The 57,671-nt window shown below is 67.5% G+C and carries 51 protein-coding genes and 3 tRNA genes; 37 read left to right on the top strand and 17 right to left on the bottom strand.

The window, feature by feature from the left end:
• Positions 1-102: 102 nt before the first annotated feature.
• Positions 103-1,413 (top strand): MFS transporter, encoded by a 1,311-nt coding sequence (locus AC1DKV_RS25720; protein ID WP_477138315.1) that lies wholly within the window; start codon positions 103-105, stop codon positions 1,411-1,413.
• 54 nt (positions 1,414-1,467) lie between these two features.
• Here AC1DKV_RS25720 and AC1DKV_RS25715 read toward each other — a convergent pair whose 3' ends face one another.
• Positions 1,468-2,037: a MarR family winged helix-turn-helix transcriptional regulator gene (locus AC1DKV_RS25715; RefSeq protein WP_441618387.1), complete on the bottom strand. Its 570-nt coding sequence runs from the start codon at positions 2,035-2,037 to the stop codon at positions 1,468-1,470.
• Positions 2,038-2,346: 309 nt separating this feature from the next.
• Between AC1DKV_RS25715 and AC1DKV_RS25710 the strand changes: the two genes are divergently transcribed.
• The 6 genes from AC1DKV_RS25710 to AC1DKV_RS25685 all read left to right on the top strand — a co-directional run bounded on the left by AC1DKV_RS25710 (position 2,347) and on the right by AC1DKV_RS25685 (position 8,858).
• Complete coding sequence (locus AC1DKV_RS25710; RefSeq protein WP_477138312.1) at positions 2,347-3,336, top strand: Bug family tripartite tricarboxylate transporter substrate binding protein; 990 nt, start codon at positions 2,347-2,349, stop codon at positions 3,334-3,336.
• A gap of 84 nt (positions 3,337-3,420) precedes the next feature.
• Complete coding sequence (locus AC1DKV_RS25705) at positions 3,421-5,727, top strand: xanthine dehydrogenase family protein molybdopterin-binding subunit (protein WP_477138311.1); 2,307 nt, start codon at positions 3,421-3,423, stop codon at positions 5,725-5,727.
• Entirely contained in the window at positions 5,720-6,586 is an 867-nt protein-coding gene (locus AC1DKV_RS25700) for an FAD binding domain-containing protein (protein WP_477138310.1), read from the top strand. The genes AC1DKV_RS25705 and AC1DKV_RS25700 overlap by 8 nt, the downstream gene beginning before the upstream one ends.
• Positions 6,587-6,595: 9 nt before the next feature.
• Positions 6,596-7,072, top strand: coding sequence for a (2Fe-2S)-binding protein (locus AC1DKV_RS25695; protein ID WP_441618233.1), 477 nt, complete (start codon positions 6,596-6,598; stop codon positions 7,070-7,072).
• Positions 7,062-7,889: an SRPBCC family protein gene (locus tag AC1DKV_RS25690; protein ID WP_441618235.1), complete on the top strand. Its 828-nt coding sequence runs from the start codon at positions 7,062-7,064 to the stop codon at positions 7,887-7,889. Before AC1DKV_RS25695 ends, AC1DKV_RS25690 begins: the two co-directional genes overlap by 11 nt.
• Before the next feature lie 150 nt (positions 7,890-8,039).
• Positions 8,040-8,858 carry an IclR family transcriptional regulator gene (locus AC1DKV_RS25685; RefSeq protein ID WP_477138309.1) on the top strand — a complete coding sequence of 273 codons (819 nt, stop codon included), beginning with the start codon at positions 8,040-8,042 and terminating at the stop codon, positions 8,856-8,858.
• A gap of 43 nt (positions 8,859-8,901) precedes the next feature.
• On the opposite strand, the gene AC1DKV_RS25680 is transcribed toward AC1DKV_RS25685, so the two are convergent.
• From AC1DKV_RS25680 to AC1DKV_RS25660, 5 genes are all read right to left on the bottom strand, one after another.
• Positions 8,902-9,225, bottom strand: coding sequence for a hypothetical protein (locus AC1DKV_RS25680; RefSeq protein WP_441618239.1), 324 nt, complete (start codon positions 9,223-9,225; stop codon positions 8,902-8,904).
• Positions 9,226-9,460: 235 nt separating this feature from the next.
• Positions 9,461-9,535 (bottom strand) — tRNA-Val (locus AC1DKV_RS25675).
• A gap of 143 nt (positions 9,536-9,678) precedes the next feature.
• Positions 9,679-10,416 (bottom strand): DNA polymerase III subunit epsilon, encoded by a 738-nt coding sequence (gene dnaQ / locus AC1DKV_RS25670; protein WP_477138308.1) that lies wholly within the window; start codon positions 10,414-10,416, stop codon positions 9,679-9,681.
• A gap of 62 nt (positions 10,417-10,478) precedes the next feature.
• A complete protein-coding gene (gene rnhA, locus AC1DKV_RS25665; RefSeq protein ID WP_441618389.1) occupies positions 10,479-10,916 on the bottom strand; it encodes a ribonuclease HI in 438 nt (145 codons plus the stop codon).
• 82 nt (positions 10,917-10,998) lie between these two features.
• Positions 10,999-11,790, bottom strand: coding sequence for a class I SAM-dependent methyltransferase (locus AC1DKV_RS25660; RefSeq protein ID WP_477138307.1), 792 nt, complete (start codon positions 11,788-11,790; stop codon positions 10,999-11,001).
• 10 nt (positions 11,791-11,800) lie between these two features.
• Between AC1DKV_RS25660 and gloB the strand changes: the two genes are divergently transcribed.
• From gloB to AC1DKV_RS25585, 15 genes are all read left to right on the top strand, one after another.
• Positions 11,801-12,604: a hydroxyacylglutathione hydrolase gene (gloB, locus tag AC1DKV_RS25655; RefSeq protein ID WP_441618245.1), complete on the top strand. Its 804-nt coding sequence runs from the start codon at positions 11,801-11,803 to the stop codon at positions 12,602-12,604.
• A gap of 158 nt (positions 12,605-12,762) precedes the next feature.
• Entirely contained in the window at positions 12,763-14,430 is a 1,668-nt protein-coding gene (locus AC1DKV_RS25650; RefSeq protein ID WP_477138306.1) for a transglycosylase SLT domain-containing protein, read from the top strand.
• A 236-nt stretch (positions 14,431-14,666) separates the two neighbouring features.
• Entirely contained in the window at positions 14,667-16,559 is a 1,893-nt protein-coding gene (locus tag AC1DKV_RS25645; RefSeq protein WP_477138305.1) for a propionate--CoA ligase, read from the top strand.
• 210 nt (positions 16,560-16,769) lie between these two features.
• Positions 16,770-19,184, top strand: a complete 2,415-nt coding sequence (locus AC1DKV_RS25640) for a bifunctional salicylyl-CoA 5-hydroxylase/oxidoreductase (protein ID WP_477138304.1) — start codon at positions 16,770-16,772, stop codon at positions 19,182-19,184.
• 2 nt (positions 19,185-19,186) lie between these two features.
• Positions 19,187-19,987 carry an SDR family NAD(P)-dependent oxidoreductase gene (locus tag AC1DKV_RS25635; protein ID WP_477138303.1) on the top strand — a complete coding sequence of 267 codons (801 nt, stop codon included), beginning with the start codon at positions 19,187-19,189 and terminating at the stop codon, positions 19,985-19,987.
• A 64-nt stretch (positions 19,988-20,051) separates the two neighbouring features.
• The gene (locus tag AC1DKV_RS25630) at positions 20,052-20,903 is read left to right on the top strand and encodes an enoyl-CoA hydratase family protein (protein WP_441618253.1); all 852 of its coding nucleotides are present in this window, start codon (positions 20,052-20,054) and stop codon (positions 20,901-20,903) included.
• Positions 20,904-20,947: 44 nt separating this feature from the next.
• The gene (locus tag AC1DKV_RS25625) at positions 20,948-22,111 is read left to right on the top strand and encodes an acyl-CoA dehydrogenase family protein (protein ID WP_477138302.1); all 1,164 of its coding nucleotides are present in this window, start codon (positions 20,948-20,950) and stop codon (positions 22,109-22,111) included.
• 71 nt (positions 22,112-22,182) lie between these two features.
• Positions 22,183-23,853 carry an AMP-binding protein gene (locus AC1DKV_RS25620; RefSeq protein ID WP_477138301.1) on the top strand — a complete coding sequence of 557 codons (1,671 nt, stop codon included), beginning with the start codon at positions 22,183-22,185 and terminating at the stop codon, positions 23,851-23,853.
• On the top strand, positions 23,850-24,323 hold the full coding sequence (locus AC1DKV_RS25615) for an acyl-CoA thioesterase (RefSeq protein WP_441618259.1): 474 nt from the start codon (positions 23,850-23,852) through the stop codon (positions 24,321-24,323). The genes AC1DKV_RS25620 and AC1DKV_RS25615 overlap by 4 nt, the downstream gene beginning before the upstream one ends.
• A gap of 64 nt (positions 24,324-24,387) precedes the next feature.
• Positions 24,388-24,798, top strand: coding sequence for a RidA family protein (locus AC1DKV_RS25610; protein WP_477138300.1), 411 nt, complete (start codon positions 24,388-24,390; stop codon positions 24,796-24,798).
• Positions 24,799-25,136: 338 nt separating this feature from the next.
• Positions 25,137-26,273, top strand: a complete 1,137-nt coding sequence (gene carA, locus AC1DKV_RS25605) for a glutamine-hydrolyzing carbamoyl-phosphate synthase small subunit (RefSeq protein WP_477138299.1) — start codon at positions 25,137-25,139, stop codon at positions 26,271-26,273.
• Between the two features lie 46 nt (positions 26,274-26,319).
• Entirely contained in the window at positions 26,320-26,994 is a 675-nt protein-coding gene (leuE, locus tag AC1DKV_RS25600) for a leucine efflux protein LeuE (RefSeq protein ID WP_477138298.1), read from the top strand.
• Between the two features lie 65 nt (positions 26,995-27,059).
• Complete coding sequence (gene carB, locus AC1DKV_RS25595) at positions 27,060-30,308, top strand: carbamoyl-phosphate synthase large subunit (RefSeq protein ID WP_477138297.1); 3,249 nt, start codon at positions 27,060-27,062, stop codon at positions 30,306-30,308.
• A 219-nt stretch (positions 30,309-30,527) separates the two neighbouring features.
• Entirely contained in the window at positions 30,528-31,004 is a 477-nt protein-coding gene (gene greA / locus AC1DKV_RS25590; RefSeq protein WP_441618268.1) for a transcription elongation factor GreA, read from the top strand.
• A gap of 18 nt (positions 31,005-31,022) precedes the next feature.
• Positions 31,023-31,526 (top strand): DUF4149 domain-containing protein, encoded by a 504-nt coding sequence (locus AC1DKV_RS25585; protein ID WP_441618270.1) that lies wholly within the window; start codon positions 31,023-31,025, stop codon positions 31,524-31,526.
• A 162-nt stretch (positions 31,527-31,688) separates the two neighbouring features.
• Here AC1DKV_RS25585 and AC1DKV_RS25580 read toward each other — a convergent pair whose 3' ends face one another.
• Positions 31,689-32,186: a YhbY family RNA-binding protein gene (locus tag AC1DKV_RS25580; protein ID WP_477138296.1), complete on the bottom strand. Its 498-nt coding sequence runs from the start codon at positions 32,184-32,186 to the stop codon at positions 31,689-31,691.
• Positions 32,187-32,440: 254 nt separating this feature from the next.
• On the opposite strand from AC1DKV_RS25580, the gene AC1DKV_RS25575 reads away from it, so the two are divergent.
• From AC1DKV_RS25575 to phoR, 11 genes are all read left to right on the top strand, one after another.
• Positions 32,441-33,106 carry an RlmE family RNA methyltransferase gene (locus AC1DKV_RS25575; RefSeq protein ID WP_477138295.1) on the top strand — a complete coding sequence of 222 codons (666 nt, stop codon included), beginning with the start codon at positions 32,441-32,443 and terminating at the stop codon, positions 33,104-33,106.
• A gap of 129 nt (positions 33,107-33,235) precedes the next feature.
• Complete coding sequence (gene ftsH / locus AC1DKV_RS25570; RefSeq protein ID WP_477138294.1) at positions 33,236-35,119, top strand: ATP-dependent zinc metalloprotease FtsH; 1,884 nt, start codon at positions 33,236-33,238, stop codon at positions 35,117-35,119.
• A 219-nt stretch (positions 35,120-35,338) separates the two neighbouring features.
• On the top strand, positions 35,339-36,145 hold the full coding sequence (gene folP, locus AC1DKV_RS25565) for a dihydropteroate synthase (protein WP_477138314.1): 807 nt from the start codon (positions 35,339-35,341) through the stop codon (positions 36,143-36,145).
• 43 nt (positions 36,146-36,188) lie between these two features.
• Positions 36,189-37,535 (top strand): phosphoglucosamine mutase, encoded by a 1,347-nt coding sequence (gene glmM / locus AC1DKV_RS25560; protein WP_477138293.1) that lies wholly within the window; start codon positions 36,189-36,191, stop codon positions 37,533-37,535.
• Between the two features lie 371 nt (positions 37,536-37,906).
• Positions 37,907-38,941, top strand: coding sequence for a phosphate ABC transporter substrate-binding protein PstS (gene pstS, locus AC1DKV_RS25555; RefSeq protein WP_477138292.1), 1,035 nt, complete (start codon positions 37,907-37,909; stop codon positions 38,939-38,941).
• Positions 38,942-39,208: 267 nt separating this feature from the next.
• Positions 39,209-40,174, top strand: a complete 966-nt coding sequence (gene pstC / locus AC1DKV_RS25550; protein WP_477138291.1) for a phosphate ABC transporter permease PstC — start codon at positions 39,209-39,211, stop codon at positions 40,172-40,174.
• Between the two features lie 11 nt (positions 40,175-40,185).
• Positions 40,186-41,073 (top strand): phosphate ABC transporter permease PstA, encoded by an 888-nt coding sequence (gene pstA / locus AC1DKV_RS25545; RefSeq protein ID WP_441618283.1) that lies wholly within the window; start codon positions 40,186-40,188, stop codon positions 41,071-41,073.
• 96 nt (positions 41,074-41,169) lie between these two features.
• Complete coding sequence (gene pstB / locus AC1DKV_RS25540) at positions 41,170-41,958, top strand: phosphate ABC transporter ATP-binding protein PstB (protein ID WP_441618285.1); 789 nt, start codon at positions 41,170-41,172, stop codon at positions 41,956-41,958.
• A 100-nt stretch (positions 41,959-42,058) separates the two neighbouring features.
• Complete coding sequence (gene phoU / locus AC1DKV_RS25535) at positions 42,059-42,763, top strand: phosphate signaling complex protein PhoU (protein ID WP_477138290.1); 705 nt, start codon at positions 42,059-42,061, stop codon at positions 42,761-42,763.
• A 26-nt stretch (positions 42,764-42,789) separates the two neighbouring features.
• On the top strand, positions 42,790-43,497 hold the full coding sequence (gene phoB, locus AC1DKV_RS25530) for a phosphate regulon transcriptional regulator PhoB (RefSeq protein WP_441618289.1): 708 nt from the start codon (positions 42,790-42,792) through the stop codon (positions 43,495-43,497).
• A 208-nt stretch (positions 43,498-43,705) separates the two neighbouring features.
• Positions 43,706-45,070: a phosphate regulon sensor histidine kinase PhoR gene (phoR, locus tag AC1DKV_RS25525; protein ID WP_477138289.1), complete on the top strand. Its 1,365-nt coding sequence runs from the start codon at positions 43,706-43,708 to the stop codon at positions 45,068-45,070.
• A gap of 188 nt (positions 45,071-45,258) precedes the next feature.
• Here phoR and ppk1 read toward each other — a convergent pair whose 3' ends face one another.
• On the bottom strand, positions 45,259-47,382 hold the full coding sequence (ppk1, locus tag AC1DKV_RS25520; RefSeq protein WP_477138288.1) for a polyphosphate kinase 1: 2,124 nt from the start codon (positions 47,380-47,382) through the stop codon (positions 45,259-45,261).
• A gap of 143 nt (positions 47,383-47,525) precedes the next feature.
• Between ppk1 and ppx the strand changes: the two genes are divergently transcribed.
• Positions 47,526-49,058 carry an exopolyphosphatase gene (gene ppx, locus AC1DKV_RS25515; RefSeq protein WP_477138287.1) on the top strand — a complete coding sequence of 511 codons (1,533 nt, stop codon included), beginning with the start codon at positions 47,526-47,528 and terminating at the stop codon, positions 49,056-49,058.
• Between the two features lie 96 nt (positions 49,059-49,154).
• Here ppx and AC1DKV_RS25510 read toward each other — a convergent pair whose 3' ends face one another.
• The 4 genes from AC1DKV_RS25510 to AC1DKV_RS25495 form a co-directional block, all read right to left on the bottom strand.
• Positions 49,155-50,009: a GNAT family N-acetyltransferase gene (locus AC1DKV_RS25510; protein ID WP_477138286.1), complete on the bottom strand. Its 855-nt coding sequence runs from the start codon at positions 50,007-50,009 to the stop codon at positions 49,155-49,157.
• 185 nt (positions 50,010-50,194) lie between these two features.
• Positions 50,195-50,671: a SixA phosphatase family protein gene (locus AC1DKV_RS25505; RefSeq protein ID WP_441618299.1), complete on the bottom strand. Its 477-nt coding sequence runs from the start codon at positions 50,669-50,671 to the stop codon at positions 50,195-50,197.
• A 409-nt stretch (positions 50,672-51,080) separates the two neighbouring features.
• Entirely contained in the window at positions 51,081-51,302 is a 222-nt protein-coding gene (gene infA, locus AC1DKV_RS25500; protein ID WP_017230249.1) for a translation initiation factor IF-1, read from the bottom strand.
• 776 nt (positions 51,303-52,078) lie between these two features.
• Positions 52,079-52,155 (bottom strand) — tRNA-Pro (locus tag AC1DKV_RS25495).
• A 415-nt stretch (positions 52,156-52,570) separates the two neighbouring features.
• On the opposite strand from AC1DKV_RS25495, the gene AC1DKV_RS25490 reads away from it, so the two are divergent.
• Both AC1DKV_RS25490 and AC1DKV_RS25485 read left to right on the top strand, forming a co-directional pair.
• A complete protein-coding gene (locus AC1DKV_RS25490; RefSeq protein WP_477138285.1) occupies positions 52,571-53,785 on the top strand; it encodes a GGDEF domain-containing protein in 1,215 nt (404 codons plus the stop codon).
• A 111-nt stretch (positions 53,786-53,896) separates the two neighbouring features.
• Positions 53,897-53,973 (top strand) — tRNA-Arg (locus tag AC1DKV_RS25485).
• A gap of 123 nt (positions 53,974-54,096) precedes the next feature.
• Here AC1DKV_RS25485 and AC1DKV_RS25480 read toward each other — a convergent pair.
• Positions 54,097-54,696, bottom strand: a complete 600-nt coding sequence (locus tag AC1DKV_RS25480) for a Fur family transcriptional regulator (protein ID WP_477138284.1) — start codon at positions 54,694-54,696, stop codon at positions 54,097-54,099.
• Positions 54,697-55,001: 305 nt separating this feature from the next.
• Between AC1DKV_RS25480 and AC1DKV_RS25475 the strand changes: the two genes are divergently transcribed.
• Positions 55,002-55,562 (top strand): helix-turn-helix transcriptional regulator, encoded by a 561-nt coding sequence (locus AC1DKV_RS25475; RefSeq protein WP_441618305.1) that lies wholly within the window; start codon positions 55,002-55,004, stop codon positions 55,560-55,562.
• An 84-nt stretch (positions 55,563-55,646) separates the two neighbouring features.
• Here the strand turns inward: AC1DKV_RS25475 and AC1DKV_RS25470 are convergent, their stop codons facing one another.
• From AC1DKV_RS25470 to AC1DKV_RS25455, 4 genes are all read right to left on the bottom strand, one after another.
• A complete protein-coding gene (locus AC1DKV_RS25470) occupies positions 55,647-56,198 on the bottom strand; it encodes a type II secretion system protein (RefSeq protein ID WP_441618307.1) in 552 nt (183 codons plus the stop codon).
• Between the two features lie 2 nt (positions 56,199-56,200).
• Positions 56,201-56,623: a type II secretion system protein gene (locus tag AC1DKV_RS25465; RefSeq protein WP_477138283.1), complete on the bottom strand. Its 423-nt coding sequence runs from the start codon at positions 56,621-56,623 to the stop codon at positions 56,201-56,203.
• Positions 56,624-56,629: 6 nt separating this feature from the next.
• Positions 56,630-57,148 carry a type II secretion system protein gene (locus AC1DKV_RS25460; RefSeq protein WP_441618311.1) on the bottom strand — a complete coding sequence of 173 codons (519 nt, stop codon included), beginning with the start codon at positions 57,146-57,148 and terminating at the stop codon, positions 56,630-56,632.
• Positions 57,145-57,671, bottom strand: a 527-nt coding sequence (locus AC1DKV_RS25455; protein WP_477138282.1) for a cohesin domain-containing protein, incomplete at its 5' end; no start/stop codon positions are given. The genes AC1DKV_RS25455 and AC1DKV_RS25460, both read right to left, overlap by 4 nt.

The following is a 57,671-nucleotide window of genomic DNA, read 5'->3' as shown; positions in this document are numbered from 1 at the left end:
AATGCCGGCGCACAGGGCACCCCATTCCAGGCCACCACCGTCGCCGCTGACGGCGGCGCGCGCACCGCGACCCACGGCGAGATCATCGCGCGCATCGAGCGCATGCCCGGCAACGGCATGCATATCCGCGCGCGGCTGCTGATCGGACTGGCCACGTTTTTCGACGGCTTCGACGTGATCGCGATCGCCGCCACGCTGCCACTGCTGATCTCCGCATGGTCGCTCACGCCGGGCCAGATCGGCTTCCTGATCGCGGCGCCGTCGGTGGGGCAGCTGGTCGGCGCGCTGCTGTTTCCCGCGCTGGCGGAGCGCTTCGGCCGCCTGCGCTCGATCGGCTGGAGTGCGGGCATCATCGGGCTGATGAGCATCGCCTGCGGCTTCGCGCCGTCGTTCGAGATCTTCGCCTTGCTGCGCATCGTGCAGGGCCTTGGCCTGGGTGGCGAGCTGCCGGTGGCCGCCACCTATATCAACGAGGTCACGCGCGCGCACGGCCGCGGGCGCTTCGTGCTGCTCTACGAAGTGGTGTTCCCGATCGGCCTGCTGATMTCCAACGTGGCCGGCGCCTGGCTGGTGCCGCGCTTCGGCTGGACCGTGATGTATTTCATCGGCGGCGCGCCCATCGTCCTGTTCTTCATCCTGCGCCGCGCGATCCCGGAGTCGCCGCGCTGGCTGGCGGAGAAGGGCCGCCTGGCCGAAGCCGACCAGGCGCTGGCCGCCTTCGAGGCCCGGGCCCGCGGGCCGCTGCCGCCGCTGGGCGATGTGGCCGCCTATGACGCGCTGACGCACAAGCACCCGCGCCGCGGCGTGCGCGACCTGCTGGGCAAGGCCTATATCGGCCGCACGCTGGCGGTGTGGATGCTGTGGGCCACCTGCGGCTTTATCMAGTACGGCCTGTCGACATGGCTGCCGACCATCTACAAGACGGTCTATCACGCGCCGCTGCAGCTGGCGCTGAACCTGGCGGCGGGCGCATCGGTGCTTGGCGTGGTCGGCTCGCTGGTATGCGCGATGGTGGTCGACAAGGTTGGCCGCAAGCCGGTGATCAATGTGTCGTTCGTGCTATGCGCGTTGTCGCTGGCGCTGGCGGGTGTGTTCCACGCCGAGTCGGTGTACGTGGTGGCCACGCTATGCGCGCTGTCGCTCGGCTTCCTGGCCAGCGGCTTCATCACCGCCTACGTGTACACGCCGGAGCTGTATCCCACCAGCGTGCGCGCCATGGGCTGCGGCCTGGGCGGCGCGTGGCTGAAGCTGGCCGCGATCTTCGCGCCCACGCTGATCGCCAACACCATCRGCACCGGCGACCTTAGCAGCGCCTTCTACGCGCTGGCGCTGGTCCCGTTCGCGGCGGCGCTGACCATTCACTTCCTCGGCATCGAGACCAAGGGCAAGGTGCTGGAGCAACTGGAGGCCTGAGGCCGGGGGGCGGCCCCGGCTCCGGCGGCCCGGCGGGCGCCCTGTGCGCCCGCGCTATTCGCCTTCGCCGCCGCTGCCGTCGCCGCCTGCCTGGCGCGGCGTMACGCACAGCCCGTGCAGCTTTCTCAGCGCCTGGTACATCGCCCGGCGTTCTCCCGGCTCCAGCAGCCGTATCACCTCMGCCTGGCTCTTCCTGGCCAGCGGCATCACCTGCTCGTGCAATGCCAGCCCCGCCGGCGTGATGCTGCAGATCAGCTTCTTGCGCGGCGTATTGCCCTCCGAATCCAGTTGCACCAGCCCGCGGCCTTCCAGCAGCCGCAACGTGCGGCTGACCAGCGCCTTGTCCGAGGTGGACTGCAGCACGAGCTCGGCAAACGGCAGCGGCCGCGCATGCGCCAGCAGCGCCAGCACGCGCCATTCCGGCACGCTCAATTCGAATTTTTCCGCGTAGGGCAGGGTTACGGTGCGCCGCAGGGCGTTGACCAGCTGGCTCAGCATGGTGGTCAGGAAGTCGTCKACGACCAGGCCGCTGCCGTTCTCGTCCAGCTCGGCCCACGGGCAATCAGTGCGGGCACGCGCGGCGGCGTCCTCCGCGTGGCCGGCTTCGCGCTTGATGGGATCCATGTCGTTCGGGATGTGCCGCATGGCGGCATGTGATGTGGAGGCTGATTGTCTCATGACGCGCTTGCGCCACGTCTTCGCGGTCGATTTCGCGACGAAATAAACATAAGTAAAMGCGCGTGTGTCAATTGGGGTTTAGCGTAAGTTGAGTCATCAACAAACGTATTCTACGATGTTGTGTATGTTCCTGATGTAAATCTATGTTTCACCAATAAAACGCAAAAGCGAAGGCGTTCCCATCGTCCGCCGACCCCAACCTGTCTCCCCGCGGCCACTCKACGCGGACCTGGAGCGCCCCCACAGGAGCCATAGATGAAACCTGCCCGACGTCACATCCTTGCCGCGGCCATCGCTGCGCTGCCCTTTGTCGCCCTGGGGGGCGGCCCGCTCGCGCAGGCCGCCTATCCCGTCAAGCCGGTCACGATCGTGGTGGCCTATCCACCAGGCGGTGATACCGATTCCATGGCGCGGATGTATGCCGAGAAGCTGTCGGTGCGACTCAAGCAGCCGGTCATCGTGGAGAACAAGCCGGGCGCGGGCGGCGTGGTGGGCAACGCCATGGTCGCGCGCGCGCCGGCCGACGGCTATACGCTGCTGTTCACGCCCAACCCGTTCACCACCGCGCCGATGGTGCTGAAGCTGCCGCCCGCATCCAGCTACGACGCGCTGCACGGCTTTACCCCGGTCATCCAGACCGGTACGCAGACCGTGCTGCTGGTGGCGTATCCGGGCGCCGGCATCAAGACCGTGCAGGAGATGGTGGCCGCGGCCAGGGCCGGCAAGCCGCTGACCTACGCGAGCCCCGGCGCCGGCTCGCCCATGCATATCGCGGGCGAGTGGGTCAACCACGCCGCCGGGGTGAGGATCCAGCACGTGCCGTACCGCGGCGTGGCGCCGGCGGTCAACGACGTGGTGGCGGGGCACGTCAACTTTGCCTACGTCACGCTGGGCCCGGTGGCGCAATACATCAACACCGGCAAGCTGGTCGCGCTGGCCGTGACCGATCCGAAGCGCTCTGCGCTGCTGCCGAACGTGCCGACGCTTGCCKAGCTCGGCTACAAGGACGTGGTGGTGGGCGCATGGCATGGCGTGATGGCGCCCAGGGGCACGCCGGCGGACATCGTCCGGCAGCTCAACKATCAGCTCAATGAGATCGTGAAGATGCCGGACATCGCCGAGAAGATGGCCACCTTCGGCGCGGTGCCGGTGGGCGGCGCGCCCGGCGTGCTGGAGAAGGTCAACGCCTCCGACTACGAGCGGCTGGGCAAGGTCATCAGGGATTTCGGCATCACCGCCGAGTGATTGCCCCCGGGCGGTGCGCACCGGCGGCAGGCGCGCGCCGGTGCACGCATCGTTTTGTTCGGATTTCAGATCAGGGAGGTCGGCATGAGTACGTCGACAGTGGGAACCTCCACGCCGCAGGTGACAGCGCGGGAAAAGGTGCAGGGCAGGGCCGTGTATGCAGGCGACATCAAGCAGGCCGGCATGCTGCACGCCAAGGTGCTGCGCAGCCCGCATCCGCACGCGCGCATCGTGCGCATCGACACCGCGGCGGCGCGCGCGCTGCCGGGTGTGAAGCTGGTGCTGACCGGCGCGGATACGCCGAAGCGCCTGTGGGGGCCGCACCGCAAGGAGCAGCGCATCCTGGCCGCGGGCGTGGTGCGCTACGTGGGTGAGGAGGTTGTGGCGCTCGCCGCGGTCGACGAGGAAACCGCGCGCGACGCGCTGGACCTGATCCGCGTGGAGTACGAAGAGCTGCCTGCCATCCTCACGCCCGACGCAGCGCTTGCCGAGGGCGCGCCCGAACTGCACCAGGGCACCCGCAATATCGCGCACGAGATGCATATCGAGCGCGGCGATATCGAGGCCGGCTTTGCCAGGGCCGCGGTGGTCCATGAGGCTACCTACGACATGCAGTCGCAATATCCCGGCTACCTGGAGCCGATGGCCACCGTGGCGGCGCAGGATGGCAACGGCCGCCTGACGGTGTGGGCGTCGACGCAGTCGGTGTTCCTGGCGCGCGCGCGGCTGGCCGAGGCGCTCGACCGCCCGGTCTCGACCATCCGCGTGATCCAGGCCGTCACCGGCGGCGGTTTCGGCGCCAAGATCGTGGAGGAGAACAACAGCCTGATCGCGGCGCTGCTGGCGAGCCGGCTGGAGCGGCCGGTGCGCTTCGTCAACAGCCGCCTGGAAGATTTCCTCGGCGCGCGCTCGAGCGTGCCGGCCCGGGTATGGCTGAAGATGGGGCTCGACGCACAGGGGATGATCGTCGCCAAGCACGTGCGCATCACGGCGGAATGCGGCGCCTACGCGGGACTGGCCGGCGACGTGATGCACGTGAGCGCGATGCGCAGCGACAATATGCACCGGGTGGAGAACGTGCGCTCCGATGCGGTGCTGGCCTACACCAATACGCAGCCGCGCGGCGCGTTCCGCGGCTTCGGCGGGCAGCAGATGCTGTTCCCGCTGAACAGTCACCTTGCGGTGCTGGCGGACATGCTCGGCATGGATCCCTTCGAAGTGCACAAGCGCAACGCCATCCGTACCGGCGATACCAGCGTGCACGGCTGGAAGATCGGCAGCAGCGGCCTGGCCGAATGCCTGGAGCAGACCCGCGAGGCGATCCGGTGGGACGCGCGCCGCGCCGCCGCCGCGGCGCAGACCGGCCCGCGCCGGCGCGGGCTCGGCATCGCCGCGGCCATGCATGTCAGCGGCAACCGCACGCTGGGTAACTGGGACGGCTCCACCATCTTGCTCAAGGTCAACGAGGACGGCCGCGTGCTGCTGCTGACCAGCGAGTGCGACATGKGGCAGGGCGCCAACACCATGCTCAGCCAGATCTGCGCGCAGGAGCTGGGCATTCCCCTGGCGCACGTCACCGTGGCYGCGCCGGACACCGACGCCGCGCCGTTCTGCCTCGGTTCGCTGGCGTCGCGCGTGACCATCATCTCCGGCAACGCGGTGCTGCGCGCCGCGCGCGAAGCGCGGCTCAAGCTGCTGACAGTGGCCGCGGAAAAGCTCGGCGTGCCGCGTGACCGGCTGGAGATCGCCGATGGCGTGATCCGCGCGTGCGCGGGCGATGGCGAGAACGCCGGCAAGCAGGCCACGCTGGCCGAGATCGCGCGCCTGCATATCTTCCGCCACGGCGGCGAGGGGCTGATGGTGCGCGCCACCTACGATGCGCCCACGGTGATGCACGACGCCGACTACTACGGCAATATCGCGCCCGCCTATTCCTTCGCGGCGCAGGCCGTCGAGGTGGAGGTGGATACCCAGACCGGGCAGGTCACGGTCATCGACAGCTTTGTCTCCGACGACTGCGGCAAGGCCATCAACCCGCTCGCCGTGCACGGCCAGACGCACGGCGCCACGGTGCAGGCCATCGGCTGGACGCTGTACGAGCACCTGCTGGTCGAAGACGGCCGCATCCTCAACGGCAATTTCGCCGACTACAACATGCCCACCGCCGACGCCGTGCCCGCGCTGCGCACCGAGGTGGTGGAATCCAACGATCCCAACGGCCCGTACGGCGCCAAGGGCGCCAGCGAGACGGCCATCCTGCCGGGTGCCGCGGCCATCGCCAATGCGGTCTGCGACGCCGTGGGCGTGCGCATCCGCTCGCTGCCGATCACGCCGGAGAAGGTGCTGGCCGCGCTGCGCGCGCGCCGGCAAGAGGAGGCACGCCATGCGTGATTTCGAGTTCCTGGAACCCGGCTCGGTGCAGGAAGCCAGCCGCATGCTGGCCGACCTCGGCGACCAGTGCCGGGTGATGGCCGGTGGCACCGCGCTGATGCTGGGCATGCGCCAGCGCATGGTGACGCCGTCGCACGTGGTCTCGCTCGGCCGGCTCGATGCGCTGCGCCAGATCGACTACGACCCGCGCGGCGGGCTGCGCATCGGCGCGCTGGCGCTGCACGCGCAGGTCGCGCGTTCACCGCTGGTGCAGGCGCATTACCCCATGCTCGCCAGCATGGCGGCACGGGTTGCCAACCCGCAGGTGCGCAACCAGGGCACGCTGGGCGGCAACCTCTGCTACGCCGATCCCGCCACCGACCCGCCGGGCTGCCTGATGGCGCTGCAGGCGCAGGTCGTGCTCGCCGGCAGCCGCGGCGAACGCGTGCTGGAGATGGAGGATTTCCTGGTGGACTACTACACCACCGCGCTGGCGCCCGACGAACTGGTGACGGAGATCCGTGTCCCGGCGCCCGCGCCCGATGCGCACGGCCACTATGCACGCTTCCTGCGCACCGCCGCCGAGCACCGGCCGCTGGCCAKCGTGGCGCTGCTGGCGCGCCGCGCCGGCGCCACCTGCGTGGAGGCGCGCCTGACKGTCGGCGCCTCCACGCCGGTCCCGGCGCGCCTGCGGCGCGCCGAGGCCTTCCTCGCCGGCAAGACGGTCACGCCGGAGGTCGCCGCCGAAGCGGCAGACATCGTCGCGGCCGATATCGAGCCGGTATCCGACCTGCGCGGCGATGCGCACTATCGCCGCGAAATGGTTCGCGTGGTGGCGCGGCGCAGTATCGCGACGCTGTTCGGCCTGGCCACGGACTAAGGAGCCTTGATGAAAAAGATCACCATCGAACTGAGCGTCAACGGCGAGCCGCACCGCGTGGAGGCGCCCGCGCGGCGCCTGCTTTCCGACCTGCTGCGCGACGACCTCAACCTGACCGGCACCAAGCGCGGCTGCGAGACCGGCATCTGCGGCGCCTGCACCGTGCTGGTGGACGGCGAAGCGGTGAAGTCCTGCCTGATGCTCGCCGTGCATGCGCGCGGGCGCGAAGTCAGCACCGTCGAGGGCCTGGCCAGCGGCGGCGAACTGCACCCGCTGCAGCAAAGCTTCATGGAATGCGGCGGCCTGCAGTGCGGCTACTGCACCCCCGGATTCCTGATGACCTCCTGCGCCATGCTGGCGCACAACCCCAATCCCACAGAAGAGGAAGTGCGCGCCGGCCTGAACGGCAACCTGTGCCGCTGCACCGGTTACGTCGGCATCGTCGAATCCATTCTGTGCGCCGCGGAGAAGATGCGTGGAAATTGAAAAAACCCTGGTCGTCGGCGCAGCGCCGGCGCGTGTATGGGCGCTGTTGCTCGATCCCAATGTGATGGGCGGCTGTGTGCCCGGCATGCAGTCGATCGATGTGATCAGCGATGTGGAGTACGTCTCGGTCATCCAGGTGAAGATCGCCTTCATCAACGCGCGCTTCCGCCTCAGGACGAATATCGTGGAGATGCGCGCGCCCGGCTACCTGCGCACCGAAGGCACCGGCGAGGACGCCTCCGTGGCCAGCTCGCTGCGGCAGTCCAGCGAAGTGTTCCTGAGCGCGCAGCCGGACGGCGGGACCGAGCTGCGCATCAAGCTCAGCGTGGACGTGCTGGGGCGCCTCGGCACCTTCGGCCTGAGCGTGATGAAGACCAAGGCCGACCGGATGTGGGAGGAGTTCGGCGCCAATCTCTGCGCGCGGCTCGAGGCGGCTGAGGGGGCCGAGGGGGCCGAGGGGACGAGCCCGGCGGCCGCCATGGCCGGCGCCGGACAGCAGGCGGCACGGCAGGCAGCCACGGTCCCGCCGGCGCCCGCGGCCACGTCCGCCGTGCCGGTGGCCGAGGCCGCGCCGGCACGGCAGGCTGCGGACCAGGCCGCGCGTCCGGCCCGGGCCGTGCAGGCCACGCACAACGGCAGCGCCGGTTGGTGGTCGCGCCTGTTCTCGCCGGCGGCGGCMGCGGCACCGGCGCAGCGCGGCCCGCTGTCTGACATCTGCATCGAGGTGCGCCAGCCCGACGCCACCATCACCGTGCGCTGGCCGGTGCAGCACGCGGGCGAGTGTGCCGCGTGGTTGCGGGACTACCTGAAGCCCTAGGCCGGTGTCGCGGGCGGCTCCGTGCGCGGGGCTGGCGACTGGCGCGCCGTGGCGGGCAAAGTGGCCCCGGCGCCGGGCATGGAGCAGGCGCGGCGCCAAAGCCGTTACCATATCGCCATGCCACAGCACGCCAATCGCACAGACGACACCATGACAGACGCCCTCGAGCCTGCCGATCCGCAGGACAAGTACATCGTCCCGGGCCTCGAGCGCGGCCTGCGCCTGCTCGGCGAATTCAGCCGCCACGAGAAGACGCTGTCGGCGGCCGAGCTGGCGCGCCGGCTCAAGGTGCCGCGCTCCACCGTGTTCCGCCTGCTCACCACGCTGGAGATGATGGGCTTTGTCGAGCGTACCGACGGTGGCCGCGAGTTTCGCCTGGGCATGGCGGTACTGCGCCTGGGCTTCGACTACMTCGCCTCGCTGGAACTCACCGAACTCGGCCGCCCGCTGCTCGACCGCCTGCGCGACGAGATCAGCTATCCCTGCAACCTGGTGGTGCGCGATGGCCGCTCCATCGTCTATGTCGCMAAGTCCGTCGCGCCGACGCCGTTCGCCAGCTCCGTCAACGTCGGCACGCGCCTGCCCGCGCACGCCACCGTGCTCGGCCGCGTGCTGCTCGAAGACCTCACGCTGGCCGAACTGCGCGTGCTCTATCCGGAGCCGCAGCTCGAAGTCTTCTCCGACAGCACGCCCAAGACCGTGGAAGCCTTGTTCGACATGGTCCAGCGCGACCGCGAGCGGGGCTACGTCCTGCAGGAAGGCTTTTTCGAGACCAGCATCTCCACCATTGCCGCTCCGGTGCGCGACCGCACCGGCAAGGTGGTGGCCGCGCTCGGCGCCACCATCCCGGCCTCGCGCATCGACCCGGAGAAACTGGACATCATGGTGGAGCAGGTGAGGGGAGCCGCGGCCGAATTGTCGCGGCTGCTGGATTACCGGCCGGCCAGAAGCGAGTTGCTGGCGCTGTAGAGCGGCAGGTGCGGTGGCGGGTGGCCTCGACCGGCCAACCCGCTCAACCCGCGCGATTGAGGATCGACAGTACCCAGATCGCCAGGATGGGCGCACCGGCAAGGTAGCGCAACCAGGGATCCCGGCTGGCGGCCCACAGCGCCCAGAGTGCGGACAGGGCTGCGGCGAAAACGAACGCGCAGGCCGCCGCGTAGTATTCCCTGGCCCGGTAGGCCCGCAATTCGGCGAACGGACCTTGCGCGCTGTCGGCATGGGCGGGAGCGGAGGCGGCGGCCCACAACTCGGCGATCATGATGGCGCAGACAAAGCCGAGCGCCAGCGTCAGCAGCCACCTGGCCGCGCTCACCCATCGTGAAATTCTTCTCATGGCGGGAACCGTCATCGTATATGCGCCTTGGGCGCGACGGTTCCAGATTTACGGGAGGCGGCGGTGGGATTCAGGCGGAAAGTTCTGAATCGGGGCGGGGGATTTCTGGAAACGGAAGCGGCGGCGATGCGTGCTGGATTACGCGCCAATTACGCGCCACACAGTGCCATCAAGAGCCACCAAAGAAAAAAGGACCTGGGCTGTCGCCTCAGGTCCTTCGTTCTTCACCGAATTCTGGTGGGTGGTACAGGGATTGAACCTGTGACCCCTGCCGTGTGAAGGCAGTGCTCTACCGCTGAGMTAACCACCCCTGCTGCTGCGTTGTTGCTGCMGTGCTGCAGAGAAACGAAATTATGCCGGTACCTCTGTATMTTGTAAAGCCCTTTCTTGGAAATTTCTTCAAAAAAGTGGTCCGGCGCATCCATGGGCCTGCCGCGGCGCTTGGGCCGTGGCCTACGCGGCTTGCGCGGCGGKGGCTGCGATGGCTTGCGCKGACTCTTGCCACACCACTTTGCCGCCGCTGGCCTTGTCGAGTTGCTTGAGCACGCCGAGGTGAGCGTCGACTTCCTCGTCGCTGGCCATCAGCACGGGCAGGGCCAGGCGGGAGAGGTCGGCGGCCGCCACCGCGCCGCTTTCCTCGCCGCCGCCTTCGAGCATGTCGATCACCAGCGAGTTCTGGCCGCGCGTCATGGCGAGGTAGACCTCGGCCAGCAGCTCCGCGTCGAGCAGTGCGCCGTGCAGCGTGCGGTGCGAATTGCCGACGCCGAGGCGATCGCACAGCGCGTCGAGCGAATTGCGCTTGCCGGGGAACATCTGGCGGGCTTCGCGCAGGGTGTCGATCACGCTGCCGGCGTGCTCGCGGAACGGCGGCAGCCCGAGCAGCTTGAATTCCATGTCGAGGAAGCCAAGGTCGAAGGGCGCGTTGTGGATGATCAGCTCGGCGTCCTGGACGAACTCGCGGATCTCGTGGACGACTTCGGCGAACTTCGGCTTGTCGGCCAGGAAGTCCACCGTGATGCCGTGCACCGCGATCGCGCCTTCGTCGATATCGCGTTCGGGGTTGACGTAGAAGTGCAGGTGCCGCCCCGTGAGGCGGCGGTTAAGCAGCTCCACGCAGCCGATTTCAATCAGGCGGTCGCCGCTGGCGGCGTTGAGGCCGGTGGTTTCGGTGTCGAGAACGATCTGTCGCATGGCGGGCATTCTAACCGGTGAGGCGCGGCGGCCGTCGTGCGGCCGCGGCGCCTGTCGCTTGCTTATCCCTGCAGGGAGGCCACGCCGCGGTTGGCGAGGGCGTCGGCACGCTCGTTGCCGGGATGGCCGTTGTGGCCGCGTACCCAGTGCCAGGAGATATCGTGTCCCTGGGCGAGCTTGTCCATTTCCTGCCAGAGGTCGGCATTCTTCACCGGTTTCTTGTCGGCGGTCTTCCAGCCACGGGCCTTCCAGCCCGGCAGCCATTCGCCGATGCCTTTCTGCACGTACTGGGAGTCGGTGTAGACGGCCACGCGGCACGGCCGCTTGAGGGCGCGCAGCGCTTCGATGACGGCGGTCATCTCCATGCGGTTGTTGGTGGTGTTCTGCTCGCCGCCGAACAGCTCCTTCTCGTTGGCGCCGGCGACCAGCACCGCGCCCCAGCCGCCGCGGCCGGGATTGCCCTTGCAGGCGCCGTCTGAATAGATGATGACGTCTTCGATTTCGTTGCTCATGGATTCGCAGCTGGGGGCCGGCAGCCTCGGGGGGCGCCGGCCGGGTTGTTGGATGGGCAGGCGGTGGCGTTCAGTGCTCGTCGCCGGGGGCCTTGCCGTGGGTGCCGGTGGGCGTGGCCACCGGCGCGGCGACCGGCGAAAGCGCGGGCTTGGTRGCTTTCCAGGCGGGGCCGACCAGGCGGATATTGCGCACGCGCTTGACTGCAGAGATCATATAGACGGAACCGAAGATCGGCCACCAGCGGTCGCCGGCCTTCTCCATGAAGGCGGCGCGCTGCAGCCAGCGTTCGGTCCGGTACGGCGGGCAATAGCAGCCGAAGCGGCCGCGGATGATATCGAAACCGAGCAGCTTGAGCCAGTCCTTGATGCGCACGAAGCCGATCGACTGGTTGTCGTTGGGCAGGAACKGGTCGGCGCCGAGCCGCTTGAGGCCCTGGCGCGCGCCCCACAGGCTCATGGGATTGAAGCAGGTGATCACGACGCGGCCTTCGGGCATCAGCACGCGGGATACCTCGCGCAGCACTTCATGGGGGTCTTCGGAAAACTCCAGGATGTGCGGCAGGGTAAGGAGGTCGATACTCTGGGTCGCGAACGGCAGTTCGTCGAAGCGGCACAGCAACTGGCGCGCGTCGACCTGGGCGCGCGGGCYGTGAGGGCCGCTGCCGGGCGCCAGCGCCAGTGCGGAGAACGGCATGCGGTTCTCGCGCAGGGTGTCGACATGKGGCAGGCCSAKCTGCACGGCGTGRTAGCCGAAGATGTCCGCCACGGTCCGGTCGTACTGTGCCTGTTCCCATTGCAGCATGTACTGCCCGGGTGGCGAGGCAAGCCAGTCTTCCCAACTTATAATCGGACGCTTGGACATAGGAGCACGCATGTTGAAGGTGGAGCCGATTTCCGCATTCCAGGATAACTATATCTGGGCAATCCACGACGGTCACTGCGCCGCCGTGGTGGACCCGGGCGAGGCCGCGCCGGTCGAGGCCTTCCTGGCCGGCAGGGGGCTGGTCCTGGGCGCTATTGTAATCACCCACCACCATGGCGATCACCAGGGTGGCGTGGCCGGGCTGCTGGCGGCGCACCCGAGCGCGCCGGACGGCATGCCGATGCCGGTGATCGGGCCGGCCGGCGAGCGCATCGACGGGCGTACCGTGGCCGTGCGCGAAGGCGACACGGTGGACGTGGCGTATCCGGCCATGCGACTGCGCGTGCTGGACGTGCCGGGCCATACCGCCGGCCACGTCGCCTACGTGGCCGACCTGCCGGGCGCCGGGCCCGCCGTGTTCTGCGGGGATACGCTGTTCGCCAGCGGCTGCGGGCGCCTGTTCGAGGGCTCGCCGGCGCAGATGCTGGCGTCGCTGGACAAGCTGGCCTCGCTGCCCGGCGATACCCGGGTGTACTGCGCGCACGAGTACACTCGCAGCAATGTCCGCTTTGCCCGCGCGGTGGAGCCGGGAAATGCGGCGCTGGCCGCCTGGGACGCGCGCGTGGAAGCGCTGCGCGCGGCCGGCACGCCGACCGTGCCGACCACCGTGGCGCAGGAGCGCGAGGTCAATCCCTTCCTGCGCTCGCGCGAGCCGGACGTGCGCCAGGCCGTGGCGGCCCACGCCGGCGGTCCGGCCAGCGACGACGCGGCGGCCTTCGGCGCGCTGCGCGGATGGAAGGATAATTTCCGCTGATTTCGTGCGCAGGCGCGGCTGGCCGATGCCTGCCGGCGCTTGTCGCATACATTACCTGCCGCGCCGGCCAGCCGCCGCGGCCGGGAGAATTTCATTGACGCGAAAGCCGGATTTTTTTAGCATCAGGCAAATTTTTAGCGTCACGATTTGAGAACTTAATGAAAATTGGTCGATTACTGGTGGTGTTTGCGTGTGCCGCGCTGCTTGCAGCGTGCGCCAGCACGCCAACCCCGCCTGAAGCCGCCGACGGCGGCACCCCGACCGCCTCCGCTACCAGGCCGGCTATCTCGAAGCCCGATCCGCTCAACTCGATCAACAGCGCCTCCGTCATCAACGTGGACAGCGACAGCCTGGGCTGGCTGCGTGGCCCGTCGAGCGACATCTGGGACCGCATCCGCCGCGGGTTCGGCATGCCCGACCTGGAAGGCACGCTGGTTGACGATCGCACGCAGTGGTACGCGCAGCGGCCGGACTATATGGAACGGATGGTGGGGCGCTCGAGCCGCTACCTGTATCACATCGTCGAGGAGCTGGAACGGCGCAAGATGCCCACCGAGCTGGCGCTGCTGYCGTTCGTGGAGAGCGCCTTCAATCCGCAGGCGGAATCGACCGCCAAGGCCGCCGGCATGTGGCAGTTMATCCCGAGCACCGGCAAGACCTACAACCTGAAGCAGAACATGTTCCGCGACGAGCGGCGCGATGTGCTGGCTTCGACCGACGCCGCGCTGGACTACCTGGCGCGGCTGTACGACATGTTCGGCGACTGGCAGCTCGCGCTGGCCGCCTACAACTGGGGCGAGGGCGCGGTCTCGCGCGCGATCGCGCGCAACCAGGCGCGCGGGTTGCCGACCGACTATGCCAGCCTGAACATGCCCAACGAGACGCGCTACTACGTGCCCAAGCTGCAGGCGGTCAAGAACATCATCGCCAATCCGCAGATGTACGGGGTCAAGTTGCCGGACATCCCGGATCACCCGTATTTCGTCACGGTGACCACCTCGCGCGATATCGACGTCACGCTGGCCGCCAAGCTGGCCAACCTGCCGCTCGACGAATTCAAGGCGCTCAACCCGTCCTTCAACCGGCCGGTGATCCTCGGCGCGGCCAATCCGCAAATCCTGCTGCCGTTCGATAACGCCGAGCGCTTCCAGTACAACCTGAACACCTACCGGGGCGGCCTGTCGAGCTGGACCGCGGTGACGGTGGACAACCGCGAGCGCATCGAAGCGCTGGCGGCGCGGCTCAATATCGATGCCGACACCATCCGCGACATCAACCGCATTCCCAAGGGCATGCGGCTAAAGGCCGGCTCKACGGTGGTGGTGCCGCGTTCCGGCGAGCATAACCAGGACATCAGCGCCACGCTGGCCGACAGCGCGATGATGGCCGTGGAGCCTGATGTGCMGGATGCGCGCCGCATCGTGGTGCGCGCCGGGCGGCGCGATACGGTGGCGTCGGTGGCGCACCGCTATGGCGTGTCGCAGGGCCAGGTGCAGTCCTGGAACAAGCTGTCCGGCACCAAGCTGGTGTCGGGGCAGAGCCTGGTGCTGATGGTGCCGGCGCGCARCCGCTTCGCCAGCGCACCGGCCGAACCGTCGACGGCGTCCGCGCTGGTGCCGGTACACGCCGAGCCGGCGCACGCCGCGGCCGGGGGCCATGGCGCGCGCCAGCGCGTCACGGTGGAAGCCGCGCCGCGCAAGGGCGCAGCCGCGGCGGCCAAGGCGCCCGCCAGGGCCTCGTCGTCCAGGGCRGCGCCCGCGGTGGCGTCGGCCAAGGCCAGCACCAAGGCGGCTGGCAAGGCCTCCGGCAAGGCGCGCGCGCACTGATCGCACGGCGCGGGTTTGTGCTGGATCAAGGGCGTGCCGCTGGCACGCCCTTTTTGTTTTTCGGCGCGGCGCGCGGTAAGTCTTGCGTAAGGCGGCGTGGCCAGACTGCAAGCGCCGCCGGTGGTGGCAAACTAATGGCAGGCAGCGCCTGGTGACCCGTCACCGGTATCCGGAGATGGCCAGCGGCTGCCGGCACAGAAATCAGACAACCCGCGACAAAGCGGAGGAGACAAGCCATGACGGCAACCCGTGCCCTGCACGCCCGGTCCTTGAGCGATCCCGCAGGTTTCTRGGCCGAGCAGGCCCGCCGCATCGAATGGGAAACGCCGTTCGATACGGTGCTGGACGACAGCCGCGCGCCATTMACCCGCTGGTTCGCCGGCGGGCGCACCAATCTCTGCCACAACGCCGTGGACCGCCACCTGGCGGAGCGGGCCGGCCAGCCGGCGCTGGTCTACGTGTCCACCGAGACCGGCGAGCACCGCAGCTACAGCTACGCGGAGCTGCACGACGAGGTCAACCGCATGGCGGCGATCCTGCAGCAGATGGGCGTGGCCCGCGGCGATCGCGTGCTGATCTACATGCCGATGATTCCCGAGGCGGCGTTCGCCATGCTGGCCTGCGTGCGCATCGGCGCCATCCATTCGGTGGTGTTCGGCGGCTTCGCTTCGGTCAGCCTGGCCGCGCGCATCGACGACGCGCAGCCGCGCGTGGTGATCAGCGCCGATGCCGGCTCGCGCGCGGGCAAGGTGGTGCCCTACAAGCCGCTGCTCGACGAGGCCCTGCAACTGGCCGCCTACAAGCCGGAACGCGTGCTGATGGTGGACCGCCGGCTCGCCCCGATGACGCTGGTCGCCGGCCGCGACGAAGACTACGCTGCCTGGCGCGAACGCGTGGGCGCGGCGCGGGTGCCGTGTACGTGGCTGGAATCGAGCGAGCCGTCCTACGTGCTCTACACCTCGGGCACCACCGGCAAGCCCAAGGGCGTGCAGCGCGATACCGGCGGCCACGCCGTGGCGCTGGCCACGTCGATGGAGTACATCTTCTGCGGCAAGCCTGGTGACACCATGTTCTCCAGTTCCGATATCGGCTGGGTGGTGGGGCACAGCTATATCGTCTACGGCCCGCTGCTGGCCGGCATGACCACGCTGCTGTACGAAGGCACGCCGGTGTACCCGGACGGCGGCATCCTCTGGCAGCTGGTGGAGCAGTACCGCGTGAACCTGATGTTCAGCGCGCCCACCGCGATCCGCGTGCTCAAGAAGCAGGATCCCGCCTGGCTCACGCGCTACGACCTGTCCGGCCTGCGCCTGCTGTTCCTGGCCGGCGAGCCGCTCGACGAGMCCACCGCGAGCTGGATCCAGCAGGGCATCGGCAAGCCGGTGGTGKACAACTACTGGMAGACCGAGACCGGCTGGCCGATCATCGCGATCCAGCGCGGCATCGATCCGCTGCCGGCCAAGCTGGGCTCGCCCGGCGTGCCGGTGTACGGCTACGACCTGAAGATCGTCGACGAAGCCACCGGCGCCGAGTGCCCGCGGGGCCAGAAGGGTGTGCTCGCCATCGACGGGCCGCTGCCGCCCGGATGCCTGAGCACCGTGTKGGGCGACGACGAGCGCTTCGTCCGGACTTACTGGAGCGGCGTGCCGGGCCGCCGCTGCTACTCCACGTTCGACTGGGGCGTGCAGGACGAGGATGGCTACATCTTCATCCTTGGCCGCACCGACGACGTGATCAACGTGGCTGGCCACCGGCTCGGCACACGCGAGATCGAAGAGAGTATTTCGTCACATCCGGCCGTGGCCGAAGTGGCGGTCGTGGGCGTGCAGGATGCGCTCAAGGGCCAGGTGGCGATGGCCTTCGTCATTGCGCGCGACGCGGGCCGCACCGCTACCCAGGCCGACCRCCTGGCGCTGGAAGGCGACGTGATGAAGACCGTGGACCGCCAGCTCGGCGCGGTGGCGCGACCGGCGCGGGTGTTCTTCGTCAACGCGCTGCCCAAGACCCGCTCGGGCAAGCTGCTGCGGCGCGYCATGCAGGCCGTGGCGSAGGGCCGCGACCCGGGCGACCTCACCACCATCGAGGACCCGACCGCGCTGGCCCAGTTGCGGGCGGCGATGCAGGGCTGAGGAGAAGAAGGGCGGCGGCCCCGGCTGGCGGGGCCGCCGCTGCGCCGCCGCAGAGATTGTGCTTGCCAGCCGCCGCCATGCGGACTAATATTTTAAGCATAAAATATTTAAGCATGATCTAGATGCGCAGCCGCGCATCGCATGCGCCGAAATATGCTGTCCGTGCCGCTGGCTTGCGCCGCGGCGGCACCGGCGCGCTGGAGACGAAAGATGCGAGTGTTGTGTATCGGCGGTGGCCCTTCGGGCCTGTACTTCGGCCTGCTGATGAAGCTGCAGGACCCCGCCAACGAGGTCTACGTGGTGGAGCGCAACCGCCCCTACGACACCTTCGGCTGGGGCGTGGTGTTCTCGGATGCCACCATGGACAACCTCAAGGTCGCCGACCCGGTCAGCGCGCGCCAGATCGACGAGGCCTTCAACCACTGGGACGATATCGACGTCCATATCGGCGGGCGCACCATCCGCTCCGGTGGCCACGGCTTCATCGGCATCGGCCGCAAGCGCTTGCTCAATATCCTGCAGGCGCGCTGCGAGGAACTCGGCGTGCACCTGGTGTTCGAGACCGACGTCGCGGATGACCAGGCACTTGCGCAGCAATACCAGGCAGACCTGGTGATCGCCTCCGACGGCATCAACAGCCGTGTGCGCGGGCGCTACGCCGACACCTTCMGGCCCGATATCGATACGCGCCGGTGCCGCTTTGTMTGGCTCGGCACGCACAAGCTGTTCGACGCCTTCACCTTTGCCTTCGAGAAGACCGAGCACGGCTGGTTCCAGGCCCATGCCTACCGCTTCGACGACCATACCTCCACCTTCATCGTGGAAGCGCCCGAGCCGGTGTGGCGCGCGGCAGGGATCGAGCAGATGAGCCAGGAAGAGGGCGTGGCGTATTGCGAGCGCCTGTTCGCGCGCTACCTGGACGGCAACCGCCTGATCAGCAACGCCACCCACCTGCGCGGCTCCGCCAGCTGGATCCGCTTCCCGCGCGTGATCTGCCATACCTGGGTGCACTGGAACACGCTTGCCGACGGCCGTCGCGTGCCGGTGGTCCTGATGGGGGATGCCGCGCACACGGCGCATTTCTCGATCGGCTCGGGCACCAAGCTGGCGCTGGAAGACGCCATCGAGCTGGCCAACAATATCCGCGATGCGGGCGCCGGCGGCGCCGACGTGCTGCCGCAGGCGCTGGAGCGCTACCAGGCCAGCCGCAGCGTGGAAGTGCTGAAGATCCAGAATGCCGCGCGCAACTCAACCGAATGGTTCGAGAACGTGGCGCGCTATGCCGGCATGGCGCCCGACCAGTTTGCCTATTCGCTGCTGACGCGCTCGCAGCGCATCTCGCACGAGAACCTGCGCGTGCGCGATGCGGGCTATGTGGACGATTTCGAGCGCTGGCTGGCAAGCCAGGCCGCGGCCGACGTGGCGGGGGCGCAGACGGCCGCGCCGCAAGCCGGCGCGCGCGCCGTGCCGCCGATGTTCACGCCGTTCCGCGTGCGCGACGTCACGCTGAAGAACCGCGTGGTGGTATCGCCGATGGCCATGTATTCCTGCGAGGACGGCGTACCCGGCGATTTCCACCTGACCCACCTGGGCGCGCGCGCGCTCGGCGGCGCCGGCATGGTGGTGGCGGAGATGACCTGTACCTCGCCGGACGCGCGCATCACCCCGGCTTGCCCGGGCTTGTGGAATGACACGCAGCGCGACGCGTGGCGCCGCATCGTGGACTTCGTGCACGCCAACAGCGATGCGCGCATTGCCATGCAGATCGGCCACGCGGGGCGCAAGGGCTCKACACAGCTCGGCTGGGAGCAGATGGACTACCCGCTGGACAACGGTAACTGGCCACTGCTGTCGGCCTCGGCGCTGCCCTATATGCCCGGCATCTCGCAGGTGCCGCGCGAAATGACGCGCGCCGACATGGACCGCGTGCGCGACGATTTCACGGCCGCCGCGCGGCGCGCCGCCGAGGCCGGCTTCGACTGGCTCGAGCTGCATTGCGCGCACGGCTACCTGTTGTMGAGCTTTATCTCGCCGCTGACCAACCTGCGTGGCGACGAATACGGCGGCTCGCTGGCCGCGCGCCTGCGCTATCCGCTCGAGGTCTTCGCGGCGGTGCGCGCGGCGTGGCCGCAGGAGCGGCCCATGTCGGTGCGCATCTCKGCGCATGACTGGGTCGAGGGCGGCATCACGCCCGACGATGCAATCKAGATMGCGCGCGCCTTCAAGGCCGCCGGCGCGGACATGATCGATTGCTCGTCGGGCCAGGTGAGCCCGGACCAGGCACCGGTGTATGGGCGCATGTACCAGACACCGTTCGCCGACCGCATCCGCAACGAGGCCGGCATCGCCACCATCGCCGTGGGCGCGATCTTCGAGGCCGACCACGTCGACAGCATCATCGCTGCCGGCCGCGCGGACCTGTGCGCGATCGCGCGTCCGCACCTGGCGGACCCGGCCTGGACCATCCACGAGGCCGCGCGGATCGGGCATCGCGAACTGGCCTGGCCGAAGCAATACCAGGCCGGCAAGCGCCAGCTCGAGACCAATCTGGAACGTGCGGCGCAGATGGCGCAGCAACAGGCAAGACAAGAGGCGCTGCATGCGCGCCAGGCGGAGGGTCTTTGAACATGGGTGCACAGCATTCCCTGCAGGGCCGGCACGCCCTGGTCACCGGCGGCGGTCGCGGMATCGGCGCCGCCATCGCGCGGCGCCTGCTGGCGCACGGCGCCAGCGTCACCCTGCTCGGTCGCKACGCGGCCACGCTGGCCGCCACCGCCGATGCGCTGGCCGATGCGGTGGTGCCGCCGGCCGTGCTCGGCACGGTCAGCGCGGATATCTCCAGCGCCGACAGCGTGTCGGCGGCGTTTGCCGCGGCCGCGCAGAGGGCGGGGCGCATCGACGTGCTCGTCAACAACGCCGGGCAGGCGCGCAGCGCGCCCTTCATGAAGACCGACCTGGCGCTGTGGCAAGGCATGCTCGAAGTCAACCTGACCGGCACCTTCCTGTGCACGCAGGCGGCGCTGCCCGGCATGCTGGAGAACGGCTGGGGCCGCATCGTCAACGTGGCCAGCACCGCCGGCCTGGCTGGCTATGGCTATGTCAGCGCCTATTGCGCGGCCAAGCACGGCGTGATCGGCATGACGCGGGCGCTGGCGCTCGAGACCGCCAGCAGCGGCGTKACCGTCAACGCGGTCTGCCCGGGCTACACCGAGACCGACATCGTGCGTGACGCGGTGGCCAATATCGTGCGCAAGACCGGCCGTAGCGAGGCGCAGGCCCGCGCCGATCTGGCCAAGGGCAATCCGCAGGGGCGCCTGGTGCAGCCCGAGGAAGTGGCGGATGCGGTGGCATGGCTGTGCCAGCCGTCGGCCAGCGCCATCACCGGACAGTCGATCCCGGTGGCCGGCGGCGAAGTCATGGCCGGCTGAGCCCCGCGCGGCGAGACGCAAGCACACAACGCAATCCAACGAATCCCTGCAAGCGAGAAACGAGATGAGCGAAATCGCACTGGACATGCGCCACCACAAGCGCAGCTTCGCCGGCTACCAGCCCAAACATTTCCTGTGGTCGGTCTCGGCCGACGGCAAGGTCGGCACCGTGACGCTGAACCGCCCGGAGCGCAAGAACCCGCTGACCTTCGATTCCTACGCCGAGCTGCGCGACCTGTTCCGCGGCCTGTGCTACGCCACCGACATCAAGTCCGTGGTGGTCACCGGCGCCGGCGGCAATTTCTGCTCGGGCGGCGATGTGCACGAGATCATCGGCCCGCTCACGCGCATGACCATGCCCGAGCTGCTGGAGTTCACGCGCATGACCGGCGACCTGATCAAGGCCATGCGCGCCTGTCCGCAGCCGATCGTCAGCGCCGTCGACGGCATTTGCGCCGGCGCCGGCGCGATGATGGCGCTGGCCTCCGACATGCGGCTGGGCACGGCGCAGGCCAAGACCGCCTTCCTGTTCGTGCGGGTGGGCCTGGCCGGCGCCGACATGGGCGCGTGTTCGCTGCTGCCGCGCGTGATCGGCCAGGGCCGCGCCAGCGAACTGCTCTACACCGGCCGCGCCATGAACGCCCAGGAGGGGCTGCAATGGGGCTTCTTCAACGTGCTGCATGCGCCGGAAACGCTGCTGGCCGACGCGCAGGCGCTGGCCGCGCAGATCGCCGCCGGCCCCACCTTCGCCCACGGCGTGACCAAGAAGCTGCTGCACCAGGAATGGAATATGGGCCTGGACGAAGCCATCGAGGCCGAGGCCGAGGCGCAGGCCATCTGCATGCAGACCAGGGACTTCCGCCGCGCCTACGATGCCTTCGTGGCCAAGACGCGCCCGGTGTTCGAAGGCGACTGAAACCACACGCAAAGCAGACCCCAAGAAAGAGGAAGGCCAACGCCATGTCCGACAAGAGTTATCTCGCCCTGCCGTTCTTCGATGACGCGCACCGCGAACTGGAGCAGCGCCTCGACGCCTGGGCCACGGCTTCGCTGGCCGTCGACMACAGCGATACCGATGCCGCCTGCCGCGCGCTGGTGCGCCAGCTCGGCGCGGCCGGCTGGCTGCGCTACTGCGTGCCGGCCGCCTACGGCGGCGCGCTCGACAAGCTCGATTCGCGCTCGCTGTGCCTGCTGCGCGAAACGCTCGCGCGCCACGATGGCCTGGCCGACTTCGCCTTCGCCATGCAGGGCCTGGGCAGCGGCGCCATTTCGCTGGCCGGCAGCGAGGCCGTGCGCGAGCGCTACCTGCCGCGCGTGGCGCGCGGCGAGGCGATCGCGGCCTTTGCGCTGTCCGAGCCGGATGCGGGATCGGACGTGGCGGCCATGCAGTGCCGCGCCGTGCGCGACGGCGACGACTACGTGCTCGACGGCGTCAAGACCTGGATCTCCAACGGCGGCATTGCCGATTTCTACTGCGTGTTCGCGCGCACCGGCGAGGCGCCCGGCGCGCGCGGCATCTCCGCCTTCGTGGTGGATGCCGGCACGCCMGGGCTGAGCATCGCCGAGCGCATCGACGTGATGGCGCCGCACCCGCTGGCCACGCTGCGCTTCGAGAACTGCCGCGTGCCCGCCGGCGCGCGCCTGGGCGAAGCGGGGCAGGGCTTCAAGGTGGCGATGATGACGCTGGATATCTTCCGCGCCTCGGTGGCCGCCGCGTCGCTCGGCTTCGGCCGCGCCGCACTGGACGAAGCGCTGGCGCGCGCCACCTCGCGCCCGATGTTCGGCGGCGTGCTGGCCGACCTGCAGCTCACGCAGGCCGCGCTCGGCGACATGGCCACCGCGATCGACTCGGCGGCGCTGCTGACCTACCGCGCGGCCTGGCTGCGCGACGTGGCCGGCGTGCGCACCACGCGCGAGGCGGCGATGGCCAAGATGGTTGCCACCGAGAACGCGCAGCAGGTGATCGACCGCGCCGTGCAGATGTTCGGCGGGCTCGGCGTCAAGGTCGGCACGCGCGTGGAGAGCCTGTACCGCGAGATCCGCTCGCTGCGCATCTACGAAGGCGCCACCGAAGTGCAGAAGCTGATCATCGCGCGCGAGACGCTGGCGCAGCATCGCGGCTAGCCCGGCGGCGCCGGCGCAGCAGGACCACCACCCTTACCAGCATCACCAGAATGAAGGAAGCGGAGACAATCATGGCGAGCACTGCCCACCTCGATACCTTTGCACGCGACCGGCTGCCGCCCCCGGCGCAGTGGCCGGAACTGCTGTTCAACGAGGACACGCAATACCCCGGGCGCATGAACTGCGCGCTGGAACTGGTCGAGCGCCACGTGCGCGAAGGGCGCGGGGAGCGCGTGGCCATCCGTTACGAACASGACGGCGCGCAGCGCGCCGTCACCTATGCGGATCTGGCCGCGCTGTCGAACCGCATCGCCMACGTGCTCACCGGCGACATGAAGCTGGTGCCGGGCAACCGCGTGCTGCTGCGCGGGCCCAACAACCTGATGATGGCGGCATGCTGGCTGGCGGTGGTCAAGGCCGGCCTGATCGCCGTGCCGACCATGCCGCTGCTGCGTGCCAAGGAACTCAAGCAGGTGATCGACCGCGCCCAGGTCAGCGCGGCGCTGTGCGACGAACGGCTGCGCGAAGAGCTCGATGCCAACCTGGTCGCCGGAACCGAGCAGCATTGCCCGAGCCTGGCGCAGGTGCTGTATTTCAACGGCAGCGGCGCGGGCTCGGTGGAAGCGGCCATGGCCGGCAAGCCGGATGCGTACGCGGCCTGCGACACCGCGGCCGACGACATCTGCCTGATCGCCTTCACCAGCGGCACCACGGGCCAGCCCAAGGGCACGGTGCACTTTCACCGCGATGTGATCGCCATGTGCGACCTGTTTCCGCGCCACGTGCTCAAGCCCGGCCCCGACGACATTTTCTGCGGCACGCCGCCGCTGGCCTTTACCTTCGGCCTGGGAGGCATGCTGTGCTTCCCGCTGCGGGTKGGGGCGTCCACGGCGCTGGMCGAGCGCCTCGCGCCGGACAGCCTGCTGGCACTGATCCAGGCATGGCGTGCCACCATCGTCTTCACCGCGCCGACCTTCTACCGGCAGATGGCGGCGCTGGCGCCGGGCTACGATATTTCCAGCCTGAAGAAGAGCGTGTCGGCCGGCGAGGCGCTGCCCGACGCCACGCGCCAGAGCTGGAAGGCGGCCACCGGGATCGAGATGACCGACGGCATCGGCGGCACGGAGATGATGCATATCTTCATCTCCAGCGCCGGCGCGGATGTGCGGCCGGGCTCGATCGGCAAGGTGGTCCCGGGCTATATCGCCTGCATCGTCGACGATGCGATGCAGGCGGTGCCGCCCGGCACCGTCGGCAAGCTGGCGGTGCGCGGACCCACCGGCTGCCGCTACCTGGACGACCCGCGCCAGTCTGCCTATGTGAGGGACGGCTGGAACCTGCCGGGCGACACCTTCATGGCCKACGCCGATGGCTATTACTACTACCAGGCGCGCTCCGACGACATGATCGTCTCGGCAGGCTATAACATTGCCGGCCCCGAAGTGGAGAGCGCGCTGATGCGGCACGAGGCGGTGGCCGAGTGCGGCGTGGTGGGCATGGCCGATGCCGAGCGCGGCCAGGTGGTCGCGGCCTATGTGGTGCTGCGCCCCGGCGTGCCTGCCAGCGAGGCGACCAGCGCCGCGCTGCAGGCCTACGTCAAGGCCGAGATCGCGCCTTACAAGTATCCGCGGCGCGTGATCTTCGTGGATGCGCTGCCGCGCACCGAGACCGGCAAGCTGCAGCGCTTCCGCCTGCGCCAGATGGCGGAGCAGCAAKGAGCGGGCGGCGGGAGGCAGCCGTGAGCGAGGTMTTCGCCAGCCTGCGCCGCGTGCGCTTCAAGGACTGCGATGCCGCGGGCATCGTGTTCTTCCCGCGCTACTTCGAGATGCTCAACGACCTGGTMGAGGACTGGTTCCGCGAGGCGCTGGGCTGGCCCTTCGGCGAGATGCACGGCGCCGGGCAGGCGGGGGTGCCCACGGCCGCGCTGTCGTGCCGGTTCGTGGCGCCGAGCCGGCTCGACGAAGTGCTGCGCCGGGAATTGCGCGTGACGCATCTGGGGCGCAGCAGCTTCTCCCTGCTGGTGCGCTTTTGCGGGCCCGATGGCGATACGCGGCTGGAAGTGGCGCAGCGGCTGGTCTGCGTCGATGCCGGCGAACTGGTGCCGCGCGCGCTGCCACCGGCGGTGCGCGCGCAGATGGAGCGCTTTGTGCTGCCCCCGGGCGAGGCCGGCAGCATGCAGGCCGGCATGCCCCACGACGCAGCCGGAAGCTGATGGCTGCGCCCCGCCGGGGCCGCCGTCAGGGAAATCAAAAACACAAGCAACGGGATGACCGATCATGAAGATTCTGCAACCACCAGACTGGGCGCCGCCGCGCGGCTACGCCAATGGCGTGATGACCGAAATGCAGGTGGGCAGCCGCCTGCTCTTCGTCGGCGGCCAGATCGGCTGGAACGGCAAGTGCGAGTTCGAGACCGACGATTTCGCGGAGCAGGTGGGGCAAGCCCTGCGCAACGTGGTGGCGGTGCTGGCCGAGGGCGKGGCGCGCCCCGATCACATCGTGCGCATGACCTGGTATGTGAAGGACAAGGAAGCCTACGTGAGTGCCTATCGCGCCATCGGCGAGCATTATCGCGCCACCATCGGACGTCATTTCCCGGCCATGACGGCGGTGGAAGTGGCCGACCTGGTGGAGTCCCGCGCCAAGGTGGAAATAGAGGTCACGGCGGTAGTGCCTCCAGCCGCGTAAGGCCACCAGCGCGGCTCCCGGGGCGGCGGGGCAAGGCGGGCGAAAGCTCCCGATGCGCCCGCAAGTCCTTGATAACTTGAGAAAATGGGTGCGGCGGGGTATAATCCGAAAGTTTCGCTTTCAGAACCCCATCACCCTAGCGCCTACCGAATTCCACCTTCCGCCGCCCCCATTTCGCCCTGGCTCCGCCGCATGATTCTGTGTGGCGTTTCGAGCGCCTGGCGAACGGTCCGGGTGGCAGGCATCGCGCCCAGCGCCATGCCTGCCACCACGCCGGACAACGGGGCACGAGGCGTTGAGCTGGTCGGTCACGGGGTGAATCCAGCAGGAGCCTACCCGTGTTACCGTCTTTTCCGTCCGCCATTCTCGCGCTTGCAGACGGCACGGTCTTTMGTGGCTATTCCATCGGCGCTTCCGGTCATACCATTGGCGAAGTGGTGTTCAACACCGCCATCACMGGTTACCAGGAAATCCTTACCGACCCGAGCTATTCGCGGCAAATCGTCACGCTGACGTATCCGCATATCGGCAATTACGGCGTCAATACCGAGGATGTCGAAGCAACGAAAGTCCATGCCGCCGGCCTGATCATCAAGGATCTGCCGATTCTGGCCTCCAGCTTCCGCAAGGAGCACACGCTCGCGCACTACCTGAAGCAGGAAAAGGTCGTCGCGATCGCCGGCATCGATACCCGCAAGCTGACCCGCATCCTGCGCGAGAAGGGCGCGCAGAACGGCTGCATCCTGGCCGGCGAGGACAATGTGCAGAAAGCCATCGACCTGGCCCGCTCGTTCCCCGGCCTGGCCGGCATGGACCTGGCCAAGGTGGTGTCGGTCAAGGAGCCGTTCGAGTGGACCCAGTCCGAGTGGAAGCTCGGCGAAGGCTACGGCAAGCAGGACAAGCCGCAGTTCCACGTGGTCGCCTATGACTACGGCGTCAAGTTCAATATCCTGCGCATGCTGGCCCAGCGCGGCTGCAAGGTGACCGTGCTGCCGGCGCAGGCCAGCGCCRCGGACGCCCTCGCGCTCAATMCGGACGGCATCTTCCTGTCCAACGGCCCCGGCGACCCGGAACCGTGCGACTACGCCGTCGCCGCCACGCGCGAGTTCATCGCGCGCGGCATCCCCACCTTCGGCATCTGCCTGGGCCACCAGATCATGGCCCTGGCCGTGGGCGCGAAGACGCTCAAGATGAAGTTCGGCCACCACGGCGCCAACCACCCGGTCAAGGACCTGGACGACGGCCGCGTGGTGATCACTTCGCAGAACCACGGCTTTGCCGTGGACGCCGCCACGCTGCCGGCCAACGTGCGCACCACGCACGTGTCGCTGTTCGACGGTTCGCTGCAGGGCTTCGCGCTGACCGACAAGCCGGCTTTCTGCTTCCAGGGCCACCCGGAAGCCTCGCCCGGTCCGAACGACGTGGCTTACCTGTTCGACCGCTTCACCAAGATGATGGCGGACGCACGCAAGTAAGCGCACCGCGCCCCGAAGAAGAAACGAAGACAGTCAGGACGATCCCATGAACGCCTTCATGCACGCAACGCTCKGCATCACCGATTTCTGGACCTTTGTGCTCGGCACGATCTTCATCGTGCTGCTGCCGGGGCCGAATTCGATGTACGTGCTGTCGATCGCCGCCCAGCGCGGCGTGCGCGAAGGCTACAAGGGCGCCTGTGGCGTATTCCTGGGCGATGCCATCCTGATGGTGCTGTCGGCGGCGGGCGTGGCCTCGCTGCTGAAGGCCAGCCCGGCCTTGTTCTACGCGGTGAAGTATGTCGGCGCGGCCTACCTGGGCTGGATCGGCTTCCAGATGCTGCGCGGCGCGCTGCGCAGCTGGTCGGCGCGCGGTAGCGTGGCAGGGGTGCCCGCAGCCGCGCCGGCCGACCGTGTCGCCAGCCCGTTCCGCAAGGCCTTGGTGGTGAGCCTGCTCAACCCCAAGGCCATCCTGTTCTTCATCTCCTTCTTCATCCAGTTCGTCGATCCGCAGTTCGGCCAGCCGGCGCTGTCGTTCGCCGTGCTGGGGCTGGTTTGCCAGGTGTTCAGCTTCGCCTACCTCACCGCGCTCATCCTTGCGGGCGCCAGGCTGGCCGAGATGTTCCGCCGGCGCCGGCGCTTGTCGGCCGGCATGGCCAGCGGCGTGGGCGCCATGTTCATCGGCTTCGGCGCCAAGCTGGCGACAGCCACCCTGAACTGATTCGAATCCTGATATCCGGTGCGGTGCGCGCGAATGCGCGGGCCGGCCAACAAAGAGAGCGTGCAATGCCAAAGCGCACAGACATTAAGAGCATCCTGATCATCGGCGCCGGCCCCATCATCATCGGGCAGGCGTGCGAGTTCGACTATTCCGGCGCCCAGGCCTGCAAGGCGCTGCGCGAGGAAGGCTTCAAGGTCATCCTGGTCAACTCCAATCCGGCCACGATCATGACCGACCCGAATACGGCCGACGTGACCTACATCGAGCCGATTACCTGGGAAGTGGTCGAGCGCATCATCGAGAAAGAACGCCCGGACGCCATCCTGCCGACCATGGGCGGCCAGACCGCGCTGAACTGCGCGCTGGACCTGCATCGCCACGGCGTGCTGGACAAGTACAAGGTGGAACTGATCGGCGCGTCGCCCGAAGCCATCGACAAGGCCGAGGACCGCCAGAAGTTCAAGGAAGCGATGACCAAGATCGGGCTGGGCTCGGCCAAGTCCGGCATCGCCCACTCGATGGAAGAAGCGCTGGCGGTGCAGTCGCAGATTGCCAAGGAAACCGACACCGGCGGCTACCCGATCGTGATCCGCCCGTCGTTCACGCTGGGCGGCTCCGGCGGCGGCATCGCCTACAACCGCGAAGAGTTCGAGGAAATCTGCAAGCGCGGCCTGGATCTCTCGCCGACCCGCGAGCTGCTGATCGAAGAATCGCTGCTGGGCTGGAAAGAGTATGAGATGGAAGTGGTCCGCGACAAGGCGGACAACTGCATCATCATCTGCTCGATCGAGAACCTGGACCCGATGGGCATCCACACCGGCGACTCGATCACCGTGGCCCCGGCGCAGACCCTGACCGACAAGGAATACCAGATCCTGCGCAACGCCTCGCTGGCCGTGCTGCGCGAGATCGGCGTGGACACCGGCGGCTCCAACGTGCAGTTCTCGATCAACCCGGCCGACGGCCGCATGATCGTGATCGAGATGAACCCGCGCGTGTCGCGTTCGTCGGCGCTGGCCTCCAAGGCCACCGGCTTCCCGATCGCCAAGGTCGCCGCCAAGCTGGCGGTGGGCTACACGCTGGACGAGCTGAAGAACGAGATCACCGGCGGCCAGACCCCGGCGTCGTTCGAGCCGTCGATCGACTACGTGGTCACCAAGGTGCCGCGTTTCGCCTTCGAGAAATTCCCTCAGGCCGACAGCCACCTCACCACGCAGATGAAGTCGGTGGGCGAGGTGATGGCCATGGGCCGCACCTTCCAGGAATCGTTCCAGAAGGCGCTGCGCKGCCTGGAAGTGGGCGTGGACGGCCTGGACGACAAGTCCACCGACCGCGACGAGATCGTCGAGGAAATCGGCGAGGCCGGCCCGGACCGCATCTGGTACGTGGGCGACGCCTTCCGCATCGGCATGTCGCTGGAAGAAGTGCACGCCGAGACCTCCATCGACCCGTGGTTCCTGGCCCAGATCGAAGACATCGTCAGGACCGAGACCCTGGTCAAGGCGCGCAAGCTCGATAGCCTGTCGGCGGTCGAGTTGCGCCACCTGAAGCAGAAGGGCTTCTCCGATCGCCGCCTGGCCAAGCTGCTCGGCGCCAAGCCGGCCGAAGTGCGCGCCGCGCGCCACGCCGCCGGCGTGCGCCCGGTCTACAAGCGCGTGGATACCTGCGCGGCCGAGTTCGCCACCAACACCGCATACATGTACGGCACCTACGAGGCCGAGCATGGCGAGTGCGAGGCGCAGCCGACCAACAACAAGAAGATCATGGTGCTGGGTGGCGGCCCGAACCGGATCGGCCAGGGCATCGAGTTCGACTACTGCTGCGTGCACGCCGCGCTGGCGCTGCGCGAAGACGGGTACGAGACCATCATGGTCAACTGCAACCCGGAAACCGTGTCGACCGACTACGACACCTCGGACMGCCTGTACTTCGAGCCGCTGACGCTGGAAGACGTGCTGGAAGTCGTCGACAAGGAAAAGCCGGTCGGCGTGATCGTGCAGTACGGCGGCCAGACCCCGCTGAAGCTGGCGCTGGACCTGGAAGCCAACGGCGTGCCCATCATCGGCACCAGYCCCGACATGATCGACGCGGCCGAAGACCGCGAGCGCTTCCAGAAGCTGCTGCAGGCACTCGGCCTGCGCCAGCCGCCCAACCGCACCGCGCGTGCCGAGGACGAAGCGCTGCGCCTGGCCGAGGAAATCGGCTACCCGCTGGTGGTGCGCCCGTCCTACGTGCTGGGCGGCCGCGCCATGGAAATCGTGCATGAGCCGCGCGACCTCGAGCGCTACATGCGCGAGGCCGTCAAGGTCTCGCACGACTCCCCGGTGCTGCTGGACCGCTTCCTCAACGACGCCATCGAGTGCGACGTCGACGCCCTGAGCGACGGCCAGCGCGTGTTCATCGGCGGCGTGATGGARCACATCGAGCAGGCYGGCGTGCACTCGGGCGATTCGGCCTGCTCGCTGCCGCCGTACTCGCTGGCCCAGGCCACCGTGGACGAGCTCAAGCGCCAGACCGCCGCGATGGCGAAGGCCCTCAACGTGATCGGCCTGATGAACGTGCAGTTCGCCATCCAGCAGACCAACGGCGAAGACGTGGTCTACGTGCTGGAAGTGAATCCGCGTGCCTCGCGCACGGTGCCGTACGTGTCCAAGGCCACCGGCCTGTCGCTGGCGAAGATCGCCGCGCGCTGCATGGCCGGCCAGTCGCTGGACTCGCAGGGTATCCATGATGAAGTGGTGCCGCCGTACTTCAGCGTCAAGGAAGCGGTGTTCCCGTTCAACAAGTTCCCCGGCGTGGACCCGGTGCTCGGACCCGAGATGCGTTCCACCGGCKAAGTGATGGGCGTGGGCAAGACCTTCGGCGAGGCGCTCTTCAAGAGCCAGCTCGCCGCCGGTTCGCGCCTGCCGGAGAAGGGCACCGTGCTGCTGACCGTGAAGGACAGCGACAAGCCGCACGCCGTGAGCGTGGCGCGCATGCTGCACGACATGGGCTACCCCCTGGTGGCCACGCGCGGCACCGCCTCGGCGATCGAAGCGGCCGGCATTCCGGTGCGCGTGGTCAACAAGGTGAAGGACGGTCGTCCGCACATCGTCGACATGATCAAGAACGGCGAACTGGCGCTGGTGTTCACCACCGTGGACGAAACCCGCACCGCCATCGCCGACTCGCGCTCGATCCGTATCTCGGCCCTGGCCAACCGGGTGCCGTACTACACCACCATGGCCGGCGCGCGCGCCGCGGTGGAGGGTCTCAAGCACATGCAGCGCCTGGAGGTCTATGACCTGCAAGGCCTGCACGCCTCGCTGGCCTGATCGTCGGGCCTTCCGGCCCTTCCGGTTGCCCGGCTGCCTGGCCGCCCGCAGTTGCTGCGGGCGGCCGTCTTGGCCTAAACTACGGCAATCTGGTCGGTCAGACCGACGAACCACTCTGAGAACAACCTGAAAAGCCGCGGTTGAGCGGAAGTGCCCGGGCATATGGCCGGGGCATGGTTCCCGCTCCGCTGCGGCTCATTTTTTTGCAGAACGAAAGACATGAGCACGATTCCGATTACCAAGCGTGGCGCTGAATTGCTGAAAGAGGAGCTGCAGCGCCTGAAGGCGGTCGAGCGTCCCGCCGTGATCAACGCCATTTCCGAAGCGCGTGCGCAAGGCGACCTCTCGGAGAACGCGGAATACGACGCCGCCAAGGAAAAGCAGGCCTTTATCGAAGGCCGCATCCTGGAAGTGGAGTCCAAGCTGTCGGCTGCCCAGGTCATCGACCCGACCCAGCTCGACACCGACGGCCGCATCGTGTTCGGCGCCACTGTGGACCTCGAAGACCTGGAGTCCGGCAAGCCGGTGAGCTACCAGATCGTCGGCGACGACGAGGCCGACCTCGACAGTGGCAAGATCTCGGTCAGCTCGCCCATCGCGCGCGCCCTGATCGGCAAGTTCGAAGGCGACGTGGCGATCGTGCTGGCCCCTGGCGGCGAGCGCGAGTACGAAGTCATCACGGTTCGCTATATCTGAACGACTGAACGAGGCTTCGTGTTCTCTTCCTCCTATTCCAGCCTGCCGCCGCTGCCGCACCGGATTTTCCTCCTGCTCACCGTGGTGTGGGCCGGCAGCCTGTGGACCGTGGGCTACATGGTGGCCCCGACGCTGTTTTCGGTGCTGCCCAGCCGCGAAACCGCCGGCCTGATCGCCGGCCAGCTGTTCAGGACCGAGGCCATTCTGGGTGTGGTGGTGGGGGTGCTGCAGCTGGCGCTGTGCAACCTGATGATCCGCCGCGGCGCGGGCCGCTACCGTGGCCTGCGCTGGCTGGTGCTGGGCATGCTGCTATGCGTGCTCGCCGGCTATTTCGGCATCCAGCCTTTCATGGAAAACCTGAAGGACAAGGCATCCGCGCTCGGCGTGGGTGTGTCGGAATCGCCGTACAAAGGCCAGTTCGGCATGCTGCATGGCGTGTCGAGCGTGATCTACCTGGTGCAGAGCCTGCTTGCGCTGGTCATGGTGTGGCGCGCGGCCGCGCCGCGCTCCGCGGGCGAATAAGCCCGGGCATGGCCGGGGCCGGGCCAAGACCTGGCCAGGCTGGAGGAAACGGGGTGCGGGCAGGGGGTGCGGGCGGAATGTTCAGGTCCGCGGCCTKGGTCCGCGGCGGGCAGCAATGCCCCGCCGCTGCCGGACCGGCGCGCGGGCGCGCCGGGCGGGTGCTCAGTCGAGCGCCTTCTTCTTCTGGCTGGTCGRGCGCACGCGAGCGCGCTTGACGTTGCCGCCGGCGGTCACGCGTTCATTGCCCAGCACCGTCACTTGCGAGCGCTTGGGGCGGCGATTGGGTGCGGCGCTAGGCTTCCTGACGGTCACGGTGCGCGGCGCGGCGCCTCCGCGGGGTGCCAGCCGGCCAAGTTCCTGCGGGCGGTTTTCCTTGAGGGTGGCCGKGCCGGGGCGCCATACCACCAGCAGCTTGCCGATGTGCTGGATCGGGGCCGCGTCGAGATCCTCGCAAATGGCTTCGTAGATGGCGAGGCGGTTCTCGCGGTCGTCGCCGAACACGCGGATCTTGATCAGGTCGTGCGAGGCCAGGCTGCGGTCGATTTCCGCCAGGACGGCACGCGTCAGGCCGTCCGCACCGATCATCACGACCGGATTGAGGCCATGGGCGCGGGAGCGGAGTTCGGAGCGCTGGGCTGGAATGAGTTGAAGAGCGGGCATAAGTAAAGCGCAGGCGAGGGCGCAAATTGGCGCAAACGGGCGCGCAGCCAGGTGCGCAAAGCAGGGCACCGAAGTGCCGAAAAAGCGAATCGGCGCGTATTATCCGTCAAACTGGCGCGGTCGGGCTGCAAAATCATCAAAACGAGTGAAAAACGCCTGTCGGGCACCGGGTTGACCGGCCGCTGGCAAGCTTTTCCGATCAGGCGTCATGCGCTACAGGCGCTTTACGCAAGTCTCAGGCAAGTTTCAGGCAAATGGCCAAGAACAAATTCAACCAGTCGTGGCYGCACGACCATATCAACGATCCCTACGTGAAGATGGCGCAGCGCGAGGGCTACCGTGCCCGCGCAGCGTACAAGCTCAAGGAGATCGACGAGCAGGACAAGCTGATCCGGCCCGGCCAGGTCATCGTCGACCTCGGCGCCGCGCCGGGCAGCTGGAGCCAGTACGCGCGCAACAAGCTGGCGGCCTCGCCGCGCGTCAAGGACGGCGGCATCGACGGCGCCGTGGTGGCAATCGATATCCTGCCGATGGAGGCGGTCGCCGACGTCACTTTCATCCAGGGCGACTTCCGCGAAGAGCCGGTCTTCCGACAATTGGAAGAAATCGTGCTGGCAGCCTCCGGCGGGGCGAAAATCGACCTTGTTTTGTCCGATATGGCCCCCAATCTGTCGGGTGTGGCCTTCGCGGATGCCGCGCGCATCGAGTACCTGTGCGAGCTCGCGCTGGAATTTGCCCAGGCCCATTTGAAGCCCGAAGGCTCATTGCTGGTAAAGTGTTTCCATGGCAGCGGGTATAGCCAGATCGTGGAGAAGTTCAAGCGCCAGTTCAAGGTGGTCGCCAAACGCAAGCCCAAGGCGTCGCGCGACAAGTCTTCCGAGACCTTCATACTTGGGCGTTACCTCAAGTCGGCGGAATGAGGCGGGAAGGTGGGGCGGGCCCGTAAAGCGGGCCTATCGCTTCGATGAGTTTGCTTTTTCCCCCGACACCGGGCGCTGCATTACAATGCAGCTATCCCGTTGGCAAGGCGTTCGTAAAGGAGTTTGGCCTTGAATAACAACCTGTTTCAAAAGGCGGCAATCTGGCTCGTGATCGCGCTGGTGTTGTTTACCGTCTTCAAGCAGTTCGACAAGCCCCGCGCGCAGGAAGGCGTCACCTATTCGCAGTTCATGGATGATGCCAAGAACGGCAAGGTGGGCCGCGTCGACGTGCAAGGCCGTAATCTGGTGGTCACGCCCAAGGAAGGGCAGAAGTACACCATCATCTCGCCGGGCGACATCTGGATGGTCGGCGACCTGATGAAGTACGGTGTCCAGGTGACCGGCAAGGCCGACGACGAACCCAACGTGCTGGTGCAGGCCCTGTACTACCTCGGGCCGACCCTGCTGATCATCGTGTTCTGGTTCTACATGATGCGGCAGATGCAGGGCGGCGGCAAAGGCGGCGCCTTCTCCTTCGGCAAATCGCGTGCGCGCCTGATCGACGAAAACCAGAACGCGGTCACTTTCCAGGACGTCGCCGGCTGCGACGAATCCAAGGAAGAAGTGGTCGAGCTGGTGGACTTCCTCAAGGATCCCCAGAAATTCCAGAAGCTGGGCGGGCGCATCCCGCGCGGCGTGCTGCTGGTCGGCCCTCCGGGCACCGGCAAGACGCTGCTGGCGCGCGCCATCGCCGGCGAGGCCAAGGTGCCGTTCTTCAGCATCTCCGGTTCGGACTTCGTTGAAATGTTCGTCGGCGTGGGCGCGGCCCGCGTGCGCGACATGTTCGAGAACGCCAAGAAGCAGGCACCCTGCATCGTGTTCATCGATGAAATCGACGCGGTCGGCCGTCATCGCGGCGCCGGCATGGGCGGCGGCAACGACGAGCGCGAGCAGACTCTCAACCAGATGCTGGTCGAGATGGACGGCTTCGAGGCCAACTCCGGCGTGATCGTGATCGCCGCGACCAACCGTTCCGACGTGCTGGACAAGGCGCTGCTGCGTCCGGGCCGTTTCGACCGCCAGGTCTACGTTGGCCTGCCGGACATCCGCGGCCGCGAGCAGATCCTCAAGGTCCATATGCGCAAGGTGCCGATCGGCAACGACGTCGACGCGTCGGTGATCGCGCGCGGCACGCCGGGCTTCTCGGGCGCCGACCTGGCCAACCTGGTCAACGAGGCCGCGCTGTTTGCCGCACGCCGCAGCAAGCGCGTGGTCGACATGCAGGACTTCGAGGACGCCAAGGACAAGATCTACATGGGTCCGGAGCGCAAGTCCACGGTCATGCGCGAGGAAGAACGTCGCGCGACGGCGTACCACGAGTCTGGCCATGCGGTGGTGGCGAAGCTGCTGCCCAAGGCGGATCCGGTGCACAAGGTCACCATCATGCCGCGCGGCTGGGCGCTGGGCGTGACCTGGCAGCTGCCGGAGCATGACAAGTACTCGAAGTACAAGGACAACATGCTCGACGAGATCGCCATCCTGTTTGGCGGCCGCGCGGCGGAAGAGGTTTTCCTCAACGCCATGAGCACCGGTGCTTCCAACGACTTCGAGCGCGCCACCAAGACCGCGCGCGACATGGTCACCCGCTTCGGCATGAGCGATACGCTGGGCRCGATGGTCTACGTGGATACSGAGCAGGACGGCATGTTCGGCAAGATGTCCTCGAAGACCGTGTCGGAAGCCACGCAGCAGAAGGTCGATTCGGAGATCCGCCGCATCGTCGATGACCAGTACGCGCTGGCCAAGCGCCTGCTCGAAGAGAACCGCGACAAGGTCGAAGCCATGACGACCGCGCTGATGGAGTGGGAAACCATCGACGCCGACCAGGTCAACGACATCATGGCGGGCAAGCCGCCGCGCCCGCCGCGCGGTGCGTCCGGCCAGAACGGTGGTGGTAACACCCCGTCGGGCGGTTCGCCGGTGGCTCCTGCCACCACGCCTGCCACGGCCTGAACGGCCGGCTCGCCAGCAACGGGCGCGGTCTTTTGCCCTGCTGCCTACCGAGCCTGAAGCCGGCGCCCTGTGCGCCGGCTTTTTCATTGCTGCGGCGATGCCGCGGCTGGTCCCGCTTCCCTGGTGTTTCCTGGTTTTCCTATCTTGTCGTCGATCTCCGCTGATTCGTATTTCCAGTGCGGGCGCTACCGCTTCGCGCTCGACCGTCGCCCGCTGGTAATGGGCATCCTCAACGTCACGCCCGACTCGTTCTCCGATGGCGGCCAGCATGCCGGGCGCGACGCGGCGCTGCGCCATGCCGAGCGCATGATCGCCGAGGGCGTGGACATCATCGATATCGGCGGCGAATCAAGCCGGCCCGGCTCGGCTGCATTGCCGCTGGACCAGGAGCTCGAGCGCGTGCTGCCGATGGTGGAGGCGCTGCGCGATTGCGGCCGGCCTTTGTCGATCGACACCTACAAGCCTGAAGTCATGCGTGCCGCGCTGGCCGCGGGCGCGGACCTGATCAACGATATCTGGGGCTTTCGCATGCCGGGCGCGCTCGAGGCCGTCAGCGAAGCGGCGGCCGGGCAGGCCGGGCTGTGTGTCATGCATATGCAACGCGACCCGCAGACCATGCAGGAACAGCCCCGCTACGACGACGTGGTCCGCGAGGTGACGGATTTCCTGGGCGAGCGGGTGGGCGCGCTGCGCGCCGCCGGCGTCGACGACGCCCGTATCACCCTCGATCCGGGCTTTGGCTTCGGCAAGACGCCGGATCATAATCTGCAGTTGCTGGGCCGGCTGCGGCAAGTGGCGGTAGAGGGGCTGCCGTTGCTGGTAGGCTTGTCGCGCAAGTCGACGCTGGGCGCCATCCTGGGCGGCCGGCCGCCGCAGCAGCGTGTCGCCGCCAGCCTGGCCGCGGCGGTCTGTGCGGTGGAGCGCGGTGCATATATCGTGCGCGTGCACGATGTGKAGCAAACCGTCGACGCCCTCAAGACATGGTGGGCGATCCGGCATGAATCGCTTTGCGCGGATGCCAGCTAGTACAAGTCGGCATCGCAAGACAGAACAACGGGAGAAAGAGCTTATGACACGCAAGTATTTCGGCACGGACGGCGTGCGCGGCAGGGTCGGCGAGGCGCCCATCACGCCCGATTTCGTGATGCGCCTGGGCTATGCGGCCGGCATGGTGCTGGCCCACGGGGCCCGGCAGCAGGAGCAGAGCCGTCCGACCGTCCTGATCGGCAAGGACACGCGCATTTCCGGCTATATGCTGGAAGCGGCGCTGGAAGCCGGCTTTACCTCGGCCGGGGTCAACGTGCTGCTGACCGGCCCGCTGCCCACGCCTGGCGTGGCCTATCTGACGCGCGCGCTGCGCCTGTCGGCCGGCGTGGTGATCTCGGCCAGCCACAATCCCTACTACGACAACGGCATCAAGTTCTTCTCCGCCGATGGCGACAAGCTGCCCGATGCGGTGGAGCAGGCCATCGAGGATGCGCTGGAAGAGCCGATGGTGTGCGTGCGCTCCGACGACCTCGGCCGCGCCCGCCGCATCGAGGATGCCGCCGGCCGCTATATCGAGTTCTGCAAGAGCACGTTCCCCTACGAGCAGGACCTGCACAAGCTCAAGCTGGTGGTGGATTGTGCCCATGGCGCCGCCTACCACATCGCGCCGCACGTCTTCCATGAACTGGGCGCGGACGTGGTCTCGATCGGCAACCAGCCCGACGGGCGCAACATCAATGCCGGCTACGGCGCTACCGCCCCCCAGAAGCTGATCGAGGCGGTCAAGGCCAACGGCGCGGATCTTGGCCTGGCCTTCGACGGCGATGCCGACCGCCTGCAGGTGGTGGACCGCGACGGCCGACTGTTCAACGGGGACGAACTGCTCTATCTGATGGTGCAGGACCGCCTGCGAGCCGGCCAGAAGGTGGAAGGCGCGGTCGGCACGCTCATGACCAATATGGCGGTCGAACTGGCCCTCAAGCGCCAGGGGGTGGAGTTCGTGCGGGCCAAGGTGGGCGACCGCTACGTGCTGGAAGAGCTGAACAAGCGCAAGTGGGTGCTGGGCGGCGAAGGCTCCGGCCACCTGCTGTGCCTGGACCGGCACACCACCGGCGACGGCATCGTCTCCGCCCTGCAGGTGCTCGCAGCGCTGCGCCGCAGCGGCAAGACCCTGGCGCAGTTGCTGGAGGGCGTTTCGCTGTTCCCGCAGACGCTGATCAATGTGCGCGTGGAGAAGGGCTTCGACTGGCAGTCCCACGCCGGCCTGAGCGCCGCGMGCGCCGCCATCGAGCCCCAGCTCGAGGGCAAGGGCCGCGTGCTGATCCGTGCTTCGGGAACCGAGCCGGTGGTGCGCGTGATGGTCGAGGCCGAGCAGGTCGAGACCGCGGAGCGGGCAGCGCAGACGCTTGCGGATTCGCTGCGCGCCTGACGGCGAGGGCAGCCAGCGCTGCGGAACTGCCGGGCGTTTGCCGGAGCAGGCAGGGCGTTAGCTGAATCGGGTGATTGGTGACGAGGCCGGGTGAGAACCCGGCCTTTGTTGTTTCCGGGGTCGCAATTAACGGCCGGGAAGGCGCGCCGATGCTGCCCGGCACCCAGGTTCCTCCGCCGGCAAGATTGCGCACTTCTTGTKATTCGTGATGCTCTCCTGGGCKGCGTTCGTCGTCCTCCCCGCGCCATCGCCAGGAGACTTGCGGCCGACTTGCAAGAAGATTTCGTGATGTCATGGAATTGTCACAGACGGGGCATACAGTTCGACGTGTCAAAAAATTGTMATTCCCCAACCATGTCTCTGGAGGACATATGAAGCTGGTCAAGACTGCCGTAGCAGGCATCGTGTCGTTGGTGGTGGCGGGCACTGCGTTCGCGGCGGAAATTACCGGTGCTGGCGCTTCCTTCCCGGCGCCCGTGTATTCCAAGTGGGCCGATGCATACCAAAAGGCAACGGGTAACAAGGTCAACTATCAATCCATCGGCTCGTCCGGCGGCATCAAGCAGATCGGCGCCAAGACCGTCGACTTCGGTGCTTCGGACGCGCCCCTGAAGGACGAGGAACTGGTCAAGCAAGGCCTGGTGCAGTTCCCGACGGTGATCGGCGGCGTGGTGCCGGTGATCAACCTGCAAGGCATCAAGCCGGGCGAACTGACCATCACCGGCGAAGTGCTGGCMAACATCTATCTGGGCAAGATCAAGAAGTGGGACGACGCCGCCATCAAGGCGCTGAACCCGCACGCCAAGCTGCCGAACCAGGACATCCTGCCGGTGCGCCGCGCCGACGGTTCGGGCACCACCTTCATCTTCACCAACTATCTGACCAAGGTCAGCCCGGACTGGAAGAATTCGGTCGGCGAAGGCACCACCGTCAACTGGCCGGGTGGTGGCACGGGCGGCAAGGGCAATGAAGGCGTGGCCGCCTTCGTGCAGCGGCTGAACGGCGCCATCGGCTATGTCGAGTACGCCTACGCCAAGCAGAACAAGATGACCCACCTGAACATGAAKAATGCTTCGGGTGCGGTGGTGCAGCCGGGTGACGACGGCTTCAAGGCCGCCGCCGCGGGCGCAGACTGGACCAAGACCTACTACCAGATCCTGACCAACCAGCCGGGCAAGACCGCATGGCCGATCGCGGGCGCGACCTTCATCCTGGTGCACAAGAGCCAGGAAAAGGCAGCGCAGGGCGCCGAAGTGCTGAAGTTCTTCGACTGGGCCTACAAGAGCGGTGCCGGCATGGCCAGCGACCTGGACTACGTGCCGCTGCCGGAAAGCGTCGTGAACCAGATCCGTGCCACCTGGAAGACCTCGGTGAAGGACGGTTCGGGCAAGGCGCTGTACAACTGATGAAGGGCTGGGCGCCGGGCCGGGTGCATGCGTGCCCGGCCCGGCGGCCGTGCCGGGGCGCCGGAAGGCACTGCCCCGGCACGGCCAGGCAGTACGGCAGCACCGCAGCACCGCATGACACGCAGTACAGCAGCATAGAAGTACCGAATACCCGATACGCGCATTCAGGGCACGGATCCTGGCAACCGCGACGCAGGGCAGGGCCTGCCGGCTGCGGCGGCGGGAGCAGCCGGCGACCCGCCACCTAAACGAACCCAATACCTCATCATGGCGACTACATCCGATCTATCCGCAGTACGGCCGCCCAGCCGTACCGGTGACATCCTGTTCGGTGGCCTGACGCGCGGCGCCGCCATCGTGACCTTGCTGCTGCTGGGCGGCATCATCGTGTCGCTCGCGATCAGCGCCTGGCCGTCCATCCAGACCTTCGGCCTGCGCTTCCTGTGGACCGCCGAGTGGGATCCACCCGCGGACGTCTACGGCGCGCTAGTGCCGATCTACGGCACCATCGTCACGTCGCTGATCGCCCTGATTATCGCGGTGCCCATCAGTTTCGGCATCGCACTGTTCCTCACCGAGCTGTCCCCGGCATGGTTGCGCCGCCCGCTCGGCACGGCCATCGAACTGCTGGCCGCAGTGCCGTCGATCGTCTACGGCATGTGGGGCCTGCTGGTGTTCGCGCCGATCTTCGGCGAGTACTTCCAGAAGCCGCTGGCCGCCACGGTCGGGCAACTGCCGCTGGTCGGCAAGCTGTTCCAGGGTGCGCCGCTGGGCATCGGCCTGCTGTGCGCCGGCGTGATCCTGGCCATCATGATCATTCCCTACATCGCGTCGGTGATGCGCGATGTCTTCGAGGTGACCCCGGTGCTGCTAAAGGAATCGGCCTACGGTGTCGGCTGCACCACATGGGAAGTGATGTGGCGCGTGGTGCTGCCCTACACCCGCGCCRGCGTGATCGGCGGCGTGATGCTCGGCCTTGGCCGCGCGCTGGGCGAAACCATGGCCGTCACCTTCGTGATCGGCAACACCAACCGGCTGGACAACCCCTCGCTGTTCTCGCCCKGCAACAGCATCACCTCGGCGCTGGCCAACGAGTTMGCCGAAGCCGGCGCGGGCCTGCACACGGCCGCGCTGATGGAGCTTGGCCTGATCCTGTTCTTCATCACTTTCGTGGTCCTCGCGCTGTCCAAGATCCTGCTGCTGCGCCTGGCCAAGAACGAGGGCGCGAAATGAGCCAAGCCACGATGTCTTCTACCTCCTCGACGATCCCGGCCGTGCGCCAGGATGCGGACGCGATGCGCGCGCGCCTGCAGGCGCGCCGCCGCCGCACCAATGTCTATGCCCTGACCGCGTCGCTGGGCGCCATGGGCTTCGGCCTGTTCTGGCTGGCGTGGATCCTCTGGACCACCGTCACGCTGGGCGTGGGCGGCCTGTCGATGGACCTGTTCACGCAGATGACGCCGGCGCCGAACACCGCCGGCGGCGGCCTGGTCAATGCCATCTACGGCAGCTTCGTGATGGTTGGCCTGGCGACGCTGTGCGGCACGCCGCTGGGTATCCTGGCCGGCATCTACCTGGCCGAGTACGGCAAGAAATCGCCCCTGGCCAGCTTCACCCGCTTTATCAACGACATCCTGCTGTCGGCACCGTCGATCGTGATCGGCCTGTTCGTCTACGCGCTGGTGGTGACCCGCATGGGCCATTTCTCAGGCTGGGCCGGCGTGTGCGCGCTGGCGCTGCTGCAGGTGCCGATCGTGGTGCGCACCACGGAAAACATGCTGAACCTGGTGCCCAACGCGCTGCGCGAGGCCGCCTTCGCGCTGGGCACGCCCAAGTGGAAGATGGTGCTGTCGATCACGGTGAAGTCGTCGTATGCGGGCATCGTCACGGGCGTGCTGCTGGCGGTGGCGCGTATCGCCGGCGAGACCGCGCCGCTGCTGTTCACGGCCCTGTCCAACCAGTTCTGGACCAGCGACCTGAACAAGCCGATGGCGAACCTGCCGGTGACGATCTTCCGCTTCGCCATGAGCCCGTTCGTGGAATGGCAGCAACTGGCGTGGGCCGGCGTGTTCCTGATCACCATCGGAGTGCTGGCGCTCAATATCGTGGCGCGCATGCTGTTCAAGAAATAAGCGCGAGAAGTCAGCGGCGGCCAATATCGCCCGTACTGCCCATAGCGCCAAATACGCCCGAACCGGCAACCTGAAAATTTCCTGCGAGAGACGAGCATGACCTCGACCGTCATCGACATTCCCGACACGACCCGCGCCAAGATCGACGTGCGCAACCTGAACTTCTTCTACGGCCAGTTCCACGCGCTGAAGAATGTGAACATGTCGATCCCCGAGCGCAAGGTGACGGCCTTCATCGGCCCGTCCGGCTGCGGCAAGTCGACCCTGCTGCGTACCTTCAACAAGATGTACGCGCTCTATCCGGAGCAACGCGCCGAGGGCGAGATCAACATGGACGGCGACAACCTGCTGACCGCCAAGCAGGACATCGCCCTGCTGCGCGCCAAGGTCGGCATGGTGTTCCAGAAGCCGACGCCGTTCCCCATGTCGATCTACGACAATATCGCTTTCGGCGTGCGCCTGTTCGAGAAGCTGTCGCGCTCGGAGATGGACGACCGCGTGGAGTGGGCGCTGTCCAAGGCCGCGCTGTGGAACGAAGTCAAGGACAAGCTCAACCAGTCGGGCTACGGCCTGTCGGGCGGCCAGCAGCAGCGCCTGTGCATCGCGCGCGGCATCGCMATCCGCCCCGAGGTGCTGCTGCTCGACGAGCCGTGCTCGGCGCTGGACCCGATCTCGACCGGGCGCATCGAAGAACTGATCGCCGAGCTGAAGGACGACTACACGGTGGTGATCGTCACGCACAATATGCAGCAGGCCGCGCGCTGCTCGGACTACACCGCCTACATGTACCTGGGCGAGCTGATCGAGTTCGGCGAGACGGAGAAGATCTTCATCAAGCCGCACCGCAAGGAAACGGAAGACTACATCACCGGCCGTTTCGGCTGATTGAGCGCGGCGCGCATAGCGCTTAGCATACGAGTAACGGCTCCAGCGGAATTTGCGCAAAATTTGCAGGATTTGCAAGATCAGCGGCCAGGAGAACAATATGTCTGACAAGCATCTGTCGACCCAATTCGACGCCGACCTCAACGCCATCAGCACGAAGCTGCTGCAGATGGGCGGGCTGGTCGAGTCGCAGATCGAGACCGCCATGCGGGCGCTTTCGGAATTCGACGCCGCCCTGGCGGACCAGGTGATGGCGCGCGAGCACCACCTCAACGCGCTGGAACTCGAGATCGACGCCGACTGTGGCAACATCATCGCGCGCCGCCAGCCCACCGCGCGCGACCTGCGCCTGGTGATGGCGATCTCCAAGACGATCACCAACCTCGAGCGCGCCGGCGACGAGGCGGAGAAGATCGCCAAGCGCACCAAGCACATCATGGAGGATGCMGGCGCGCACCAGATCAACTATTCCGAGGTGAAGCTCTCCGGCGATCTCGCCATCGCGCTGCTGCGCCAGGCGCTGGACGCGTTCGCGCGCCTGGACACCGTGGCCGCGGCCCGCATCGTCAAGGACGACAAGGCCATCGACGACGAATTCCGGGCCTTCGTGCGCAAGCTCATCACCTACATGATGGAAGACCCGCGTACCATCTCGGTCGCGCTGGACTTCCTCTTTATCGCCAAGGCGATCGAGCGTATCGGCGACCATGCCAAGAACATCGCCGAATTCATCATCTACATCGTCAAGGGAACCGACGTGCGCCACRCCTCGCGTGAGGACATGGAGCGCGAAGCGCTGAGTTAAACAGCGCCACTGCGGAGAGAAAATACATGCCAAGCAGCATTCTTGTCGTCGAAGACGAACCGGCGATCGCCGAACTGATCGCGGTCAACCTGCAACACGCCGGACACTATCCGATCCGGGCCTACAACGCCGAGCAGGCATTGTCGCTGATGAGCGACGTGCTGCCCGACCTGGTCCTGCTCGACTGGATGCTTCCGGGCAAGTCGGGGGCAACCTTCGCCAAGGAACTGCGCGGCAACGACCGCACCAAGCAGATCCCGATCATCATGCTCACCGCGCGCAGCGAAGAGCAGGACAAGGTGCTCGGACTCGAGGCCGGCGCCGACGACTACGTCACCAAGCCGTTCTCGCCGAAGGAACTGCTGGCGCGCATCAAGGCGGTGCTGCGCCGCCGTGCGCCGCAGCTGACCGACGACGTGGTCGCCATCAACGGCCTGCGCCTGGACCCGGCCACGCACCGCGTCACCGGCCACGACGAGTCGGGCATGCTCAAGCTCGACCTCGGCCCGACCGAGTTCCGCCTGCTGCACTTCCTGATGACGCACCCGGAGCGCGTGCACAGCCGGTCGCAACTGCTTGACCAGGTATGGGGCGATCACGTATTCGTCGAGGAGCGTACCGTCGACGTACACATCAAGCGCCTGCGCGCCGCGCTCACGCCCGGCGGCTACAGCAATATGATCGAGACGGTGCGGGGCAGTGGCTACCGCCTGGCGCGCGGCCCCAGTCATTGACGGCGAGCGCGCCGCGCCTGCGCAGCCGTGGTTCCTCCGTGGCGGCAGCATCCCGATGACGGCGCGGCCGGCGCGCCGGCATGACGGACGCATCCGGCGGCCYGCCATGCCGGATTCGCCAGCCTGCCACGCGCCTGTTGCCCGTTTCGTGTCACACTCCACCGCATCTCGCGCGGTCCTGCCGCCTGCCTGACCTTCTCTCGCCTTCATGAACGTCATCTGGGCCCGTTCGGCGGCCATCCTGATCATCCTGGCCCTGGCTTCGGCCGGGCTGTTTCTCTTCTCCGGCCCGGTGCCGGCGCTGGCCTTCCTGTGCGCCGCGCTGTTCGGGCTGCTGCTTTACTACCTGTACCAGATCAATCGCCTGTGGAAAGTGCTGGACGCGCCTGCCTATGGTGAGATTCCCAGCGCGCTCGGGCTGTGGGGCGAGGTGTATTACCGCCTGCACCGCCTAGTCAAGCGCTGGCGCACCCAGGTGCTGCAGGTGGAGCGGCAGCACACGCGCTTCATCCAGGCCATCCAGGCCTCGCCCAACGGCGTGCTGATGCTCGATGACGCCGACCAGATCGAATGGTGCAACGACGTGGCCGAGCAGCATTTCGGTCTCAACGCGCGGCGCGATGTGCGCCAGCGCATCACCCACCTGATCCGCCGTCCCGAATTCGTGCAGTACCTGACCTTGCAGCGCTTCGACGATCCGCTGCTGATGCGCGACCTGGGCGAGCACAAGCGCAGCGTGATCGCGGTGCAGATCCTGCCCTACGGCGAGAACCGCAAGCTGGTCCTGACCAACGACATCACCAAGCTGGAGAACACCGAGGCGATGCGGCGCGACTTCGTCGCCAATGTCTCGCATGAACTGAAGACGCCGCTGACCGTGYTGACCGGCTTTCTCGAAACGGTGCGCGACCTGCCGGTATCGGAGCAGGACCGCAACCGCTACCTGGACATGATGCTGGTGCAGTCGATGCGCATGCAGCACCTGGTCGAAGACCTGCTGGTGCTGGCCAAGCTGGAGAGCGATGCCCAGCCGCCCAGCCAGGAGCGCGTCGACATGGCTGCGCTGGCGGCGCACCTGTTGCACGATGCCGAGGCGCTGTCGCAGGGCCGTCACCAGATCACCGTGCAGATCGATCCGCAGGTGCTGATCCGCGGTGCCGAGAGCGAGCTGCTTTCCGCCTTCGGCAACCTGGTGTCGAATGCCGTGCGCTACACGCCCGAGGGCGGCCGCATCGGCGTCCGGCTGACCTACGAGAACGAGCACGCCAGCTTCTCGGTGAGCGACACGGGCCTGGGCATCGCCGCAGACCATATACCGCGCCTGACCGAGCGTTTCTACCGCGTGGACCGCAGCCGCTCGCGCGACACCGGCGGCACGGGCCTGGGCCTTGCCATCGTCAAGCATGTGCTGTCGCGCCACCACGCCGACCTGCGCATCACCAGCGAAGTGGGGCGTGGCAGCGTGTTCCGCGTGGTGTTCCCGACCGATMGCAGCGGGCATGTGCCCGTCGATTCCACGCCGGGACAATCGCAGCCGGACCCGCACGACGGCCATCCGCAGAAAGCGGCCTGAAGTGCCGCGGCGGGGCCCCGCCGGAGGAGTGTCGAAGGGAGTGTCGAAGGATTGCCGGAGCGGCTGCCGAACGCGCGGCGCAGCGCCGGCTGGTTCGTGGCGCTCCMGGTCGGCGGCCCGCTCCCCGCATCGGTTGGCCGGGTTGCCCGCACGCGCGGCGGCCATCCTTGCGCGCCGGCGCGCGGGCCTCAGGCGGCGGCGAACATCGCCAGCAGCTCGTTCTGGCTGACGTGCGGCTGCTTGGACTTGGTGTGCTTGCGGATGTAGCTTCCGTCGGGCTGCATGATCCACGCCGAGGCGTTGTCGTCCAGGTGCACGCGCAGGCTTTCCTTGATCACGCGCGCCTTGAGTGCCTTGTCCAGCACCGGGAACGCCACTTCCACGCGGCGGAACAGGTTGCGGTCCATCCAGTCCGCGCTGGACAGGTAGGTCACCTCGGCGCCGTCGGCGAGGAAGTAGTAGACGCGATGGTGCTCCAGGAAGCGCCCGACGACGGAGCGCACCGAGATGTTCTCCGACAGGCCCGGCACGCCGGGCCGCAGCGCGCAGACGCCGCGCACGATCAGGTCGATCTTCACGCCGGCGCGCGAGGCCTTGTACAGCTCGTCGATGATGGAGGGCTCCAGTAGCGCGTTCATCTTGGCGATGACGCGCGCGCGCTTGCCGGCGCKGGCGTTGCGGGCCTCGGCGCGGATATGCTCCACCAGGTTGCTGTGCATGGTGAAGGGCGACTGCCACAGGTGGTTCAGGCGGATGGTGCCCGCGGTGCCGGTGAGCAGCTGGAAGACATGCTGCACGTCTTCGCAGATCTGCTCGTCGGCGGTCAGCAGGCCGAAGTCCGTGTACAGCCGCGCGGTGCGCGGGTGGTAGTTGCCGGTGCCGAGGTGGGCGTAGCGGCGCAGCTTGAACTGCTTGCTCTTGGCGCTCGCCAGTTCACGCCGCACGATCAGCAGCATCTTGGCGTGGCACTTGTGGCCCACCACGCCGTAGACCACATGCGCGCCGGCGGATTCGAGCCGCTCGGCCCAGTTGATGTTGGTCTCTTCGTCGAAGCGCGCCAGCAGTTCCACCACGACCGTGACTTCCTTGCCGTTGCGCGCCGCGGTCATCAGGGCTTCCATGACCGGCGATTCGTTGCCGGTGCGGTAGACCGTCTGCTTGATCGCCACCACGGCGGGATCGACGGCGGCCTGCTGCAGCAGGTCCAGCACCGAGCTGAAGCTTTCGTAGGGATGGTGCAGCAGCACGTCGTGCTGGCGGATCGCATCGAACATCGGCGTGCCCGGCACGAACACCTTGACCGGCGCCGGCACGTGCGGCGGGTACTTGAGGGCAGGGCGGTCGACCAGGTCGGGGATCTGCATCAGCCGCACCAGGTTGACCGGGCCGCTCACACGGTAGACGTCCTGCTCGCCGAGCCCGGATTCGAGCAGCAGGCGGCGGGCGATCGCCGGCGGTGTGTCGGATGAAATCTCCAGCCGCACGGTGTCGCCGAAGTGGCGTGCGGGAAGCTCGCCCTGCAATGCTTCGCGCAGGTCGGTGATATCGTCCTCGGAGACGAACAGGTCGGAGTTGCGGGTCACGCGGAACTGGTAGCAGCCGTTGACCTTGATGGCGGGKAACAGCTCGTGCACGAAGCCTTGCATGAAGGACGACAGCAGCACGAAGCCGTAGGAGTAGCCCGACAGGTCTTCGGGCATGCGCACCATGCGCGGCAGCGCGCGCGGGGCCTGCACGATGGCGAGGTCGGCCTCGCGGCCGAAGGCGTCCTTGCCCGACAGCTCGATGACGAAGTTCAGGCTCTTGTTGAGCACGCGCGGGAACGGGTGGGCGGGGTCGAGCGCGATCGGCGTCAGTACCGGGCCCAGTTCGCGCAGGAAAAAGCCGCGTGCCCAGTCGCGCTGTGCCTCGTTCCAGGTCGAGGCCAGGTGGAAGAACACGCCTTCCTTTTCGAGCAGGGGGAAAATCACGTTCTGCAGCATGTCATACTGCATGGCCACGAGCTTTTGCACACGCTCGGTGACGACCTGGTAGGCCTGCTGCAGGGACAGGCCGTCGGGCGTGATGCCGGACGGGTTGTCGCGCATCTGCTCCTTCAGCCCGGCCATGCGGATCTCGAAGAACTCGTCCAGATTGCTTGAAACGATGCAGATGAACTTGAGCCGCTCCAGCAGCGGCACCTTGGGGTCAGCGGCCTGCGCCATCACGCGCGCGTTGAATTCCAGAATGCCCAGTTCGCGGTTGAGCAGCGTGCCGGGTGGGCTTGTCGACATTGGCATGACCTTCTTTTGGTAATGCGGCGACTTTTTCATAGAATCATGTMAAATTGATGACAAAGTGATTTTGTCATGATGCGGACATGAAAGAGACATATTTTCTGTCTCCGGGCGCATCGTGCCCCAGATACCGCTAACTGTGCCGCGCGTTGCGGCGCTTATCCAGATTCCCTACAGCGATGAACCAAACTCCACGCTTGCTGGCCGCCGTCGACATGGGCTCCAACAGCTTTCGCCTGATGATCGGGAGGGTGGACGAGAGCCAGACCGCTTCCGGGACGGCGAGCCAGATCTTCCAGGTCGATGCGCTGCGCGAGCCGGTGCGGCTGGCGGCAGGCCTCACACCCGACAAATACCTCGACCAGCCGGCTCGCCGGCGCGGCATCGACGCCCTGCGGCGCTTCGGCGACCGCCTGCGCGATTTCTCGGCCGACCATGTGCGCGCGGTGGCCACCAATACGCTGCGCGTGGCCAAGAACGCCTCGGAGTTCCTGATCGAGGCCGAGAGCGCGCTGGGATTCCCCATCGAAGTGATCGCCGGGCGCGAAGAAGCGCGGCTGATCTACCTGGGCGCGTCGCACGATGCACCGGCCTGCGCGGGCAACCGTCTGGTRGTGGACATCGGCGGCGGTTCCACCGAGTTCATCATCGGCAGCGGCTATGGGTCCAAGTTGATGGAGAGCCTCTATATCGGCTGCGTCTCGCATAGCCGGCAATTCTTCCCCAGCGGCAACGTCGACGAATACGCGATGAAGCAGGCCGAGCTGGCCGCGCGCCGCGAGATCCAGGTGCTGGTGCGCCAGTACCGCGCCGCCGGCTGGCAGCAGGCAGTGGGCTCGTCGGGCACGGCGCGCGCGCTGGCCGAGCTGATCGAGCTCAACGGCATGAACGACAACCCGGCGGAGCACGGCATCACGCGCGAAGGGCTCGAGCGCCTCAAGCGGGCGCTGGTCAAGGCCGAGAACACCAACCGCGTGAAGCTGGTGGGGCTCAAGGCGGATCGCATCCCGGTGCTGCCGGGCGGGCTCTCGATCATGCTTGGCGTGTTCGCCGAACTCGACATCGAGCGCATGGACGTCACCGACGGCGCGCTGCGCCTCGGCGTGTTGTACGACCTGCTGGGCCGTACGCACCACGAAGACATGCGCACGATCACCGTGGACCAGTTCATGCGGCGCTATGGTGTCGACCGCGCCCAGGCGCAGCGCGTGCAGTCGGCGGCGCTGGGCCTGCTGGCGCAGTTTCCGGAGCCGCGCAACGAACGCCGCGACGACAACCTGGCGCTGCTGGGCTGGGCCGCGGGGCTGCACGAGATCGGCATGACCATCTCGCACAGCKGCTATCACAAGCACTCGGCGTATATCGCCACGCATGCCGACATGCCGGGCTTCTCGAAGACCGACCAGGCGCGCCTGTCTACGCTGCTGCTCGGCCATGCCGGCAAGCTGGGCAAGCTGTYGGGTAGCGGCAAGTTCGTGGACTGGCGCATGCTGTTCAGCCTGCGCCTSGCCTTCGTGCTGTGCCGGCGCCGCGCCGACGAGCCGCTGCCGGAAATCGCCGTGGGCCAGCGCTCGGATGCGCTGAACGAAGGCTTCGAAGTGCGCCTGCCCAAGGCCTGGATCGAGGCCAATCCGCTGGTCGAATACAGCCTGGCGCAGGAGGCCGACGAGTGGGAGCGCATCGGCAAGCGCTACAAGGTAGTGTACGGCTGAGCGGGGAAGGGGGCGGCCGGGAGCCGCCCGCAGCCACCTGCGGGCTGGTGGCCCGGCAGGCGCGAACGGCGGCCGTCCGCGCGGGTGCTGCCAGGCTCAGGCGCCGCGATTCAGGCCAAGGAAGTGGCGCGCGTAGCGGGGGTTCATGTCGTTGACGCGCAGCAGCGTGAGGAAGTCCGCCACGTTGAAGTCGGGGTCCCATGCCGGCATGCCGCAGATGCGGGCGCCAAGCCGCAGGTAGCCCTTGATCAGCGCGGGCGGCTCCACGTCCAGCGTCTGGTTCAGTTCATCGATCGGCAGGGCCAGGCGCGGGAACGCGTGGTATTCGATCGGCGCCAGCGCGCGTTCGGCAAACACGCGGTACAGGCTGGCCGCATAGTGGCCGCCGTCGCTCATCGGCACGCTGGCGCAGCCCAGCATCGACTCGATGCCCCAGCGCTGCAGGTACTCGCCCAGGCCGCCCCACAACGCCATGATCACGCTGCCCGAGCGGTAGTCGCGGTGCACGCACGAGCGGCCCAGCTCGACCATCTTGGGCTTGAGGTGGGCCAGGCGCACGAGATCGAATTCCGATTCGGCGTACAGGCAGCCGATGCGCTTGGCCTGGTGCGGCGCCATCACGCGGTAGGTGCCGACGACCTTCAGCGTGGCGAGGTCGCGCACGATCAGGTGGTCGCAATAGGCGTCGAACATGTCGACGTCGAGTTCGGGCGTGGACGGGTTCAGGCGKGCGCCCATTTCCTCGGCGAAGACCTTGTAGCGCAGGCGCTGCGCCTCGACTACTTCGTCTTGGTGGCGCGCCCACGCCACGCTGAAAGCAGGCTGTTMATGCCCTTGGGCATGTGCTTGTGCAGGTGGCGGGCGATGAAGACGCCTCCGCGCCGAATGGCCGGCTTGGCCAKTGGGCAAGGARTCGAAMAGCRGCTGGGTRGGCGTCGGGAGMTCKCGCATCAGTATGTCCTTTCGGTGACGAAACTGTTGCGGTCGAATGTAGATAGGGCAGGTGACAGTGCCGTGAAGCGGTCGTGACGGTTCGGTGACTGTGCAACGCAGCGTGGGCGGTCCGGCGTGCGGTGACGCGCTCGCGGACGAACGCCGGAGCCGCTGCGGGGCCGGTGGGCTACAAGGCTACAAGGCTAGAGGAACTCGGGATTGATCACCGCGCGCAGCACCACTTGCGATTCGCTTTCGCGCGTACGCCCGGACAGCCACCATATCCCGCTCTTGCGCACGCTCCAGTTCATTTCCGATCCGGCCAGCAGGAGGCTGGCCATGCGACCGATCCAGGGCTGGTGTCCGACCACCACGATATGCTCGGCGCCCTGAGGCCAGTCGATGGCCGCCAGCACCGCGCTGACGTCCGCGCCGGGCGCCAGGTCGGGCAGGATTTCCGCGTTCTCGCGCAGGGCGGCGGCGGTTTCGCGTGTGCGCAGGGCGGGACTGCACACCACGCGCGCGCCGGCCGGCAGGTGGGCGCGCAGCCAGGCCGCGGACGCATCGGCCTGCTTGTGGCCACGGCGGGTCAGCGGGCGCTGCAGGTCGGCATTGCGGGTCAGGCCAAGTGCGGCGGGCAGTTCCTCGGCTTCAGCGTGGCGCCACAGGATCAGGTTCATGGAAGCGGAAAACTTGCGCAGGAAATGGTTGGAAACGAAGGAAAGTACGTCACGAGTATGGCAATGCGCGTACCGGCGTGCAAGGCGGGCAAACACCGGGCATGCACCGGGCATGCACCGGGCATGCATTTGCGAGCATCGCAAGCCGGCGTGACAGACATGTGACGGGGCGGGCATGCGGCAGGCGCGTGCGGCGGGGCAGGAATCAGGGCGGGGAATAAGGGCAGGGATACCGGCCAGGGAATGCTGCGAGAGGCTGGTGCCAGTGCCGCCCGAGTCCCGCGTGCCGGGATTCCGGCACATCCAGGTCGCGGCGGCACGATGCATCCCGGGGCAGGTCCGTGTTGCGCGGTGCCCTCGGAATGCGGTCAGGCGCAGCACCCGCCAGTGCGGCGGACGCTGGAAAAAATCAGGCTTTGTGGCGGAAGTTGATGCGGCCCTTGGTCAGGTCATAGGGCGACATTTCCAGCGTCACGCGGTCACCGGCCAGAATGCGGATGCGGTGCTTCTGCATCTTGCCCGAGGCATAGGCCCAGATTTCCACGCCGTTTTCCAGCGTTACGCGGTAACGATTGTCGGGGAGGGCTTCCGAGACAACGCCGCCAAATTCAATAAGTTCTTCCTTAGCCAATCTGTTTCCTTTAGGGCAGCCGGGGCTGCATGAATGTCGGTAAATCCGGTGAGGCGGATGCCGCTTGCTGCGGGCGTTTCCGCGAGGCCCGGGTGCCAGCAGTGACAAGCGCCGGCTTGCTTGGTTGCGCCGAAAAGTTGCGGGAGGCAAGCTGACCCGGACCGGCACGGCGACTGCACGTGCAAACATGGTCCACGTTAGGGAATCGCCAGGGGGCGCGTCAGAGCCCGGCTGATTGCCTTGCCGGTTGCGGCCCATGCCAAAGCGGCCGTGCTACCGTGATAGGTGTGGGGCAATGCGCGGACACGATGTTTCCGGTGGCTCGCCGGCACTGTGCCGTTATTCAACCGCGGCATCGGGCAGGGGCGCCCGGTTACAGGGCATGCTGCATTCACCCCGGGCTAACGCGCGATTATACCACGGCGACGCCGCGCCGGCGTCGCTGCGCGCCCTGCGCGGGTCGGTGCCCGAACCCGCCGAACGGCAGGAAAAGCAGGGAAAAAGTGCGCGACCGGGCTGGTGGCGGAATGAAAAGTGGCGCGGGCGGTTTGCGGTTGCGCCCCGGGCCGGTGTCCGTCCTTGTGGCATGCGAGGCATCCCGTGTTCGTGGCAATGCGGGCGCGTCACAGGCGGGGCGAGCCCGCGGGCTTCTTTCCAGGGCCGTTTCGTGTCATTCGCGTGTGGACGGGTCGGAACCCGACCGGAGCCGGTCCGGGACAAGACGAAAAAAAGGCTTAGACCTGATGGTCTAAGCCTTTGATCTCATTTACTAAAACTGGTCGGGGCGACATGATTCGAACATGCGACCCTCTGATCCCAAATCAGATGCGCTACCAGGCTGCGCTACGCCCCGAAGCGGCGAATTGTAGCCCGGCTGGGCCCCGGGGGTCAAACGTTAGTTTAGTGCGCGCCTGAGTTGCCGCCGGGCGCCGCCGCGGTGCGGTCGATGCCCCCTGCAGGAAGGGCGATGGCGCGCTTGACTTGGTCGCGAGCGCTGACATAATCCGCACACTTCGGCGGCCACGCCCCGCGCCCGGTCAGGCGCGAGGGCAGGCGGGCTGCCGGCGGACTGGCGTGAGCATGATGACAAGAGTGCGGAAGTACGAGCGTGCCCTCACAGCAGTTGCGGGGCCGAGCCCCAGGTCGCCGGGGCGCACGCGGGCGGCCCGGAGTTCAGAAGAAAGAATGGCGCAAACCCCTGGGCTGCGGGTCCCGGGGGCGCGAGGCGGCGCGCTGTGGCGCCGCCTGCCAAGTTGGACGGGGAAATCATGTTTCAGTCGCAGGTCAGTGTGCTGGTCGCGGGTCTTTTCGGGCTGCAGATGGCGGTGGTGTTCGCCGTGCTGCGGCGCACGCCGGGCATCGGCCGCGCCGGCCTCGGCGCCTGGGTGGCTGGCGAGTTGCTGGTGACGGCAGCCACCGCGCTGCTCGCMGCACAGGGCTATCTGCCGGAATGGCCGATCCTCAGCCTGGTCGATGTCGTCATGACGGCGGCGCTGGCGCTGATGGTGTATGGCGCCCGCCGCTTCTTTGACAGGTCCGGGGGCGCGGCTTCGCTGTGCATGCTGAACCTGGCGGTGCTGGGCACCACGCTCTACTTCGAACTGCAGGGAGCGCCCCCGGCCGGCCCCGCGCTCGTGTTCGCGCTTGCCAATATCTATCTTCCGCTGGCCTTGCTGCGCGTGGTGGCGCCACAGGTGCCCGCCAGGCGCGGCACCGGCCGCCTGGCGGCGCTTTCGCTTGGCCTGATCGCCGTCGGCTGTGCCGGCATCGGTCTCTACCAGGCAGCCGACCTGACCCTGGTGCCCGCCGGCCTGCTGCTGCCCAGGCGCGCGCCGCAGGAAACCTTCACCGTCCTGCAGGCGTTCGGCATCGTCAGCCTGTCGGTCAGTTTCGCGCTRATGGCCCACGACMGCCTGCGCCKCCGCCTCGAGCACCGCGCCAGCTATGACGATTTGACGGACGTGCTGTCGCGCGGCCCCTACTGGGCGGCGCTGGAAGAAGCCTGCCAGCAGGCTGACCGGCACCAGCGCCCGCTGGCGGTCGCGTTCATCGACCTCGATCATTTCAAGGCGATCAACGATCTCTACGGGCACCTGGCCGGCGACAGCGTGCTGCGCCACTTCAGCGGCCTGTTGCGCAAGACGCTGCGTGCCGGCGATTTCGCCGGCCGCCTGGGCGGGGAGGAGTTCGGCATCGTGATGCCTGACACCTCGCTCGAGCAGGGCCGCGCACTCAGCCTGCGCCTGAACACCCTGGTGCGCACCACGCCGTGTCCGTCGGAGCCGGATGCGATTCCCTATACGGTCAGCATCGGCATGGCCGAGCGGCTGCCCGGCGAGGGCGCCGACGACCTCATGCGCCGGGCCGACAATGCGCTCTACGACGCCAAGCACATGGGGCGCAACTGTGTCGCCACGCAGCCGACCGACCGCCACGCCGGGATGCCGGCAGCGCCACGCATGCGGATCTCCCAGGCCTCGTGATGCATTCCGGCGCATTGCGGCGCCTGGCCATATGTGACGCGGCGCGCGGCTGATGTAGAATACCGGCCTTCGCACCGGGCCCGGCAGCGCATCGCCGCGGCGTCCCGCGATCCGCCCTTAGCTCAGCTGGATAGAGCACTCGCCTTCTAAGCGAGCGGTCAGAGGTTCGAGTCCTCTAGGGCGGGCCAGTGTTTCCCGGGCAGCGACCGCGGCTGTAGTCCCGCGGGCTGCGCTGCCGTCTCCCTTCCTGCCTTCCGTCCCGCTTTCCTTTCCGCCTTCCTTCTTATTTTCTGCGCCCGCCGGTTTTGCAGTCAGGCGCCCTCGGCCGCCACCGGTTCCGGCGCTGGCGCGTTGCCCTCCGAGCACTGCCGGCAGGTGCCGAGCAACGCGCCACGGACCGCCGCGGGCCGCAGGCCTTTCGTTTCGAGCATGCGGCGCTGCAGGTCGAGCAGCGCGTCKTCGTGGACATCTTCGATACRCTGGCACCGTTCGCAGAACAGATGCTCGTGTGCGGGCTGGTCGTTTGGCTCGTAGTGATGGGACAACACATTGCGCCGGCTCACCGAGACGCGTCGCAACAGGCCGATGTCCGCCAGTTCGTAGATCGCCGCCTTGAACGTGGAAAGCGGGAGCCGCAGTCCTGTCGCCAGCAGCAGCCGGCACAGCGCTTCCGAGGTCCGGTGGCGGTCGCCGGCTTGCCACGCCAGCGCAAGCACGGCTGCGCGGGCCAGCGTCGGCGCGAGGTCCCGCGCGGCGATTTCGCTGCACGCCCGTGCCAGCAACGCGGGACTGAGCGTGCTGGCCTCCGCCGCGCGCATGGACTGCACCAGTGGCGTGGCGTCGTGCCCGCGGTCGCGCGCCTCGTCCAGGGCTTGCAATGCCGGTGAGGCGTCGCGTTGTCCGGATTCCATCTGTGCCTCTCCTGTACCGCTGTTGGGTTGCCGCTGTCATGCGCCTGGCGTGCGGCACGCAGTGACATCGGTTCCCAATCTACTTTTTTCCAACGCACTTTCGCTTCCGGCAAACGTCCTGACTACGCGATGACCCTATCGGCTATATGCCCTGTAGAATCGACGCCACGTGGACTGTGCGCAGAAGTTGCTGGCAGTCATGCGAACACGGACCCGGCAATGCCAATAATTCGACCGGAACCCGTGCCGTCGCCATAGCGGTTTTGGGGGAAGCTCCGCGACGCGCGGAGGGGGGAGGGTGCCAGATGAATCGAGATCACATGTCGGCCCGGCTGCTGGCGCTGCTGGGCTTTTTCCCGGTGTACCAGGTGTGGGACCTGGCCCAGCTCTACCAATCGGGCGGCGCCGTGCACTGCGTCGCCGAGGCGGTCGCCACGGGGGTCTTCCTGTGGATACTGATCATGCTCTACCGCGACCGGCAACGTGCCGGCAATCGCCTGCTGGAGTTGCAGACGCTCTCGCGCGCGCACGACCGCGCGATCGCCGAGCGCGACAAGCCGGCGCGCCAGTCGACGCATCATTTCCTGCAGCAGATACAGGAGCAATTCGAGAAATGGCGGCTCACGCAGGCGGAGAAGGACATCGCCCTGCTGCTGATCAAGGGCCTGACCCTCGACGAGATCGCCGCCGTGCGCGAGAGCCGCAGCAAGACCGTCAGGCAGCACGCGACCAATATCTATGCGAAGGCCGGCCTCGACGGGCGCCACCACCTGGCGGCCTTCTTCCTGGAAGACCTGCTTGCGCCGCCGGGCGCTCCAGATGTCGCGCCGGGGCTCGGCGTGGCGCAGCCTGCCGTCGCGCAATGACCGCGGCGCAGTGACCGCGGGCGCGGGCGTGGACGTACGCTGCGCCTCGCCAAGACGGCGGCTGCGGCAGGCATCGGCCCGACCTCAGAAGCGCGGGGGCTGCGGCGCCACGGCGCCGCGAACGGCGGCGGCCGCGGGTGCGATGGCCTCGGGCGGCACCATGAATTTCCATTCCTGGTACGACGCCTTGCCTTCGAAATCCTGGAAGCGCAGCTCGAAGTTGCCGATCTTGATCGGCCGGCCGGTCGCCAGGCTGTAGACGCCCATGATGCCGGGCCCCGGCACCGCCTGCACCATGCCCCAGGCCTCCTCGCCCGTCAGCGGGTCCACATAGAGCTTGCGCAGGTGGCGGCGCGGCGTCGGATAGCGCGGGTCCTTCAGCAGCGCCTGCAGGCTCGGCGGCGTGCGCGGCTGGCCAGGCGGAGTCGCATTGGCGTAGCTGATGAAGGCCTCGCGGAACTCGGTGCCGATCGACAGCAGTTCCTCCTCGGCGGCGCGGCGCTGCGCCACCGCGCCGAGCTGCAGCGTGGCCGCCCCGGCGACGCCGATCACGGCGACCATCAGGATCAGCCCAATATAGCCGAAGCCGCGTGCGCGCCTGGCGTTCCTGGCTTGCCTGAAGTGCCGGGCCGCCATGGCTAGCGCTGGGAGAAGGGCACGTTKCCGGCGCCGCTGCCGGGCGCGCTGCTGCGCAGGTCGTAGACGCGGCCCTTGCTGGCATCTTCCGGCGGCACGATGGTCCATCCGCTGCTGCTCCTGGCGACTGGGTCGAACGGCAGCGTGCGGAGGTATTTTTTCTCGACCAGTTCCTCGAGCKATTCCGGATACCGCCCCGTGTCGCCATAGAACTTGTCGATGGTGGCGCGCGCGGTCGCCAGGTTATCGACGAGCACCGTCTCGCGCGCGATGTCGATGCTGTGGAAGTAGCGCGGCACCGCCAGCGTCAGCAGCAGCGCGACGATGGCCAGCACCACCAGCAGCTCCACCAGCGTGAAGCCGCGGGCAGGGCGAGCGAGGCGCGGGCAGGGTAGGCGGGGGAAAAGCAGCGGCCGCGCGTCCATCGTTCGTCACCATTTCCTGTAAGGCACGCCGTTCAGGCCGGTCTGGCCCGAGCGGGTGTAGACGTCGTAGATGTCGTCGCCTTCCTGCGGCGCGTCGGGCTCGCTCGCATAGCTGCGCTTGCCCCAGGCCGCGGATTCCGGGCCGGACGTGTCTGCCGCCAGCGGGTCGCGCGGCACCCTGCGCAGGAAGTACATCTTGCTGCGGGTCGGGCTGCGCTGGTCGAGCACGCCCTCGGCCAGGATCTCCAGGTTCTTCGGGTATCCCGTGGTCCCCGCCATCTTCGGGATGCGGCCTTCGTCGCTGGCGCGCTTGTACGCGTCGATGGCGGTGCGGATATCGCGCAGCGCGCGCCGCAGCTCCTGCTCCTTGGCGCGCTGCACGCTCACCTGCGCCAGCGGCAGCGCGATGGTGGCCAGCACGCCCAGAATCGCCAGCGTGACCAGCAACTCGATCAGCGTGAAGCCGCGCGCAGACGCCGCGCCGCGCGGCGGCGGGCTCGGGCGGGCGTTGGCCGGCGCTTTCACGGCTGTACCTGCACCACATGCGGCGCCGGTGCGCGCGCGGAGATCGCGCTGCCCTTGAGCCCCACCGGCGCGGTGGTGAGCAGCTGGATGGCCGATGCATTGGTCGGGGCCAGCGCGCGGAAGTTGATGCTGGCGAAGTTGCCGCTGCCGCTGGCGCCGCTGCTGTCGGTGCGCGTGCCGGTGATGAGCAGCTGGCCCGCGCCATCGACCTTGCTGGTGAAGCTGGTCTGCGCGCCGCCCTGTCGCAGGAACCCCCCCTCGACCACGCCGCCCGCCTCGAAGACCTTGTCGTCGAACGTGATCGCGACTGGCACGCTGGTGACCGGGCGCGCGGACTGCATCGACAGCTGCAGCGTGAACGTGTCGCCGACCTTCAGTTGCTGCGCGCCTTGCCAGCTCATCTGCGCGCTGCCGGGCGCGCTGACGAGCGGGGCGGCCTGGGCCGCGGGCGGATCGGCATCGGCGTCCGGCGCGGGCTGCGCCGCGGCACCGGGATCGGCGGCGGTGCCGGCTGGCGCGGCCG

The sequence above is a fragment of the Cupriavidus sp. 05T41 genome (genome assembly GCF_056396525.1).
This window is presented reverse-complemented; position numbering and strand designations above follow the sequence as displayed.

What these genes read in the sequence shown, in the direction of transcription:
- AC1DKV_RS25695 (WP_441618233.1), top strand. Translation starts at nt 6,596, where the DNA reads ATGAAAAAGATCACCATCGAACTGAGCGTCAACGGCGAGCCGCACCGC.
- AC1DKV_RS25680 (WP_441618239.1), bottom strand. Translation starts at nt 9,225, where the DNA reads ATGAGAAGAATTTCACGATGGGTGAGCGCGGCCAGGTGGCTGCTGACG.
- gloB (WP_441618245.1), top strand. Translation starts at nt 11,801, where the DNA reads ATGTTGAAGGTGGAGCCGATTTCCGCATTCCAGGATAACTATATCTGG.
- AC1DKV_RS25630 (WP_441618253.1), top strand. Translation starts at nt 20,052, where the DNA reads ATGAGCGAAATCGCACTGGACATGCGCCACCACAAGCGCAGCTTCGCC.
- greA (WP_441618268.1), top strand. Translation starts at nt 30,528, where the DNA reads ATGAGCACGATTCCGATTACCAAGCGTGGCGCTGAATTGCTGAAAGAG.
- pstA (WP_441618283.1), top strand. Translation starts at nt 40,186, where the DNA reads ATGTCTTCTACCTCCTCGACGATCCCGGCCGTGCGCCAGGATGCGGAC.
- phoB (WP_441618289.1), top strand. Translation starts at nt 42,790, where the DNA reads ATGCCAAGCAGCATTCTTGTCGTCGAAGACGAACCGGCGATCGCCGAA.
- AC1DKV_RS25505 (WP_441618299.1), bottom strand. Translation starts at nt 50,671, where the DNA reads ATGAACCTGATCCTGTGGCGCCACGCTGAAGCCGAGGAACTGCCCGCC.
- AC1DKV_RS25475 (WP_441618305.1), top strand. Translation starts at nt 55,002, where the DNA reads ATGAATCGAGATCACATGTCGGCCCGGCTGCTGGCGCTGCTGGGCTTT.
- AC1DKV_RS25470 (WP_441618307.1), bottom strand. Translation starts at nt 56,198, where the DNA reads ATGGCGGCCCGGCACTTCAGGCAAGCCAGGAACGCCAGGCGCGCACGC.